The sequence below is a fragment of the Mycobacterium sp. genome (assembly GCF_052144515.1).
Classification (GTDB): domain Bacteria; phylum Actinomycetota; class Actinomycetes; order Mycobacteriales; family Mycobacteriaceae; genus Mycobacterium.
The window spans coordinates 1-56,856 of the sequence record NZ_JBKQQD010000554.1 but is presented as its reverse complement, the minus strand read 5'-3'; the positions used below and the strand labels follow the sequence as shown (position 1 = coordinate 56,856).

Below are 56,856 nucleotides of genomic sequence, written 5' to 3'. Positions count from 1 at the left end.
GGGTGCAGCCGCGGTCGCGCGCGTAGCAGACGAGTCTTTGGTCAGCGGAGGCCACCCGTTTCTGGCGACCCAGATACAGCGGTCGCTCTGTATGGTCGTCGAACACCGCCAGGTAATGGATTGCCTTGGCGGCCATACGGATAAGATCCCGCATCGACAGCCGTGAGCCGCCGCCGGTTCTTGCGGGTGTAGGCATCGGGAGCGATGGGTCGGCTACCGCGTGCGCGGCTTGGTTGATTTCGGACAGTGTCGTGGTGACGACCACCGTGACGGGGTGACCGCGGTGCTGACCCATCCGGCCGGCTGCAATCGCGGTTTCCATGGCTAACTTGAGCGCGTCATGGCAGCGTTGGGCGGGTGTGCGCGCATCACGCGCATCGGGCTCTTCGTTCGCGCTGTCAGGCTGGTGGCGCCCTGGCCGCACCGCGGCCTCAATGGCTTCGAAGTACGCGCGCGCTTCGGGGTCGAGGAAACCCCACAATCGGGACATCCCATCGGGTTCCTGGGGGCCCAGCCGTAGTCCGCGGCGGCGCGCCCGGTCGTTGTCATTGAAAAGCCCGTCAGGATTGAGGTGGTCGGCGATCCGTTGGCCCAGCTTTGTGACGACCCCGGCGTCGAGTTTGGTCGCGTGCTGTACCAGCGTGCGCTCGGCTTCTGCCACCTCGTTGGGCGGAACGCGGGCGGGCAGCACGTCGACGGCTCGGCACACGGCCCGAATATGATCTTCGCCGACGGTGCCGGCTTGCACCGCTTCCGCCAACTCCGGTAACTCCGGCGGCACGGGCGGACCAGTAAGCGACCGCCGCGGTCGAATCCGCGCTGCCAATTTGAAACGGCGCGTGATTTCTTGGGGAGTGATACGCAGCCGTGCCCACAACATGTCGCGCACCATCGGTAGGAACCCTGTCCCGTCGGGCGGGTCGGCGATTTCTGCGAAGAACCGATACATCAGCCCGCGGTTGACCCGCTCCTGAGTCTCGAGCCGTTCGGCCACTGTGACGCGAAAGTCGATGCCGACAAGGTCCGACGAGGTGTCCCGCAGCACGTCGTGGGCAGCGTCGATCGCGTCAAGAGCAGCGCTGATCCGCTCTTGTGCCGCCTCGGCGCCCAGAAAACCCATCCCTCGACACTATCGAACAATTGTGCGAAAAGAGCCTTGCCGGCGACGGATGTGTGGATGAACTGCCGACTGTGGATAAGGCGCGTCTGACATGCCAGTATGAAAAAAGCCTATGCCGCAACGGCGGCAGGCAGGTGTGCACATGCCCGGTATCGACAAGCCGACGGGGCGCGTCGTTGCGCTGATCGTGCTGCTGATCGCCGCCGCCGCCGCCCTGCGCGGGTATCTTCCCGCACAGGTCCGTGGGCCCCTCGCGGACGCAGGCGGCAACCGGGCGGCGATGATGTTCGTGATCGCGGCCCTGGCCGGAACGCTCGCCCTCATGACGGTCGCGGTCATCGCGCGGTTGCGGGACCCACGTGCGGCGGCGCCCACCGCGTTCGATGTGTCCGACATGATCGGCGGCGGCAAGGGCCGGCCGAGCTGGCGCGTGCTGTTGATCGGGCTCGCGGTGATCGTGGCGTGGCTGCTGATCGCGATGATGCTGGCGCACTTATTCGTGCCCCACGAGGTTTCGCCGGCGCCGCCTTCAAAACCGCTGCAACCGGCCACGCCGCCGCCGGCGCACGACACCGTCCCGCCGCCGAAGCACAACCGGCAAAACGACCCCGGGGACATGGTCGGGGTCCTGCTCGCGAGCGCGGTCCCGCTGCTGCTGATAATCGTCGCGTCGGCGGTGATCAACACCCGGAGGCGGTGGCTTGGGCGGTTTGGCCCGGCGCCGGGCATCAGCGCTGACGATTACGCCGAATCCGGTGCACCCACCAAGCATTCGGAACTGGTCCGGGCGGCGGAAGTCGGGCTGGCCGAAATGGCCGACCTCAGCCGCGAACCACGGGAGGCGATCATCGCCTGTTACGCGGCGATGGAACGTGAACTCGCCAATGTCCCGGGAGCGGTGCCCCAGGACTTCGACACCCCGACCGAGGTGCTTGCCCGCGCGGTCGAACACCATGCACTGCATGCCGATAACGCCGTGCAGCTGGTCAACCTGTTCGAGGAGGCGCGATTCAGCCCGCATGTCATGAACGAGGGGCATCGTGAGGTGGCGGTGCGGGTGCTTCAGCTGGTCCTCGACGAACTCGCGGCGAGCTCAGTATGAAAAGGCTTATCGCCCTCGGTGTTTGCCTCATCGTCGGAACGGAGCTGCTGGCACTGATACTGCATGATCGCCGGTTCGTGCTCGCGGCGTCCGGTGCTGCCGCGGCGCTGGTGCTGCTCAATATCCGTCGTTTCCTTGGACATGGGATCCAACCCGAGGTCGAGCCGGACGCCGACGATCTGGGAGATGCGTTGCGCCGCTGGCTGGTCACCACCGAGACGACGATCCGGCGGTCGGACTCCACCCGGGCGGACTGGGACCGGCATCTGCGTCCGATGCTGGCACGACGATTCGAAATCGCCACCGGACACAGGCAGGCCAAAGATCGGACGGCATTTCACGCCAGCGGGCAAATGCTCTTCGGCCCCGAACTGTGGGAATGGGTCAACCCCAACAATGTCACGCGCACGGGAGCCCACGAACCCGGTCCCGGACGTGCGAAGCTCGAAGAGATTCTGCAGAGGTTGGAGCAGGTATGAAAGGGGGTGCGATCGGGATATGACCCTGCCGGCCGCTATGCCTGCTGGTAAGACCACGGCCCACTGCGAGGCGGTGCTCGACGAGATCGAACGTGCCGTGGTGGGGAAGCGCTTCGCGCTCACGCTGATCCTCACCGCCGTGCTTGCGCGCGGCCACGTGCTCATCGAAGATCTGCCCGGCCTCGGCAAGACGCTGATCGCGCGGTCCTTCGCCGCCGCGCTGGGGCTCGGATTCACGCGGGTGCAGTTCACGCCCGATCTGCTACCGGCGGACCTGCTCGGTTCGACCATCTACGACATGCAGTCGGGCCGCTTCGCGTTCCGGCAAGGGCCCATTTTCACCAACCTGTTGCTCGCCGACGAGATCAACCGCACGCCGCCTAAGACCCAGGCGGCGTTGCTGGAGGCGATGGCCGAAGGCCAGGTGAGCATCGACGGCGAAACTCATAAGCTGCCAAAGCCATTCATCGTGCTGGCCACCGACAACCCGATCGAGTACGAAGGCACCTATCCGCTACCGGAGGCGCAGCTGGATCGGTTCGCGATCCGGCTGGAACTGCGATACCTCTCCGAGAGCGACGAGACCTCGATGCTGCGCCGCCGCCTGGAACGCGGTTCGAGTGAGCCGACGGTGAATCAAGTGGTGGACGCGCACGATCTGCTGGCGATGCGCGAATCGGTCGAGCACGTCACGGTGCATGATGACGTCCTGCACTATGTGGTGTCGCTGGCCACCGCTACCCGGCATCACCCGCAGATCGCCGTCGGCGCCAGCCCACGAGCCGAACTCGACCTGGTTCAACTGGCCCGTGCCCGGGCACTGCTGCTCGGCCGCGATTATGTGATCCCCGAAGACGTCAAGGCGCTCGCCGTCGCGGCGGTCGCGCACCGGATCACGTTGCGCCCGGAGATGTGGGTGCGAAAGATTCAGGGCGCCGACGTCGTCGGCGAGCTGTTGCGGCGCTTGCCGGTGCCCCGAACCGGATGAGTTCGGCGTGATCGAAACCCGCGAAGCCCAGTTGCGCTGGCGCCCATCAGCACTGACACGGGCGTTTGCGACCTGCGCGGGGGTCGCGCTGGCCGCCGCCGTGATCGGTGCGCGATGGCAACTGATCGCGTTCGCGGCGCCGCTGCTCGGTGTGCTGTGCTCGATCAGCTGGCAGCGCCCGGTGCCGACGATCCTGGTCCACGCGGAGCCGGATTCTCAGCGATGCTTCGAGAACGAGCAGGCGCGGGTGAAGGTGTGGGTTACCCAGGACAGCGGCGGGGCGGCGGTGCAGCTCAACGTGGAAGCCGTCGATGGGATGCAGCTCGAGGGTCTCGATGAGGAACCGGGTCTGGTGAAAACCGCTGCGGCCGTGGCACAACGGTGGGGTCGATACCCGATCCGGGCCCGCCTCGAAGTAACGGCGCGCGGTGGGCTGCTGGCCGGGACGGCGACGGTCGACGCGGCGGTGGTGATCGTGTTTCCGTTGACGCCGCCGCAGCCGACGTCCATCCCGCAGACCGAATTGCTCGACCGCCTTGGGGCCCATCTCACCCGGCATATCGGCCCGGGCGTCGAGTACGCCGACATTCGCCCCTACGTGCCGGGAGATCAACTGCGGGCGGTGAACTGGCCGGTGAGTGCCCGCCGCGGTCAGTTGCACGTGACGCAGCGGCTCACCGACCGGGCGGCCGACGTGGTGGTGTTGATCGACACCTACCGGCAGCCCCCGGGCCCGGCGACGGAGGCGACCGAACGAATCGTGCGGGGCGCGGCTCAGGTGGTGCAGACCGCGCTGCGAAACGGTGATCGCGCGGGGATCGTCGCGCTCGGCGGCAACCGGCCGCGCTGGCTGGGCGCTGACATCGGGCAGCGCCAGTTCTATCGCGTGCTCGACACCGTGCTCGGCGCCGGTGACCAATTCGAAAGCACAACAGGGACACTGGCGCCGCGCGCGGCCGTTCCGGCGGGAGCGATCGTCATCGCCTTCTCCACCCTGCTGGATACGGAGTTCGCGCTGGCCCTGATCGACCTCCGCAAACGCGGCCATGTCGTAATCGCCGTCGACATTCTCGACAGCTCCCCGTTTGAAGGAGAGCAGGATCCCCTGGTGGATCGGATGTGGGCGCTGCAGCGCTCGGCCATGTATCGCGACATGGCCACCGTCGGGGTGGACGTCATCTCTTGGCGGGCGGATCGCAGCCTGGAGCAGTCCATGGGTGTGCTGCCCGACCGCGGGCGCCGGGCGCGGGGACGGCGATAGCATGGCAGCGATCAGTCAACTCCGAAATCGTGCTCTTGCACTGGTATTCGGCCTCGTCATGGTGGGCTCGGCCGCCGTTGGAACACACGGACCGGCGGTGACCACCGCCGGGGCCGCGGCAATAGCGGTGGGCATGGGCATGGCGCTTCGGCCGATCGCGACGCTTGCCGTGCTGCTGTCGGTGTTCACCATGGTGCTGTCCGATCCGTCGCACCTGCTCGCAGCCCTTTCGGGACTTTGCGCGGCCGGCTACCTGGTGTGTCGATACGCCGACGCCCTAATCAGAAGCTGGCCAACGATTGTCGCCGCCGTCGGATTCGCCTTCGCCGGGCTGGTCGCAACCTCGTTCCCGCTGCAGTTGCCGTGGCTGCCGTTGGCGGCACCGCTGGCTGTCGTGGCGATCTACGTACTGGCCACGCGCCCGTTCGTGGGTCGTTAAATTCAAAACTCGTGCAGTAAAAAAACTGTGATTCACACCACCACGAGCGCTCACGTGTGTCTAAAATCCGCATTTACGGGGTGGTGGCGTTTCGGGCACGCAACGGTCCCGGGGGAAGAAGTTGTTGTCGTGCCTAGGGGAGGGACGCTCTCATGAGTTTCTTGACTGCTCCACCTGAGATTAATTCGTTGTTGATGTTCACGGGTCCGGGTTCCTCTCCGATGTTGGAGGCAGCAACGGTCTGAGAAGGATTGGTCAGCGAGCTGGGCTCGGCGGCGGACTCGTTTTCGTCGCTGGTCTCGGGCTTGGCCGGTCAGGCCTGGCAGGGTCCTGCGTCGGTGGCAATGGCAGCGGCGGCCGCGCCATACTCCAACTGGTTGAGTGCGGCAGCGGGCCACGCGTCCGGAGCGGCTGCCTCGGCCCAAGCGGTGGCCGGCGCATTCGAGTCGGCGTTGGCGGCGACCGTGCACCCGGCGCTGGTGTCGGTCAACCGTTCGAACTTGGTGCAAGCGGTGACGTCGAACCTGTTCGGCCAGAACGCACAGGTGATAGCGGCGATCGAGTCCGAATACGAGCAGATGTGGGCCCAGGACGTAACCGCGATGGTGGGCTACCACGGCGGGGCCTCGGCAGCCGCCTCGAACCTGGTGAACTTGCCGCAATTGCTAAAGAGCCTGCCGCAGGCTGCCCAGGCGCCGCCGCCTCCAACACCGGCGCCGACAACTTCGGCATCGGCAACTTCGGCGTCAACAACTATGGCAGCGGAAACTTCGGCGGCAATAACGTCGGTGACGGCAACACGGGCATCCACAACGTCGGCAGCGGAAACCTCGGCGCCAATAATCTCGGGCTCGGAAACTTCGGCCTGAAGAACTGGGGCGCCGGCAACTTCGGTGACTTCAACGTCGGTATCGGTAACGGAAGCTCCGAAACCCGTATTCAGAGCGGGCCCCTGTACGGCGACCCCATCACGCTCTCGGCCTTGCACAACATCGGTAACGGGAATATCGGCATCCAGAACCACGGCAGTGACAACATCGGCTTCCGTAACTACGGCTCGGCAGCCTCAACTTCGGTATCGGTAACAACGGTAACGGTGACATCGGCATCGGCCTTGTCGGCGACGGACGGTTTGGCATCGGTGGCCTCAACTCCAACGGAAGTATCGACAACTACGGCCTGGGCAACAGCGGCAGCTACAACACCGGCTTCGCCAACACCGGCTTCGCCAACACCGGCTACGGCAACTTCGGCATCGCCAACACCGGCAACCACGACATCGGTATCGGCTTGACCGGCGACAACCAGTTCGGGTTCGGCGGGTTCAAATCCGGGACCGGCAACACCGGCCTGTTCAACTCCGGAACCAACAACCACGGGTTCTTCAACTCGGGCGGCGGAACCCTGGAAGTGGGGGGCGCCGGCGGGAACGCAGGTCTGCTCAACACCGGCACCGCGAACTCGGGCATCCTCAACTCCGGCAGCTACAACAGCGGGATGTTGAACACTGGCACCTTCAACAGCGGGTTTTGGAACTCGGGCAACTTCTCCAGCGGTCTTCTGAACGCTGGCGACCACGACATGGGCATCGCCAACACGGGCTCCCACAGCTCGGGCGCGTTGAACGCGGGCAACTTCGACATGGGCATCGCCAACGCGGGTCTGCAGAATGTCGGGTACGGAAACGCCGGTTACCACAACACCGGGATCTTCAACTCGGGCTCCTTCAACATGGGCTCCGCCAACTCGGGCTTCCTGAACATGGGCGGCTTCAACTCTGGTGGCACCACCTCGGTCGGGGTGTTGGGTACGTACACCGGCAACGTGGGCTACGGCAACTCGGGCACCGGCAACACCGGTTTCGGCAATTCGGGTAGCTGGGACACGGGCTTTGGAACTCGGGTTGGGGCAACACGGGCTTCGGCAGCTCAAACCTTCTCGGTGGTACGCATTCGGGCATCGGAAATGAGGGCCTGTTCAGCTCGGGCTTCTTCAACACGGGCAACTTCACGTCCGGGTATGGGAACGCGGCGGACAACGCGTCCGGCGTCAACAACGCGGCAGGAGGTTCGGTCGAGGTGGGAATCGGGAACTCGGGCGCCGGCGGTGACTCGGGCATCGGAAACTCCGGCGACGGCGGCAATGTCGGGTTCTGGAACGCGGGTACCGGCAACAACGTTGGCTTCGGGAACGCGGGCACCGGCGCGTTCGCTGGGCCCTCCGGGGATGGTGCTTACAACGTCGGCTTCAGCAACTCGGGCGATTTCCTGAACATCGGCTTTAACAACTTCGGCACCGCCACGTCGGGCATAGGGAACCACGGGACGAACAACTCCGGTTCCGGCAATGTCGGTGACCACGATTCGGGCGCCTTCAACGAGGGCAACTTCCAATCGGGTATTTTCAACTTCTAAAACCCGGCACGGTGTCGCTGTCCGTTAGGCGCCGGTGCGACTTCACCGCAGAGCAGGATTCTTCGTTCGCCCGTAACGGATTTGGCATTCGGCGACGAGGTGCCGGTGACCTAGTGCAGTAGCTGGGCGGCGTGGTCGGCCAGGTCGAGCAGCGGCTGCGGCACGATGCCCAGCCCCAGGGTGACCACGGCGCAGACCGCGATGGCGGTCTTGCTCAGGGTGCTAGGTGCCACCACCTGCGGTGTGTCGTCGGATAGTTCAGTGAAGAACATCGACACGATCACCCGCACATAGAAGTAGGCGGCTATCCCGCTGGAGATCACACCGATGATGACCAGCGGCACCGCGCCGCCCTGTGCGGCGGCCTTGAACACGGAGAACTTGCTGATGAATCCACTGGTCAGCGGAATACCGGCAAAAGCCAGCAGAAACATCGAAAGCATCACGCCCACAATGGGAGAGCGTTGCCCGAGTCCGGCCCAATGAGACAGGGTGGCGTCTTCCTCACCGTCGGCGTTGCGGATCAGGCCGACGATGGCGAACGCGCCGACGGTGCTGAAGCTGTAGGCGACCAAATAGAACAATGTCGCCGACAGGCCGGCCGCGTTGTCGGCGATCACCCCGGTGAGGATGAAGCCCACGTGGGCGACCGAAGAATATGCCAGCATCCGCTTGACATCGGTTTGGTTGACCGCGGTGATGGTGCCGACGGTCATGGTCAGGATCGCAATCGCCCACAGCACCGGCCGCCACTGATCATGCAGCGGCGGCAGCGCGACGTAGACCACGCGCAGCAGTGCGCCGAACGCCGCGACTTTGGTGGCCGCCGCCATGAACCCGGTAATTGGCGTCGGTGCGCCCTGGTAGACGTCGGGAATCCAGGAGTGGAACGGCACCGCGCCGACCTTGAACAGCAGGCCGACCGAGAGAAGCGCGACGCCGACCAACGCCATCGAGGTGTCTCCGTGCGCAGCCAATGCATCCCGGATACCGGTCAGGGTCAGCGTGCCAGTCGCGCCGTACAGCAAGGCGACGCCATAGAGGAAGAATGCCGACGAGAACGCGCCCAGCAGAAAGTATTTCATCGCCGATTCCTGCGACAGCAGCCTGCGGTGCCGAGCCAGGCCGCAGATCAGATACAGCGGTAGGGACAGGACTTCCAGCGCGACGAACATGGTCAACAGGTCGTTGGATGCGGGGAAAACCATCATGCCGCCGACGGACAGCATCGCCAGCGGGAAGAGCTCGGTCTGGGCCGCTCCGGCCCGCTCCGCCTCGCGTTCGGCGTCGCTGTCGGGCACCGCGGACGCCTGAGGGGTAAAGGAATCCAATCCCCCCGAACTGCCCACGGTCGCAGCCACTTTGGCGTTGACGGTGTGCGTGCGCTCGGCCATGAAGATGACGGCCATGATGGCGACCAACAGCAGGGTGCCCTGCAGGAACAGGGCAGGCCGATCAATGGCCACCGCACCCAAAACCGCTTGACGCCCCGAAGTGGGAATCGACTTTGAGACCTGGACGACCGCGACGAATGCCGCGATCAACCCGCCCAACGCCAGGGTCACCTGTGCGGCGTAGCGGGCGGGACGCGGCACGAAGGCTTCGACCAGCACACCGACTACCGCAACGGAAAAGACGATCAGCATCGGGCACAGCAGGAAGTACTCGACGCTCGGGGTGGGGAGGGTCATCGGTGCGGTCCTTCGGCTGTCCGGGGTATGCCGGCCGGCACACGCGGCGCGGGATCATGCTGGCCGGTGGTAGTCATGGTGTTGTCGACCGCGGGGTTGATGACCTCCAGCAGCGGTTTGGGGTAGATCCCCAGAATCAGCAGCAGCGCGATAAGCGGTGCCACGACGATCAATTCGCGTGCCTTCAGGTCACCGATGCCCTCATTGCCCTTGGCCACCGGGCCGGTCATCACCCGCTGGTAGAGCCACAGCATGTACATTGCCGCGAGGACCAATGCGGTCACCCCGAACGCCGCGGCCAGCCAGTAGCGGTTGAAAGTGCCCAGCAGAACCAGGAATTCGCTGACGAACGGTGCGAGGCCGGGCAACGAGAGCGTCGCCATGGATGAGACCAGGAAGGTGCCCGCGAGGATGGGCGCCACCTTCTGCACGCCGCCGTAGTCGGCGATCGCCCGGCTACCGCCCCGGGATACCAGGAAGCCCGCGATCAGGAAGACCGCCGCCGTGGACAGGCCGTGGTTGAGCATGTAGAGCGTTGATCCGCTCTGACCCTGCGTGGTCATCACGAAGATGCCCGCGACGATGAACCCGAAGTGCGAGATCGAGGTGTAGGCGATCAGGCGCATCATGTCGGTCTGGCCGATCGCTACGATCGCGCCGTAGATCACCCCGATGATCGCCAGCGTCACAATCAGCGGACGGAAATACGTTGAGGCCGCAGGAAACAGCTGCAGGCAGTAACGCAGCATGCCGAAGGTGCCGACCTTGTCCATCACGGCTGTGATCAACACCGCGGTCGCCGGCGTGGCCTCGACCGCGGCGTCCGGCAGCCAGCGGTGCAGCGGCCACAGCGGAGCCTTGATCGCGAACGCGAACATGAAGCCCAAGAACAGCGCCTTGAACACCGCGGGGTCCACGCCGGCGAAGCGGCCCGTCGCGACGCCGGTCACGATGTCCCGGAAGTCGAACGTGCCCGAACCGTGCTGCGCGGTCACCACATACAGACCGATCACCGCGGCCAGCATGATCAAGCCGCCGAACAGGTTGTACAGCAGGAACTTCACCGCGGCGCGGGACCGCCCCGCGCCTCGGCCGAAGCCGCCGATGAGAAAGTACATCGGGATGAGCATGGCCTCGAAGAACACGTAGAACAGCAGCACATCCAGCGCGATCACCGAGATCAGCACCATCGACTCGATGGCCAGCGTCAAGGCCACGTAGGCGTGCACGCCCCGGGGGTTGCGTTCGCCGCCATCGTTCCAGCCGGCGATCACCAGCAGCGGGATCAGCACCGCGGTCAGTAGCACCAGGATCACCGCGATGCCGTCCACGCCCAGGGTGTAACCGGCGCCGAAAGCCGGTATCCACTGGTGGGATTCGACGAATTGATAGGTGGCGCCGTGTTTATCGAAGCCGACCGTGATCTCGATCGCCACTGCGAGTGTCACCACGCTGGCGACCAGACCGGTCCACTTGGCCAGCTGCCGCTGCCCCGGGGGCAGCAGGATGATCAGCGCGGAAGCGGCCAGCGGCACCAGCCACAGCACACTCAGCCACGGCACATTTGAGTTCACCACAGCTTCACCGCCAGGATTGCCGCGGCCACCAGGGCCGCACCGGTCAGCATGGACAGTGCGTAGTTGCGGACGTAGCCGGTTTCCATCTCGCGCAGCCGATTCGAGGTCCGGCTCACCAGCGCTGCCAGCGCATTGACCGAGCCGTCCACACCGGCGTCGTCGAATTCGACTAGCGCGCGGGTCAGTTCCGCGCCGGGACGCATGAACACCTCCTCGTTGAAGGCATCGCCGTAGGCGTCGGCACGTGCGGCCGTCGTCAGCACCGAGACTTGGACCGGGGCAACTCTGGGGATCTCAGCCCCGGCCTTGCCGCCGTACATCCGGTAGGCCACTGCGATACCCACCGCGACGACGCCCAGGGCCAGCGTGGTGCTGACCCACTTCGGGGCGGCTGCCTCGGTTTCCAAGTGAACCCCGACGACCGGCTCGAGCCAGTGCTGCAGCGTGCCGCCGATGGCGAACAGGCCGCCGGATAACACCGAGCCGAAGGCGAGCAAGATCATCGGCCACGTCATCAGTGGCGGCGATTCGTGCGGATGAACGCCTGGTGCCCAACGCTTCGCGCCGAAGAACGTCATCAGCATCACCCGGGTCATGTAGAACGCGGTGATGCCCGCACCGAGCAGCGCCGCACCGCCCAGTACGTAACCGCGGGCACCGCCGGAGCCCAGCGCCGCCTCGATGATGGCGTCCTTGGAGAAGAAGCCGGCGAATGGCGGCACGCCGATGATCGCCAAATATCCCAACCCGAACGTGGCGAACGTGACGGGCAGGGCGGCGCGCAGACCGCCGTAGCGGCGCATGTCCTGCTCTTCGTGCATTGCATGGATGATCGAGCCGGACCCGAGGAACAGCCCGGCCTTGAAGAAGCCGTGTGTCAGCAGGTGCATGATCGCGAACGCGTAGCCGGCCGGGCCCAACCCGGCGGCCAGCACCATGTAGCCGATCTGGCTCATCGTGGACGCCGCCAAAGCGCGTTTGATGTCGTCCTTGGCGCAGCCGATGAACGCCCCGAACAGCAACGTGACGGCACCGACGATGACCACGCCCAGTCGCGCATCGGGCGACAGGTTGTAGATCGGGTTGGAGCGCACGATCAGATACACGCCGGCGGTCACCATGGTGGCGGCGTGGATCAGCGCGGACACCGGGGTGGGGCCCTCCATGGCGTCACCCAGCCAGGCCTGCAGCGGAACCTGCGCGGACTTGGCGCACGCGCCCATCAGCAGCAGCAACCCCATCGCCGTCAGCGCACCTTGATCGGCGCCCGGCGCAGCAGCGAACACCCCGGAGTAGGAGAGCGTGCCGAAGTTGCTGAACATGACGAACATGCCCACGGCAAGGCCCGCGTCGCCGACCCGGTTCATCACGAACGCCTTCTTGGCCGCTGTCGCCGCCGACGGCTTGTGGTACCAGAAACCGATCAGCAGGTAGGACGCCAGGCCGACGCCTTCCCAGCCGACGTAGAGCACCAGGTAGTTGTCGGCGACCACCAGCAGCAGCATCGAGGCCAGAAACAGGTTGAGATAGCCGAAAAAGCGGCGCCGGTCCGTATCTTCGGCCATGTAGGCGACCGAGTAGATGTGGATCAGCGACCCGACCCCGGTGATCAACAGCACGAAACACATGGACAGCTGGTCGATCTGCAACCCGAAGTCGACCTGCAGCTGGTTGACGGGGATCCAGGTGAACAGCGTCTGGTGGATGGTGCGGTCGGCGGCGTCGCGGCTGAGCATGTCGGCGAGCAGTGAGGCGCCCACCCCGAACGCCGCGAGCGCCGCGGCGCAGCCCAGCCAATGGCCCCATGGGTCCGTGCGCCGGCCGCCGAACAGCAAGATAGCGGCACCCGCCAGTGGCAGCGCGACCAACAGCCAGCTGTATTGAGTCATCTTGGCGTTCTTAGCCTTTGAGTAGATTCGCGTCGTCGACGGACGCCGATTTGCGGGCACGGAAAATCGTCATGATGATGGCCAGGCCGATGACGACCTCGCAGGCGGCCACCACCATCGTGAAGAACGCGATCATCTGTCCGTCCAGGTGGCCGTGCAGGCGCGCGAAGGTGACGAACGCGAGGTTGACGGCATTGAGCATCAGCTCGACGCACATGAACATGACGATGGCGTTGCGCCGCAACAGCACGCCCGCGGCCCCGATGGTGAACAGCAGTGCCGAAAGGTACAGGTAATTGGCCGGATTCATGACTTGCCGCCTTCAAGCACTCCAGACACAGGCTGGGGGGAGGGGAGTTCCTTACCGTCGGATCCGCGGCTTCGCAGAATCCGCGAGACCGACAGCTGCGAGTAGGACCCGTCGGGCAGTATCGCCGCCACGTCGACCGCGTTGTGGCGCGCGTAGACGCCCGGGCTGGGCATCGGGGTTGGATGACCGCCGGGACGGAAGCGCTCCTCGGACAGCTCCCGCTGCGTCTTGCGGCGCTCGAAGCGCTCCCGATGGGCCAGCACCATCGCTCCGACGGCCGCGGTGATCAGCAGCGCGCTGGTCAACTCGAATGCCCACAGATAACGGGAGAAGATCAGCGCCGCCAGGCCTTCGACGTTGCCGTTGGAGTTGGCGGCGGTCAATCCGACGAAACTTCCGGTCGCCGCGTTGCCGATGGCGGCGATCAGCAGAATGCCGAAGCCGATACTGGTCACCACCCCGGCGACCCGCTGTCCGCGCAGCGTTTCCTTCAGTGATTCCGCCGAATCCACGCCGATCAGCATCAGCACGAACAAGAACAGCATCATCACCGCGCCGGTGTACACCACGACCTGAACGACACCCAAGAACAGCGCGTCCTCGATCATGTAGAACACCGCAAGGATGATCATCGTCATCGCCAGAAACATCGCCGAATACACCGCGTTGACCGCCAGCACCACACCGATCGCGCCGATCACCGCCAGCGTGCCCAGCAGCCAGAACGTCACCGCTTCACCGGTGGAGGTGCGAACAATGGTGTCTGTTGCCAAATTAGAGGCGAGGTTAGCTACGGTCATTGGGCTGCTCCGGCTTGGGGTCCGGCTTTGGCGCCGGCATTCTGCTTCTCACGCAAACCATTCGCGGTCACGTTGCCCTGGTAGTAGTCCTTGTCGGTGGCGCCCGCCGCGCGTGGATGCGGCGGCGCGAGCATGTCCTGCAGCAGCGGCGCGAGCAGGCGGTCCTTCTCATAGATCAGGTCGGCGCGGTTGTCGTCGGCCATCTCGTAGTTGTTGGTCATCGTCAGCGCCCGGGTCGGGCAGGCCTCGATGCACAAGCCGCAACCGATGCAACGCAGATAGTTGATCTGGTAAACCCGGCCGTAGCGTTCGCCCGGCGAAAACCTCTGCTCTTCGGTATTGTCCGCGCCCTCGACGTAGATCGCGTCGGCAGGGCAGGCCCACGCGCACAACTCACAGCCGATGCATTTCTCCAGGCCGTCCGGGTACCGGTTGAGTTGATGACGGCCGTGGTAGCGCGGCTTGACCGGACCCGGCTTCTCCGGGTACTCCTCGGTGACATTCTTTTTGAATATCGAACCCAGCGTCACGCCGAATCCTGCTACGGCGTCCAGGAACTTAGCCACGCGCGTTCTCCTTGCTCGCACCCACTGGTAGCGGCGGTGTCGGGAAGGCCGGTTCGATGCTCTTGCGGTCGCCGGCGCGTTTTTGCTTACGGTTCTCCCGCGCCAGCGCGCGAACGCTGGGGGCGGTGAACGGTTTTCGCAGCGTCAGCACCAGCGCCACGGCGACGACAATGCTGCTGACCACCAGCACAGGAGTCCAATGCTGGAAGCCCTGATTGCTCGCCGAGCGGATCACGGCCGCGATCATCACCCACACCAGCGAGACGGGGATCAGCAATTTCCAGCCCAGCCCCATGAACTGGTCGTAGCGCAGCCGGGGCAGGCTGGCCCGCAGCCAGAAGTAGATGAACAGGAAGGTCCACATCTTGGCGGTGAACCAGAGCACGGGCCACCAGCCGGTGTTGGCTCCGGCCCACATGTTGAGCGGCCAGGGAGCATGCCAGCCGCCGAAGAACATGACTGTGGCAAGCGATGAGACCGTCATCATGTTGACGTACTCGGCCAACATGAACAGCGCGAACTTCAGTGACGAGTACTCGGTGTGGAAGCCGGCGACGAGTTCACCCTCGGCTTCGGGCAAGTCGAATGGGGCACGGTTCGTTTCGCCCACCATGGAGATGAGGTAGATGACGAACGACGGCAGCAACAGGAACACGTACCAGACCCGGTCCTGGGCGGCCACGATCTCCGAGGTCGACATGGAGCCCGCGTAGAGGAAGACCGCCGCGAACGACAGCCCCATCGCGACCTCGTACGAGATGACTTGGGCGGTGGACCGTACCCCGCCTAACAGCGGGTAGGTGGAACCCGATGCCCAACCGCCAAGCACGATGCCGTACACCCCGATCGCCGACAGGCCCAGGATGAACAGCACCGCGACCGGCAGGTCGGTCAGCTGCAACGGCGTGCGGTGGCCGAACACCGACACTTCGGGACCGAATGGGATGAACGCGAACGCCGTGAACGCGGGAATCGTCGAAAAGACCGGGGCCGCAAAATAAACGAACTTGTCGACGCCAGCGGGGGTGATGCTCTCCTTGAGCGCCAGCTTGATCCCGTCGGCCAGACTCTGCAGGGTGCCCCACGGCCCCGCCCGGTTCGGGCCGGGCCGCAACTGCATCCAGCCCAGGATCTTGCGCTCGGCCAGGATCGCGACCAGCACGTTGAGCATCAGGAAGACGAAGATGGCCAGCGCCTTGCCCAGTACCAGCCACCAGGGGTCGTGTCCGAACGCCGTCACGCGCCCACTCCGATCGTCACAATGCCGCCAGGGGTTACGCCCAGTTGCGGATACACCGCCGAACCCGGCGAGTTCAGTGGAAGCCACACCACCCGGTCGGGCATGTCGGTGATGTTCAGCGGCAAGGTGATTGAGCCGCGCGGTGTGCTGACCGTCACCTCATCCCCGTCAGTGGCGCCGATCTCGGCTGCGGTGTCGGATGAGAGCCGCACCACGGGTTTGCGTGCGGTGCCGGCCAGATACGGTTCGCCGTCCTGCCCGCGGCCCTCGTCGAGCAGCATCCGCCAGCCCGTCAACACGGCCTCACCCGATCCCGGCTGGGGTGGCTGCGGGGCCGAAACCTGAGGACCTGCCGCGTGTTCGCCGTCCCAGGTACCCAGCCCGGACAGCTCCTCGCGGGCCGCCTCGACGGTGGAAACCCCTAAATACACACCCATTTCGTCGGCCAGCGTGTCGAGCACCTGGTGATCCGACTGGCGGGCCTGCTGCGTGCTGCCGTGCAGCGCCGGTCCGAACCCGCGGTAGCGGCCCTCCCAGTTCACGAAGGCCCCGGCCTTGTGGGTCGTCGGCGCGACGGGGAACACCACGTCGGCGCGTTCGGTGGCGGGGCTGTGCCGCAGCTCCAGACTGACCACGAACCCGACGGAGTCCAAGGCGGCCAAGACCGCGTCGGGATCGGCGAAGTCGTCGGGCTCGATGCCGCCGACCAGCAGTGCGCCCAGGCTCCCGTCGGTGGCGGCGGCCAGGATGCCGTCGGCGTCACGGCCACTGGCAGTGGGTATTTCGTCGACGTGCCAGGCGGCACAGACCTGAGCGCGAGCAGCGTCGTCGGCCAATGGGCGGCCGCCGGGCAGCAACCCGGGCAGTGCGCCGGCTTCCAGCGCGCCGCGCTCCCCGGCGCGGCGCGGCACCCAAGCCAACCTCGCCCCGGTGGCGTGGGCGAGTCGGGCCGCCGCGGACAATCCGCCCGCCGCCGTGGCCAACCGTTCCCCCACCATGATGACCGCGCCGGTTGTGGACAGCAGGTCGCCAAGCTCGCCGGTGGCCAGCCCATCCAGCGTCGAAGCCTCGGCGCCCGGAACGGTTTTCAGCAACCGGCCGGACATCTTCTGCAGCGCGCGGGTAGCGAACGGGGCGACCGCGTACACCGGCAGCCCGCGCTTGCGCGCCGCCTTGCGCAGCCGCAGGAAGACGATGGGTGACTCGTCCTCGGGCTCGAACCCGACCAGCAACACCACCGGGGCCGATTCCAGGTCGTAGTAGCTGACGGTTACCGGCCGGCCCGCGATGCGGGTAGTCAGGAAGTCGGCCTCTTCGCTGGAGTGGGGCCGGGCGCGGAAGTCGATGTCGTTGGTGTCCAAGACAATTCGCGCGAACTTGGCGTAGGCGTAGGCGTCCTCCCAGGTGACCCGGCCGCCGACCAGCACACCCGTACGCCCGCGGGCCGCCTCCAGTCCGTCAATCGCCGCGGCGATCGCATGCGCCCACGAGGCGGGCTGAAGCGTGCCTTCGGCGTCCCGAACCAGGGGAGTGGTGAGCACGTCCGGCTGGGTCGCGTAATTGAAGGCCCAGCGGCCCTTGTCGCAGTTCCACTCCTCGTTGACTTCCGGATCGTCGCCGGCCAGGCGACGCAGCACCTTGCCGCGGCGGTGGTCGGTGCGCTGCGCGCATCCGGATGCGCAGTGTTCGCACACGCTGGGGCTGGACACCAGATCGAACGGGCGGGCCCGGAAACGGTAGGCGGTCCCGGTCAGCGCTCCCACCGGGCAGATCTGCACCGTGTTGCCCGAAAAGTAGGACTCGAACGGCTCGTTGGCGTAGATGCCGACCTGCTGCAGGGCGCCCCGCTCCTGCATGTCGATGAAGGGATCCCCGGCGATCTGCTCGGAGAACCGCGTGCAGCGGGCGCACAGGATGCAGCGTTCGCGATCCAGCAGTACCTGCGCGGAGATGTTGATCGGCTTGGCGAACGTGCGCTTGACGTCTTGGAAGCGAGAGTCGACGCGGCCGTTGGACATTGCCTGGTTCTGCAGCGGGCATTCGCCGCCCTTGTCGCACATCGGGCAGTCCAGCGGATGGTTGATCAGCAGCAGCTCCATCACACCGTGCTGAGCCTTATCGGCGGCCGGTGACGTCACTTGGGTGCGTACCACCATGTCGTCGGTGGCGACGGTGGTGCACGACGCCAGCGGTTTGCGTTGCCCCTCGACCTCGACCAGGCACTGCCGGCAGGCGCCGACCGGATCGAGCAGCGGGTGGTCGCAGAACCGCGGGATCTGGACGCCCATCAACTCGGCCGCGCGAATCACCAGAGTTCCCTTGGGAACGCTGATTTCGGCGTCGTCGATCGTCAGCGTCACCATCTCCGGCTGACGCACCTCGTCGCCGGTCTCGGATTTGGCCGCACTAGTCACTGGCCCGTCAAGCCTTTCCGTTCGCGGTCAACATGGATTCCCTGGGGTCGAACGGGCATCCGCCGCCTTCGATGTGGGCGATGTACTCGTCGCGGAAGTGGTTGATCGACGACGACACCGGGCTGGCTGCGCCATCGCCCAACGCGCAGAACGACTTTCCCAGGATGGCGTCGGCGATATCCAACAGCTTGTCCAGATCCTCATGAGTGCCCTTGCCGGTTTCCAGCCGTTCGTAGATCTGGTCCAGCCAGAAGGTGCCCTCCCGGCACGGCGTGCATTTCCCACACGACTCGTGCTTGTAGAACTCGGTCCAGCGCCACACCGCGCGCACCACGCACGTGGTTTCGTCGAAGATCTCCAGCGCCTTGGTGCCCAGCATCGAACCGGCCGCACCCACGCCCTCGTAGTCCAGCGGCACGTCCAGGTGCTCAGCGGTGAGTAATGGTGTTGAGGACCCGCCGGGTGTCCAGAACTTCAGCTGGTGGCCGGCGCGCACGCCGCCGGCGTAGTCGAGCAACTCACGCAGCGTGATACCCAGGGGAGCCTCGTACTGGCCTGGGCGGGTGACGTGTCCGGACAGCGAATACAGCGTGAACCCAGGCGATTTCTCGGTGCCCATGGACCGAAACCAGTCGACGCCGTTGAGAATGATCGACGGCACACTGGCGATGGTTTCGACGTTGTTGATCACCGTGGGGCAGCCGTACAGCCCGGCGACTGCGGGGAAGGGCGGGCGCAGCCGCGGCTGGCCGCGTCGGCCCTCCAGCGAATCGAGCAGCGCGGTCTCCTCGCCGCAGATGTAGGCGCCCGCGCCGGCGTGTACCACCAATTCCAGGTCGTAGCCGGAACCGTTGATGTTGCGGCCCAGGAAGCCCGCGGCATACGCCTCGGCCACCGCGTTCTGCAACCGGCGCAACACCGGCAGCACCTCACCGCGCACGTAGATGAAGGCGTGGCTGGCGCGGATCGCATAGGAGGCGATGATGACACCTTCGACAAGCATGTGCGGTGTCGCCAGCATAAGCGGAATGTCTTTGCACGTACCGGGTTCCGACTCGTCGGCATTGACCACCAGGTAGTGCGGCTTGGCGGCGGCACCGGTAGCGCCCTGCGGAATGAACGACCACTTCGTGCCGGCGGAGAAGCCCGCACCGCCGCGCCCGCGCAGACCCGAGTCCTTGACGGCCCCGATCACCGCGTCGGGCTCCATCGCCAATGCCTTCTGCAGGGCCTGGTAGCCCCTATACCGATCCTGGCGTTGATAGGTCGCCAGGGTCCACGACTCGGGGTCGTCCCAGTACCGGCTGATCACCGGGGTCAAAGGTGTGGTCATGACTGACCTTCCGGGGCTTCCGGACTAGGGGGTGCCTCCATGCCCTGCTCCTTCGCCACTCGCAGGCCGGCCAACGTGGCCGCACCGGCGCCGCCCTGGCCTTGGTCGGGGCGCTCGTCGCGCAGGCCCGCCAGGATCCGCGACGTCTGGCGGAAGCCGCACAGCGGCGCGCCGCGGGTGGGCGCCTTGGGATTGCCGGCGCGCAGCGAGTCGACGAGTTCGCGCGCCGACTCCGGCGTCTGGTTGTCGAAGAACTCCCAGTTGACCATCACCACCGGCGCGAAGTCACAGGCCGCGTTGCACTCGATGTGCTGCAACGTGACAGACCCGTCGGAGGTGGTCTGGTCGTTGCCGATGCCGAGATGCTCTTTGAGGTCTTCGAATATGGCGTCGCCGCCCATGACCGCGCACAGCGTGTTGGTGCAGACGCCGACCAGGTATTCGCCGGTGGGGCCGCGGCGGTACATGGTGTAGAAGGTCGCCACCGCCGACACCTGCGCGCTAGTCAGACCGAGCTGGTCAGCGCAGAATTCGAATCCCGCCGGGGTGATGTAGGAGTCCTCGCCCTGCACCAGGTGCAGCAACGGCAGAAGCGCCGAGCCCTTGTTGGGGTAACGGCCGATGATCTCTTTCGCCTCGACCTCGAGCCGCGCCTGTACGTCGGGTGAATACGACTGGGGGGCATCCTCGACGACGAACTGGTTGGCCTCTTCGGGTGGCGGTCCGAGCCGGATGAATAGCCGCTCGCCGCTGCCGGGAGTGGCCGTCATCGGTCGACCCCGCCCATGACCGGGTCGATGCTCGCGACCGCGGCGATCAGGTCGGCGACCATCCCGCCCTCGCCCATCGCGGCGACCGACTGCAGGTTGGTGAATGACGGATCCCGGTAGTGCACGCGGTAGGGGCGGGTACCGCCGTCGCTGACCATGTGCACGCCGAGCTCTCCGCGCGGGGATTCGACGGCCACGTAGACCTGGCCGGCCGGAACCCGGATGCCCTCGGTGACGAGTTTGAAGTGGTGGATCAGTGCCTCCATCGAGCTGCCCATGATCTTGGCGATGTGCTCCGGCGAGTTGCCCATGCCGTCGGGGCCCACCTTCAGGTCGGCGGGCCAGGCGATCTTACGGTCCTCGATCATGGTCGGGCCCGGCTGCAACTTGTCCAGGCACTGCTCGACGATCTTGATCGACTCCCACATCTCTTTGACGCGAATGATGTAGCGCCCATAGGCATCACACCCGTCGTCGGTGATCACGTCGAACTCGTAATTCTCGTATCCGCAGTAGGGCTCGCTTTTGCGCAGGTCGTGGGGCAATCCGGTGGAACGCAGGATCGGGCCGGTGATTCCCAGCGCCATGCAGCCGGCCAGGTCCAGGTAGCCGACGCCTTCGGTGCGGGCCTTCCAGATGGCGTTCTCGTTGAGCAGCTCGCCCATTTCGCGCAGGACTACGCGCAACTTCTTCAGGGCTTCCGCGATCTCGGTCTTCGCGTCCGGCGGTAGGTCCTGCGCCACGCCGCCGGGCCGGATGTAGGCGCTGTTCATCCGCAGACCGCTGATCGACTCGAACAGGGTGAGGATGATCTCGCGTCCCCGGAAGCCGACGAACATCGGTGTCATCGCACCCAGTTCCATGCCGCCGGTCGCCAACGCGACCAGATGTGACGAGATCCGGTTGAGCTCCATCATCATCACCCGGATGACGTCGACCCGCTCCGGGATCTCGTCGGTGATGCCGAGCAGCTTCTCCACACCCAGGCAGTAGGCGGTCTCGTTGAAAAACGGTGCCAGGTAATCCATCCGGGTCACGAAGGTGACGCCCTGCGTCCAGTAGCGGTACTCGAGGTTTTTCTCGATTCCGGTGTGCAGGTAGCCGATTCCGCATCGGACCTCGGTGACCGTTTCGCCCTCGATCTCGAGGATCAGCCGCAGCACGCCGTGGGTGGACGGGTGCTGGGGCCCCATGTTGACGACGATGCGCTCGCCGGGATCTGCCTTGCGGGCGGCGTCGACGATCTGCTCCCAGTCCTGGCCGCCGGCGACCAAGACGGTTTCGGTTTCGGTCATCTTTGATCTTTTTCCGACATCAGTTGTAGGCTCTCCGCTCGTCGGGCGGGGGTATCTGTGCGCCCTTGTATTCGACTGGGATTCCGCCGAGTGGGTAGTCCTTGCGTTGTGGATGTCCGTGCCAGTCGTCGGGCATCTCGATTCTGGTCAGCGACGGGTGCCCGTCGAAGATGATCCCGAAGAAGTCGTAGGTCTCGCGCTCGTGCCAGTCGTTGGTCGGGTAGATCCCGAACAGCGACGGGATATGCGGATCACTGTCCGGCGCAGACACTTCCAGCCGGAGCCGACGGTTGTGGGTGATCGACTGCAGCGGATACACGGCGTGCAGTTCCCGGCCCGTCTCGTGCGGGTAGTGCACCCCGTTGACGCCCAGGCACATCTCGAAGCGCAACTCCGGTTCGTCGCGAAGACGCTCGGCGACTTGGGTCAGCAGTTCGCGGCGGACGTGCAGGGTCAGCTCGTTGCGGTCCACGACGACCGTCTCGATCGCGTCGTCGAATTCGACTCCGCCGCGCCGCAATGCCTCGGCCAGCCGGTCGGCGATGTCGTCGAAGTAGCCGCCATACGGTCGCGGGCTGCCGGCCGGGAGGGTGATCTCGCGCACCAGCCTGCCGTAGCCGGTGGTGTCGCCACTGCCGGCGACGCCGAACATGCCGTGGCGGACGTTGATCACTTCGCCCCCGGTAGCCGGGGTTCCTCCCACTTCGGCGGCGGCCTGCTTCGGGTCCTGATCCGGTGAGCTCATCGCAGAAGTCCGTGCATCTCGATCGTGGGCCTGGCGGACAGCGCGGCCTGCTCGGCCTCGGCGATGGCCTGCTCCCGGTTGACGCCCAACGGCATTTCCTGAATCTTCTCGTGCAGCTTGAGGATTGCGTGCAACAGCATCTCCGGGCGCGGCGGGCAGCCGGGCAGGTAGATGTCCACCGGAACGACGTGGTCGACGCCCTGCACGATCGCGTAGTTGTTGAACATGCCGCCCGACGACGCGCACACACCCATGGCCAGAACCCATTTCGGCTCGCCCATCTGGTCATAGATCTGACGCAACACCGGCGCCATTTTCTGGCTGACCCGCCCGGCCACGATCATCAGATCGGCCTGCCGGGGTGTCGCCGAGAATCGCTCCATCCCGAACCGAGCTATGTCAAACCTCGGCCCGGCGGTCGCCATCATCTCGATCGCGCAGCAGGCCAACCCGAACGTCGCCGGCCACAGCGAGTTCTTGCGGACGTAGCCGGCCACCTTCTCGACAGTTGACAGCAGGATGCCACCGGGCAGCTGTTCTTCCAGGCCCACGTCTTACCTCAATCCCAGGTCAGGCCCCCGCGGCGCCACACGTAGGCGTAGGCCACGAAGACCGTGAGCATGAACACCACCATTTCGACCAGTGCGAACGTCCCGAGGGCGTCGTAGCTGACCGCCCAGGGATACAAGAACACGATTTCGATGTCGAAAACGATAAATAGCATTGCGGTCAGGTAATACTTCACCGGGAACCGCTGCCCGGCTGTCGCGTTCGGGCCGCTGACCGGCGTCTCGGTGGGCTCGATTCCACATTCGTAGGCCGCCAGCTTGGACCGGTTGTATCTCCTCGGGCCGACGAGGCTCGCGATCGCAACCGAGCCCACGGCAAACGCGGCGGCGATCCCTCCGAGAACCAGGATGGGTAGGTAGGCGTTCAACTCGCTCCATGATCCGTCGTACGGGCCGCCGTGGCGGCGGCCGGGCGGGTGACCGGGCTGCTGTGACGGACCGGGCTTGTGGGCCGCCGCAGTGACCTTCAAGATAGCGTCGCGACGGGCGGAGCCCGTCCTCGGGGTCGGCTCATGATCCAACGCCCGCGGAGGTTGCGCAAAGCGAACGGAATTTGCTTCGAAACCCCAACAGTTGGGGGTACCGCGGAATACCATGATGAGCTCGGTGCTTGGGCCGGTGCCGAGACCTGCTGGCTGCACGAATAGAGGCGGGGCGTGCTGATGGATTTTTTGGTACTACGGCCCGAGGTGAACTCGTCGCGGATGTTCTCCGGCACGGGTTCGGGGTCGATGCTGGCGGCGGCACGTGCCTGGGACGGGTTGGCCGCCGAGTTGGAGTCGGCGGCGACCTCGTTCGGGTCGGTGGTGTCGGGCGTGACGAGTGGGCCCTGGCAGGGTCCGTCGGCCGCGGCGATGCGGGCGGCCGCCGCTCCGTATGTGGCCTGGCTGACCGCGGCGACTTCCCGGGCCGAGCAGTCGGCCACCCAGATCCGGGCGGCGGCCGGGGCGTTCGAGGCGGCGTTTGCCGCGACGGTACATCCGGCGGTGGTCGCGGCCAACCGCGCCCAACTGGTGTCGCTGGTCAGGTCGAACCTGCTCGGGCTGAACGCTCCGGCGATCGCGGCGATCGAGGCCGACTACGAGCAGATGTGGGCCCAGGACGTCGCTGCGATGGTGGGCTATCACGGGGCGGTCTCAGCGGCCGTAGGCCAACTGATGCCCTGGCAACAGGCGGCGCAAACCGTGTCGACCCAGGCTCTTGGGTCAGTGGGCTCACTGGGCTCGTTGGACGCATACACCGGCACCCGCATCACCGTTGCTCCCGCGTACATCTTTGAGAACCAGCCGCTGATTGCGCCCCTTTTGAATCTGCCGTCGTATTCAGTCCTCAGTTCAGGGGTTGGTGAGAATTGGTTCCCCGCCACCACGCCGGAAGTGGTGAATTACCCGGCCACCGCCGGACTCCTCAGCGGTTTTTTCAAACCCACCGCCGACCAATCGATGGCCATCGGCCAGAAGGCGCTGAACACCGACATCCTCAACGCCACCAGCAACGGCCAGTCGGTGGTGGTAGCGGGCGAGTCGATGGGCTCGATGGTGATCGACCGCGAGGAAGCCTATCTGTTCACCCAATCCAACGCGCCCTCGCCGAACCAGGTGACATTCGTCGAATTCTCCAACCCCGAGCGTGGCCTGGCCGACACCTACCTGCCCGCCGGCATCCATGTCCCGCTCCTCGGATACACCGTGGAAAACCCGCCGGTGACCCCGTACAACACGACGATCGTCTACCACCAGTACGAAGGTTTCGCCGATCCTCCCGACCGCCCCTGGAACCTGCTGGCCGACGCGAACGCCGTCATGGGCGTGAACCACTACCACCTCTACACGGAGTTCACCTCGCAAACACAGGTCGTCGAGGTGGGGTCCCCGGTGACGAACTTAGCGGGTGGGACCACGACCACCTACATGGTCCCGGCAACGATCCTTCCGCTGCTGCTGCCACTGCAAACGTTCGGTGTGCCGGCGCCGATTATCGACCACCTGAACAGCGTGCTGACGCCCATGGTCAACGAGGGCTATTCACAGTACGACCCGGGGGGTGGCGCGTACGTCAGTCACGGCAAGTTGGTGTGGCCGAGTTAGCCGATCAGCTATTGCACCGGGGCGCGTAGCAGCCCGAGCACCGTCCGGCCCAGCACGATGGGGTCGATGGGATGGGACACCGAGGCCTCGGCGCGCGACCACGTGGCCAGCCAGGCATCGTCTGGGCGTCCGGTGAGCACCAGAATCGGTGGGCACACCGCGAGTTCGTCTTTCAGCTGTTTGGCAATCCCCATGCCACCGGTCGGCGTCGCCTCCCCGTCCAGGATGGCCAGATCGATACCGCCGGCATCCATCTGCTGTATCACCATCGGGCCGGTCGCCACCTGGACGTAGCTCAGCTCGGGCAGATCCGGATGCAGGTGTTTGCCCAAGGCCCGCATCACGTCTTCGCGGGTCTTGACGTTGTTGCTGTAGACGAGGATCCGCAGGGCTAATGACGAATCGGGGCTCGAATCGGGCACGGTGCCGATGCTACTGGTTTCCGCCCGGCCTCATCGGGTCGCCCGCGCGAAGATGGTGTCTGTTCGACACGCCGGCCATGTCGGGATCGAGGAGCAGTGTTTCCAGCGTCGTCATGGTCGCTCCTAATCACCCTTAGTCACCTAGTCGAGGTTTCAGTCGAGCAGCGGGCCGATCCCCGCGGGGTCGAAGTATTCGTCGATCCGGTTGATCAGGCCGTCTGCGCCTACCTTGATCACGATGCAGACCCGCAATGAGATCGATTGTCCGGCTTGCCCGGTGGCGTGCAAGATGTGCTGCTGAACGAAGCCCCGGACGGATCCGTTGTCGAACAACTGACGATCGAGGATCTGGTAGCTGCGCTCGGTGGTGGTGGTGATGAACCAGTCGATGACGCGTAGCGCGCGAGCCTTGTCGTCGTCGCGGCGCGCGCCCACCCGCCAGACGGCGATGTCGGCGCTCCACAGCCGGTCAACCGCTGCCATGTCGCTTTTCTCGATCGCCGCGAACAGGCGGTCGGCCACATCGAGGATGGTCTCGGCAGAGCTGGCAGAAATAGAGGTCACGGGACTGGCTCCTTTTCGCTGTCGTACCCGGGATGCGCGACGGCTAATCGACGTCGCACCAGCATCCGCAGACAGGCGGTGATGTCCGGGCCGGGGGGGTCCGCCAGCTCGCCGGCCCGGATGGCGGCGGCGAGCCCGGCCTCATCGGCGAAGCCCAGGCCGGCCAGCGCGGCGCGAACGTCCGAGTCACCTGCGTCGAGCAGCTCGCGTTCAACGATGCGCAACGCATTGGCGGCGACCCTGGCGTGGAAATTGACCTGACCGCTGGTCGCCTGCCGGACATCGCCTTCGAGGAATTCGGCGACGGCCGCGACCAGCTCGGCCGCCGTCGGCCGCCCGTGCAGCGGGTCATCGGACGGCGCCTGTGCGGGTTCTGCGGGCGCTGCCCGGCCCGCATCGAGCAGGTCGAGCAGGTCCCACTCGGTCTCGCACACCCGGCGGCCGATGGTCGCCAGCTCCACCGAGCGGACCTGTCCGCTCAGATGACGCTCCGCCTGGTACCGGCAGATGACGCCCCAGCGCAGGGTGGCCAACACCAGCCACCAGTGAAAAGCCTCGCGATCGACGGCAGTCCGGCTGGCTTCCTCGTAAGCCCGCAGGAAGCTGTCGATGCTGCCGAGCCCCCCGGCGCCTAGGCTTGCCGGAGCGCCGAACCGCCACGCCCGGATGCAGAACCACGCCAGGTCTTCGTATGCCTCGCCGACGTGTACCAGCTCCCAGTCGAGGACGGCGGCGAGGTCGGATCCATCGACGATCAGGTTTCCCATCCGGAAGTCGCCGTGCACCAGAACCGGGGGCGACGACAAGGACACTCGCGACCGTCGGGTCGCGAGCCAGCGAAACCCCCACTCGAAAGTGGCGGTGGTGTCACGCATGGCATCGAGGCGCGCGCGCCATGCCGCCAGCTGGTCCTCGCGAGTCAGGCCGGGGTCGCTGGCGTCGGCGCGGTGGATGGCGGCCAGCGCCTGCGCGCACTGTCGCAGCAACCGCGCGCGGCCCGCGTGCCCGTCAGCCGCATCGAGCTGACGCTGGATACGCCGGACGATGGTCTCGCCCTTGATCTCGTTGCAGACGAGAAACGGGTTGCCCAGTGCGGCAGGCGAATCGTCGGCAACGAGTACGTTCGGTACGGGTGCGCCGGCCGCCGCGGCGACGGCCTGGGCACGGGCTTCGAGTTCCATGCCGGCGTGGATGTCGTCGGGCGGCCCGGTGCGCAGGATCAGCGACCGGCGCCGGCCGCCCGTGACCGCGTCGAAGGCCCAGGTTCCGCGGCTGGCCCCACCGGTGAGTGCGCGGAGGTTCTCGATCGCCACATCTCCCGGTCTGAAGGCGCCCAGTACCGGGCCCAGCACCGCGGGCAAGCGGTCTTGCAGGGTCACTTCTTGCCGAACTTGAACAGTCGCTGCGCCACCCGCCGAATCTGAATCTCCTCGGCGCCCTCGGTGATCCGGTAGCGACGGTGATGGCGGTAGATGTGCTCGAAGGGCTCGTGACGGCTGTAACCGAGGCCGCCGAAGATCTGCATGGCGCGGTCGGCGGCGTCGCAGACCAATCGGTTGGCGCGGTAGTTCGCCATCGATACCTTGTCGGAGACCTCCATGTGGTGGTCACGGTCCAAATGCCAGGCCGCGTAGTGCACCAGCAATCGCACCATTTGCGCTTCGGTGTGCAGCTCCGCCAGCGGCCATTGCACGGCCTGGTTGACCGACAACGGTTTGCCGAACACGATGCGCTTCGCAGCGTAGTCGGCGGCGCGATCGATGCAGTATTGCGCCGCGCCGAGGCTGCTGGCGGCCTGACGAATCCGGTTCTCGTGCAGGAAGGTTTGTGCGACCTCCAAGCCGCGATCCACCTCGCCGAGCACCGCGTCGGCGGGCACCCGCACATCGTTCAACTCGACCTCGCCATGGTCGGTGGGCATATTGAACGTCCACCAGTAGTACGGGACGCTGAACCCGTCTGCGTCGGTGGGGACGAGGAACGCGGTGATGCCCCGGGCCTGCCCCGGCTCACCGGAGGTGCGGGCGAAAATCAGGTCGTGGGTCGCGCGGTGGACGCCGGTGTTGAACCGCTTGGAGCCGTTGATCACCCAGCTGTCGCCGTCCGGTTCGGCGTGGGTTTCCAGCCAGGTCGCGTCGGAGCCGTGCTGTGGTTCGGTGAGGCCGAACGCCATGGAGCGTTCCCCGGTGATCAACGCCTCCGACCAAAGGCGGCGTTGCTCGTCGGTGCCGAAACGCTCCATCATGATCACCTGCGGGAAGTTGCCGACGATCGATGATTCGTTCTGCAGGTCGTTGTGCAGGCCGAGCCCCTTGTGCGCCAAGTGTTCCCGGATGACGGCCATGTCCACGTTGGTGCCGTCGCGGCCGCCAAGCGACGCCGGCAATCCGTAACGCAGCCAGCCCGCCCGGTCGGCTCGTTTGCGCATCTCGACGAGCAGATCCTCCCACTCCCGCGACGGGATGCCGTCGTTGTCCCAATCCGTGCGGGCATGCTCTCGACGCTGGTCGAAGTACTGCATGTTGTCGGCCTGCAGCGGAGCGATCTCGCGTTCGATAAAGGCATCCATCTCGGCGAGTAGCCCCGGAAGGTGTTCTGGCAGTGCGAAATCCACTTGTCTCTCCTAAGAGCTCCCTAGATTGCCGTACAGAGTTTTCTTCCAGACCGTCGACAAGGTGGTGATCGCGTCCTCGTCGCCGATTTCCAGGCGTAGGCCTTCCGGTCCGGAGCGGCCGACGAACACGGTGGTGAAGTTCTCGAACAACAAGGCGATAGCGGCTGCGGTGTGCTCGGGATGCAGTTCGCGACCGTAGCCCTGCTCCTGAGCGTGTCGCACCGATGCGGCGACGATGTCCATGCCGAAACGCCGAAATTCATTCTGGACAAGGGCGAATCGCTGCTGGGTAGCGGCCAGCTGCGCCACCGCGATCATGATGCCGATGTTCTGTTTGAACATGTTCCAGTAGCCGGTGACCACCGAGGTGAAGAACTCACTGTCATCGGGGGAGTCTGGTAACGCGACACTCGACCCGGAGGGCGTGACGACATCACGGAGAAATGATTCCGCGAGGGCGGCCAGCAGGTCCTCCTTGTCATCGAAATACCGATAGAACACCGCCGGCGACCTGCCCGCGGCTGACGTGATGTCGGCCAGAGTGGTACCGTGAAAGCCCCGTTCGGCGAACAGCTTTCGCGCCGCCTGCTCGATGGCCTGCCTGGTTTGGCGGCCCTTCGAGGTGAGGATCTCGGCGGGCATCAGGCCTGGATCCGGTCGCCGGCGTGCAGCAGAGCGCTCGGCAGGTCATGGCCGACAAGAGATTTCGCGACTTCCGCTGCGGCGATGGCGGCCTGCAGGTCGACGTCGACACCGATGTCGCTGTCACGCAGCAGGTACACCAGATCTTCGGTGGCGATGTTGCCGGTGGCGCCCGGTGCGAACGGGCAGCCGCCCAGCCCACCGACCGAGGCGTCCAACCGGGTGACACCGGAGCTGACCGCCGCATAGGCACTGGCCAGCCCCGCCCCCCGGGTGTTGTGGAAATGTCCACCCAGCGGCATGTCGCCGATCACCGGACGCACTTGGGAGATCAGCGAACTCACCCGTCGCGGGGTGGTGGTGCCGATCGTGTCGGCGATGGAGAACCGGTCGACCCCCCGATCGCGGGCGACCGCGGCGATGTCGAGTACCCGCTGCGGCGCGGTGGGCCCTTCGAACGGGCAGTCCCATGCGGTGGCGACAACGACCTCGACGGTGACGTCGCTGTGGTGCGCGATGGCGACGATCTCTTCGATCTGCTCGGTGGCCGCGGCACTGGTGCGCCCGACATTGGCCTCGCTGAACGTGTCGCTGGCGGCTACCACGTACTCGATCGACCGCAACCCCGCGGAAACCGCCCGCTTGGCGCCATTCGGACTGGCCGCCAATGCGGAGAACTCGATCTCGGGGTAGTTGTGCAGCTCTGCGGCCAGGTCGGCGGCATCGGCCATCGACGGCACCTTCGACGGCGACACGAACGCCGTGGCCTCCACCTCGCGCACCCCGGTGGCGGCTACCGCGGCCAGCAGTTCCAGCTTGGCCGACAACGGGATTGGCTTTTCGATCTGCAGGCCGTCGCGCAGCGATACCTCGCGAATAGTCACGTGTGTCATGTGCACCGCTCCTCCTCATCGCTGCGCTCTGCATCGTCGTCGGTGCGGGAGTTCACAGCACCTCCTCGGCGCGCAACTGTTCGAGCTCCTCGGTGGACTTGCGCAGCAGCCCAATATAGACGTCGTCGTTGTGTTGTCCCGGTCGCGCCGGGCCGGCGTTGCGGACACTGCCCGGCGATTCGGAGAGCACCGGCACGATTCCCGGGCCCAGTACGGGTCGTTCGACGCGTTCATCGAAGTGTTCGACCAGCATGCCGCGCGCGCGCAGCTGTGGGTCGTTGACGACCTCGGCGACGGTGTTGATCGGCCCCGCGATCACCCCTGCGGCGGAGAGTGTTTCGATGATCTCGCCGGGTTGCCGCTCGGCGGCCCACCCACCGATGATCTTGTCGAGTTCGTCTTGATTGCGTCCGCGAGCCCCGTGCGTGGCAAACCGGTCGTCGGTGGCCAGTTCGGGACGTCCCATCGCCGCGCAGAGCCGGACGAAAACGGTGTCCTGGTTGGCGGCGATCACCACCCAGGAGCCGTCGGCGCTGCGGTAGATGTTGGACGGCGCGATACCCTCCAGCCGGGTGCCCGACGGTCCGCGTACGACGCCACCGAGGTCGTAGTCGGGAATCGTCGATTCCTGCACAGCCAAGCAAGATTCGGTCAGCGCGACGTCGACCACCTGGCCACGGCCGGTGACGCTGCGCCGGTAGAGCGCGGCCAGCGCGCCCTGGGCGCCGAACATGCCGGCCAGGCTGTCGCCCAGTGACAGCGCCAGCCGGGGCGGCGGGCCGCCGGGGAAACCGTTGAGGTGCCGCAGCCCACTGGCCGCTTCGGCCACCGAGGCGTAACCGGCCTTATGGGCCTCGGGCCCGGTCTGCCCGTAGCCGGACACCCGGACCAGGATGATGCCCGAGTTGCGTTCGGACAGCACGTCGTAGCCAAGGTTCCACTTTTCCAGCGTGCCGGGCCGGAAGTTCTCCACCACGATGTCGGATTTCTCGACGAGATCGAGGAACAGCTCGCGGCCACGCGGCCGGCGCAGATCGAGGGTGATGCCCCTCTTGTTGCGCGCGTGCACGGTCCAGAAGACGTGGTGTCCGCCGAGCTCGGCCTGGCCCCAGGTGCGCAACGGATCTGGGGCGCCGGGCGGTTCCACCTTGATGACGTCGGCGCCCATGTCGCCGAGCAGCCGGCCGGTGAACGGTCCGGCGATCAGGGTGCCCAGCTCGAGCACTCGGATCCCATCCAACGCCCCCGTCACGCGCCGCTCTCCCCCGCAAGCGGGAGGTGCCCCCACCTCATCGCTTTGGCTCTGCATCGTCGCCGGCGGGTGTCATTCGGCGCCCGCGAAGTCGTGGCGGACCAGCCACTCGGTGACGATGTCGACGGCCTGACGCAGCTTGTCGCGCTGATCCGGGCCCGCGTAATAGTGTGTGGCGCCCGGAATTTCGTGCATCTCCTTGTCGGGGTTTCCGATCGCCTCGAATAGCCGCCGGGTGTGGCTGGGCGTGCACGCATCGTCGGCCAGGTTGCCGATCACCAGCGCCGGGATCGCGATATCGGGGCCGCAGGCCACCGCATCACCCTTGGCTTCGTCGTAACTCCACTGCGACAGCCAGCCACGCAATGTCGAGAAGCGGCCCAGCCCAACGGGACTCATGTTCACCACTTGAGGATCACCGAGATAACACGTCCCCGGCGCGCGTTCGTTAGGGTCGACCGCGGGATCCAGCCACCGCGGGTCGGCCATCGTGCCGTGCACGACGAACCCGAACTCGTCATCCGGGCGCCCGGCCGCTTCGAGCTCGGCGAGTTTGTCTTTGACCCACGCCGTGATGCGGCGGTTGCGGTCGATTTGAGCTTGCCGGTAGCGCTCCAGAAACTCCTCGCTGTACGGCGGCTGGTTGGGGTTGTCCGGGTTGTAGAGGTCGAGCTCGGGATCGCGCTTGGTAGGGTCGGATTCGTCGAGGATGGACGCGTCCAGCCATTCGGTGAGTGTGCCGTGCCGGCTGATGTGCGCGGCCAGCAGCATGATGCCGTCGGCGGGGATCAAGTCCAGCCGAGTCAGGTCGGGGCCGTCGCCCGACGGGCTGGACGTGATCGTGGCGTGCTGGGCCTGCTGCTGGTAAAACACCGACAGCGAACCGCCGCCACTCCACCCCGCCAGCACCACCTTGGCGTAGCCCAGCCGGTTTTTGGCGTCCTTGATGCACTCGCCGAGATCCTCGACCACCTTCTCCATCAGCAGCGCCGAATCCGTGCCGCGGAACCGGCTGTTGCAGTAAATGACGTGGTGGCCCGCGCGGGCCAGCGCGTTGATGATCGGCAGGTACGCGCCGCCTCCGATCGGGTGCATGAACACCAGCACGGTGTCCGACGGCTTGTCCTTCGGCTTGAGCAGATAGCTTTCCAGCACGGTGATCTCGGCCAGACCGCCGTAGACATCACGGACGCCGGAATTGTTCTGGAAGGCAACCAAATAGGGGATTCGGTCGTAGTCGTACTTGACTGCTTGTTTCATCAATGCTGCCCTAGGTCGTGTGCGAGTACTTCGGCGGACGGTGTCAGTCGCCGGCGGGTGTCGACGGCGATGACCTGCCAGTCGACGCGGAAATGCTCGTCGAACTTGCGGCGCGCTCGTTCGCGCGCCTTCTCCGGCGCGCCGTGGTGAACTCCTTGCGGCGCATGGGTGATCAGGCCCGGCGGCATCGCGATGCCGTAGAGCGAGCCGCCGTGAAAGAAGGCGATCTCGTCGTAGTCGACATTGCGGTGATACCAGGGGGTGCGCTCGGTGCCGGCGACGCCTTCGGCGGGTTTGGGCAAAAAGTTCATCACGTAGACGCCGGTGGCCTGCATGAACAGATGCACTGTCGGCGGCAGGTGGACGCTGTCGGAGGTGATCACGTTGTAGTCGGTGATGTTGAAGGTGAACGGGAAGTTGTCACCGCGCCAGCCCTCGACATCGATCGGATTATGTTGATAGTAAAGCATTGTCGGGCCACCTTCGTGGACGAGCCGGACCTCGTATTCGTCGCGGCCATCGTCCTCGATTGGCTCCGGTTCGGGGATGGTGGCCTGCGACGGGTCGAATGGGAAGTGCCGGCCCAACGGGCCGGGCGGCGGTACCCGGAATTCGTCGCTGGCTTCGATCATCAGCAGCGTGGTCGCCTCGTTTGTTGAGGCGTCGGGGACCTGACGCCAGGTGCACGCCTTCGGGATGTAGACCCAGTCGCCCTCGCGGTAGCGCAGCGGCCCGAACTCGGTTTCCAGCAGACCGGCACCCTGGTGCACGAAACACAACAGGTCCCCGTCGACATGGCGGGTGTAGAACGGCATCGGCTCGTGGCGGCGGCTCAGCAGGATGCGGCAGTCGGGGTTGCTGAACATCAGCAACGGCCCACCGTTGGCGTCGGCGGCGTCGTCGGGTTTGAGCTCGCTGGACAGCACGTCGACGGGGCGCAGCGGACCGACCGACCGGTAGGCGGTGGGGTCGTGGCGGCGGTAGACGTTGGCGGTGCGGCCGGTGAACCCGCCCCGGCCTAGCTCGTCGTCCTTGAGTCCGCCCAAATCGGCATGCAGTCGGTGTGGCGTCGTTCCTTTTCGCAGGTGGACAAAGGATTCCATGGATTACTCCCTGGGATGTCAGGCTCGGCACATAAAACTGAAAGTGATATTACTTTTTCTTTTGCGCCTACACAAGGGGCCCTCGCGAGGGCGGCCGCGCAATTTGCTCGTGTCACATTTCCTTCCAAGCCAGCTTGTGCTTTGATTCCCGACGGGGTTCGCCAACCGACCTAGGAGGTAAGCAATGAAGCACACCGCCTTCCTGACGTATCCGCTTCTCGTGACGGCGCTCACGGCGCTCAGTGTGGGCGGTTGCTCGTCACAGGGAACGAACACCTCCCAGTCCTCGGGCCAGTCTTCCGGTCAGGCCACAGGTCAGGCTTCGGGTCAGGCTTCGGGTCAGTCCGGGACCCCGGCAGCGGCGCCGAAGGTCACCGCGACCATCACGGTCGGGAAAAGCCCGGATAGTGTCGCGGTGGATTCGGGGGCCAAGATCGTGTACGTCACCAACTCCGGCGACGACACGGTGTCGGTGATCGACGCGACGTCCAACGCCGTGAAGACCTCGATCAAGGTCGGAAAGAAGCCTGAAGGCATAGCGATTGATTCGCAGGCCAAGAAAGCCATCGTCACCAATGGCGACGATGGTTCGGTCTCGATCATCGACACCGGATCCAATGCCGTAGTCGGGGCACCGATCAAGGTCGGGAAGACGCCCGAGGCGGTGGCGGTGGATCCGGCCAGCCACACCGCCTACGTCGCCAACGAAGACGACGGTTCGGTGTCGGTGATCGACACGGCGGCCGGTACTGTCACCGCCACCATCCCAGTCGGGAAAAAGCCGGATGGTGTGGCCGTGGACCCGGCCACCCAGTCCGTTTACGTCGCCAACGCCGACGACAATTCGATGTCGGTGATCGACATCGCGTCGCGCCAAGTTGCCGCTACCATCCCGGTCGGAAGGGGCCCGGACGATGTGCAGGTGGTCAACGGATCCGCCTACGTCACGACCGCGGGTGACAACGCGCTGTCGGTGATCGACACCGCGTCTCGCAAGGTCACCCAAACCATCCCGGTCGGCAGGACCCCCGACGGATGGGTGGCCGACGCGGGCGCCCACATCGCGTACATCACCAATTCCCAAGACGATTCGATGTCGGTGGTCGACCCTCAAGCCCGCAAGATCACCGCCACCATCAAGGTCGGAAAAGGCCCGGACGGCATCGCATTCGACACCGTCACGCACACCGTCTACACCGCCAACACCGGCGATGGCACGGTATCGGTGATCAGCACCAGCTAGCGGACGCGCAGGACGACTTTGCCCTTGGCGGTGCGATTCTCCAGGGAGGCGACCGCGGCGGCGGCCTCCTCGAGCGGGTAGACGTCCGGCTCGGGCGGAGGCAACTCGCCCGAGCTGAGCAGCCGCTGTAGTCCGGCCCACTGCTCGGCCAGCGCGTCGGCGTGCGATAGGGTCCATGCGCCCCAGCCGACCCCGACCACGTCAATGTTGTTGAGCAGCAATCGGTTTACCTTCACCGTGGGAATCTCACCACCGGTGAAGCCGATCACCAGCAGCCGTCCGCCCGGCGCGAGCGAGCGCAGCGAGTCGGTGAACCGATCGCCCCCGACCGGGTCGACGACCATGTCGACGCCCCGGCCGTCGGTCAACTCCTTCACCGCGTCCTTGAATCCCTCCGCCAGCACCACATCGGTCGCGCCGGCCGCCGTGGCGATCTGGACCTTCTCCTCGGTGCTGACCACCGCGATGGTGCGCGACGCCCCGAGCACCGGCGCCAGCCGCAGCGTCGAGGTCCCGATTCCGCCGGCCGCGCCATGCACCAGCACGGTCTCGCCCTGCTGTAGCCGGCCACGGACACTCAACGCGAAGTACATGGTCAGGTCGTTGAACAGCAGGCCGGCGCCAGCCTCGAAGCTCACATTGTCCGGCAGCTTGAACACTCGGTCGGGCGCCAACACCGCGACCTCGGCCATGCCGCCGGTGAGCATTGTCAGGCCGACGACTCTGTCGCCGGGCCGCACGGCGGCATCGTCCGGTGCGGATCGCACCACCCCTGCGATCTCGGCTCCCAGGATGAAGGGCGGGTCCGGCCGGTACTGGTAGAGGCCGCGGGTGAGCAACGCGTCCGGGAATGCCGCTCCCGCGGCGTGCACGTCGACGACCACCCCGTCGCCCGAGGGCTCGTCCACCTCGACGATCTCGATCCCATCCGGTCCGTCAAGGCGAGTCAACTGTGCCGCGCGCATGCCACCTCCGTCGTCATCGACCAGCGATTCAATAGCCTTTGAAAGCCTACTGGTCGGTTCAGAACCCGCCCGCCACCCGCACTACCGCGCGGCCCGAGAATGCCCCGGTGCGCAGCTGGTCGAGCACGCCGATGACGGCTTTGACGTCGACGTCGCTGGTGATGTCGGCCAGGCGGCGCGGCCGCGACGAATCGCCCAGCCGTGCCCACAGCTCCATGGTTCGACGCTAATCTCACCCCATGGATTCATTTCCACTCGGCCGCTTTTCGGTGTCCCGCGTCGGCTTCGGCGCGATGCAACTGCCCGGGCCCGGCGTGCTCGGGCCCCCCGCGCGATCACGACGAGGCGGTGGCCGTCCTGCGGCGGGCTGTCGAACTCGCCGTCGACCACATCGACACCGCCCAGTTCTACGGTCCCGACGTCGCCAACGAGCTCATCCGGGAGGCGCTGCATCCGTACCCGGAGAACCTGGCGCTGGTCAGCAAGGTGGGCGGTCGGCGCGATGAAGCCGGCGCCTGGCTACCGCTGTCCGATCCCGCAGACTTGCGCCGAGACATCGAAGCCAATTTGCGCACCCTCGGCGTTGACCAACTTGCCGCGGTCAACTTGCGGTTATTCGAGAGCGAAGCGCCGGATCAGCTGTTCGAAGACCAGCTTTCGGTCATGATCGCAGCCCGCGACGAAGGGTTGATCGGCGGGATCGGGCTCAGCGAAATCACCCGTGAGCACCTGCTGCACGCCTTGGAGCGCACCGAGATCGTCTGTGTGCAAAACGCTTTCAACCTGGTGCACCGCGCGTCGGTGCCCGTACTGGACGAATGCACGGCGCGCGGCATCGCCTTCGTACCGTTCTTTCCACTGGGAGCGGCGTTTACCGGACCCAATAATCCGGTGCTCGGCCACGAGTTGGTGCGAAGCGCCGCTGAACGACTCGGGCGCACGCCGGCGCAGGTCGCGTTGGCCTGGACGTTGAGCGTGGCACCCAACGTCCTGCTGATTCCGGGGACCTCGTCGGTATCACACCTGGAGGAGAACCTGGCCGCGAGCACCGTCGAGCTCGACGACGAGACCCGCGAACGGCTGAACGCCGTCGCTGCGTAATGTCACCACGGGTCCGTTCCGCGATCGGTGCCGATGCCGCCGCGTGCGCCGAGATCTATCGCCCGTATGTGCTGGATACCGTGATCACCTTTGAGACCGAACCGCCGACGGTGCAGGAGATGGCGGCCCGTATTGCCGCCGCCGGGGTGACGCACGAATGGCTGGTGCTCGAGGTCGACGGAGATGTCGCCGGTTACGCCTATGCGCACCAATTCAATTCGCGGGCCGCGTATCAGTGGTCGGTGGAGACGAGCATCTACATGGCGCGGGACCGCCTGCGCCTGGGCGGTGGACGGATGCTGTACGCCGAATTGCTGAGCTGGCTTGCCACACGCGGCTTCCGGCGGGCGTTCGCCGGCATCGCCCAACCCAACGAGGCCAGCAATACGTTCCACGAGGCCCTCGGCTTCCGGCCGGTGGGCCGCTATCAGCGGGTCGGATGGAAGCTCGGGGCGTGGCACGACGTTCAGTGGTGGCAGCTCGACTTGGTTGTCCCCGATGACGAGGTCGACCCGCCGGCCGAGATCGCTACTTGAGCTCGGCCGACGACAGGCCCAGCAATCGACGCGCGACCACCAGCTGCTGAATCTGCTGAGTGCCCTCGAAAATGTCCAGGATCTTGGAGTCGCGTCCCCACTTCTCCAGCATCGACTGCTCGGAATAGCCTGTGGTGCCTGCCATTTCGACCGCCTTGAGGGTGACGTCGCTGGCCATCCGGCCGGCCTTGGCCTTGCTCATCGACGCTTCTTTGGAGTTGGGGATGTTGTTGTCGGCCTGCCATGCCGCACGCACCGTCAGCAGATAGCTGGCCTCCCAATCGGCCTCCATCCGCAAAAACTCTGCGGCAGCGGCGCTTTGGGCGTGCGACGGTTTGTCGTATGAGATTTCCACGCCGGCGTCGGTGAGGATCTTGCGGATTTCCTCCAGGGCGGCGCGCCCGATCCCGATGGCCATGCCGGCCACGATCGGCCGGGTGTTGTCGAAGGTCTCCATCACCCCGGAAAAGCCCTTGCCGACTTCGATTTCGGGATTGCCCAGCAGGTTTTCCTTTGGAATGCGGGCGTTGTCGAAGCGGATCACGGCGGTATCGGAACCCTTGATGCCGAGCTTCTTCTCGAGGCGTTCGACGGTGACTCCGGGGTGCTCGCGCGGCACGATGAACGACTTGATCGCTGGCCGGCCCACCGATTTGTCCAGCGTGGCCCACACCACGATGTGGGTGGCGCGCGATCCGGCGGTGACGAAGATCTTCTCGCCGTTGATCACGTACTCGTCGCCGTCCAGCTTGGCCGTGGTCGACACCGCCGCCGAGTCCGAGCCGAATCCCGGCTCGGTGATGGCCATCGCGGCCCACACCTTGCCCAAGCGTTCCAGCTGTTCATCGGTGGCGACCGCGGAGAGGGCCGCGTTGCCCAGCCCCTGGTACGGGACGGACAGCATCATCGCGACGTCACCCCAGCACGCCTCGATCGTCTGCACGAGCGCGGCCATATTGGCGCCGTTCTCGTTCTTTTCCTTGCGTTCACCCTCGTCGCGCAACGCGTCGGCTCCGGCGAAGGGCAATGACTCGGCGGCCCCCTCGAACAGATTGATCAGGGTGTCGAGTTCGACCGGGTAGGCGTGTTCCTTCAGGTCGTATTTGCGTGCGATTGGCCGCATGAACTCCGCGGCGCCCTGATGGGTCTTGACGATCACCGCTTGCAGCTTGCGCGGTAGCTCCAGATTGATTGCCATGATTGATCTTTCAGCTCGTATCAGGTCAGGATTCAGATAAGAACCACGCCCTCGGCGACGCCGATGGCCCGCAGGTCGCGGTACCAGCGTTCGACCGGGTGTTCTTTGGTGTAGCCGTGGCCGCCGAGCAATTGCACGCCGTCCAAACCGATTTGCATGCCCTTGTCGGTGCCGAGGCGCTTGGCCAGTGCGGCTTCGCGGGTGAACGCGAGGCCTTGTTCGGCGCGCGCAGCGCCGCGCCAGGTGATCAGCCGCAACCCGTCCAACTCGATGGCGATGTTGGCGCACATGAACGCCACGGCCTGACGGCGGGCGATCGGCTCGCCGAATGCCTGACGCTCTTTCACGTACGGGACGACGTAGTCGAGCACCGCGTGCGAGGTGCCTACGGCCAGCGCCGCCCAGCCCAGCCGGGACAACGCGATCGCCTCGGAATAGTCGGCGTCGGTGGCCTCGTCCTCGCCCAGCCGGGCATGCAGCGGCACCGTCACCCCGGACAGCTCCACCTGGCCCAGGGCCGCGGCGCGAATCCCCATGCTCGGGTCCGCCTTGACGGTCAGGCCTTTCGCGGACGACTCGACGATGAACAGCGCCGGCTTGCCGTTCAGTTGCGCGCCGACGATGAACAGTTCGGCGTCGATCGCGGCCGGCACCAAGGACTTGACCCCGTCGAGCCGGTATCCGCTGGGGGTGCGTGTCGCGGTGGTCGCCAGGCGGGTGGGGTCGAACAGCGGGTGCGGTTCGGCGATGGCGACGCAGGCCTGCGGGACATTCTCGCCGGCGAACTCGTTCAGGTACGTGGCCTGCTGGTCGGCGCTGCCCCAGTGTGTCAGCGCGGAGGCGACGCCGCCGGGGGCCAGAATCGGCAGCGCCAGACCCATGTCGCCGTAGGCCAGCGCCTCGGCCACCAGCACGTTGGTCACGCTGGAGCGGTGCGCGGCGATACCGTCGAAATCCTCGGGGATGTTGATCGCGGTGATACCCAACTCGGCGGCCTTGGCGATCAGATCCTGCGGGTAGGTCGCCGCCTCGTCGGCGTCGTGCGCCGCGGGCCGCAAGACCTCCTTGGCGAATTCGTCGAGGGTCTCGATGATCAGCTTCTGGTCGTCATCGGGCGTCAGGTCGAAGTAGTCCTTACCGCTGGACTTCAGCCGGGTCGGTCCGCCGCGGAGGCTCTGCACCCGCTTGTATTGACGGCCGGTGGCGGCGGCAGTGGAGAATATCGTCTTCGTGCCGTAGCGCAGGGTCCGGTTGAGCGGATCGCGCAGATGGTATCTGTCCAGGAAGTCCTGGCCGACGATCGGCGCCAGCACCGCCAGCGCGATGTCGATCCCGGTCCGTTTGTGCGGCTGCATCCCGACGCCGGTCTCGCGACCGCGCCGCTTGCGGCGGCGGGATGGATGCTTCGAACTGGTGACGGTATCGGTCATGTCGGCGGCCTCGGTCGTTGGGGCGATGCGGATGACGCCTATCTTACTCCGGAGTAAGATAGGTTGAGTCTGTCCTGTTAGTTATGTCACACCGATCCGGCGTCCAGCCTGCTCAGCACGTCTTGATGAAGTAGGCCGTTGGTTGCGACGGCGCTGCCGCCGTGCGGGCCGGGCGCGCCGTCCAGGCTGGTGAACTGTCCGCCGGCCTCGCGCACCAGGATGTCCAGCGCCGCCAGGTCCCACACCGACACTTCCGGTTCGGCGGCGATGTCGACGGCCCCCTCGGCCACCAGGCAATAGGACAGAAAGTCGCCGTAGGCGCGCACCCGCCACGCGGCATCGGTCAGCGCGATGAAGCGCTCGCGCGAGCCGCGCTGCGCCCACCCCGACAAGCTCGAGAACGACAGGCTGGCCGAACCCAGCTCGGCCACGGCGGACACCGACAGCCGGCGTCCCTGACCGCCGTCGACCGCCGCGAACGCGCCCTGACCTCGCGCCGCCCACCATCGGCGTTGCAGCGCCGGCGCGCTCACCACACCGACCGACGGGACCCCGTCTTCGAGCAGCGCGATCAAGCTGGCCCACACGGGAACCCCGCGCACGAAATTCTTGGTGCCGTCGATCGGGTCGATGATCCACTGCCGACCGCTGAAAGTGGTTGTGCCGCCGAACTCTTCACCTAGGATGCTGTCGTCCGGCCGCTCACGCCCGAGCACCTGACGCGCGTCGGCTTCGACCGCCCGATCGGCGTCGGTTACCGGGGTCAGATCCGGTTTGGTGTCGATCCTCAGGTCGAGCGCGCCGAACCGGGTGCGAGTCAGCGCGTCTGCGCGGTCGGCCAGCGTCAGCGCCAGCATCAGATCGTCGTGACTCATTCAGATTTGCGGCGTGGAAGCCCCTGGCTTTAGCCGGGGAGGAAGTGCCGCTTCCTTCCTTTCGTCTGGTTGTCGGTGGTGCTGCCTAGGTTGTTAGTGTGGGCAGGTTTCGGTTGCTTCCCAGTGTTGAGCAGGCGGCGGTGTTGGTCGAGCACTGTCGTCATGCTCGGTTTGTGTGGAATCTTGCCGTGGAGCAGCAGCGGCACTGGCAGCCGGGTCGCCACGCGCCTGGGTACAACGAGCAATCTGCCCAGCTGACCGCGGCCCGAGCCGAATACGCCTGGCTGGCAGCAGGGCCGCAGACCGTGCAGCAGCAAGCGTTGCGGGACTTCGCCCAAGCGCTGCGCGACTTTTTCCACGGCAGCCACCGTCGCCCGACGTGGCGCAAGGCCGGCAGGCATGAAGGATTCCGGCAGGTCGGAGTCAAACCGCGCCACATCCAACGGCTGAACCGCCGCTACGGGCAGGTCTGGATACCCAAGGTCGGATGGGTGCGCTTCCCCTGGACCCGCGCCATCGCCGACACCGTGAAGTCCTACCGAGTGACTCTTTATCGCTCTGGGCGCTGGCACATCGCTTTTGCCGCCATCCCCGACCCCATCGCGGGCCCCGGTGATGGCAGCGTGGTGGGTGTTGATCGCGGCGTGGCGGTCTCGGTGGCGCTGTCCAGCGGGGAGTTGATGTATGTTCCTGGTCTTCGCGCCGGCGAAACCCAGCGGCTGCGCCGCTTGCAGCAGCGTTTGGCTTGGGCGCAGCGCGGATCTGCTCGGCGTGCACGAACCAGGCTGGCCATTGCGAAGTTGCGTGCCCGTGAGACAGATCGCCGCCGTGACTGGGTGGAAAAGACCACCACCGAGGTGGCGCGCCGCTTCGACACCATCCGCGTCGAGGACTTGAAGGTGCGTGCGATGACCCGCTCGGCGCGTGGGACACGTGAACACCCGGGCACCCGGGTCGCGCAGAAACGGGGCCTCAACCGCCAGATCAGCCGCCAAGGGTGGGGACTGCTGGTGGCCCGGCTGCAGCACAAGGCCTCGGGACGGCTGGAATTCGTCCCGGCGGCGTATACGTCGCAACGATGCTCTTACTGCGGGCACATCGCGCCCGAAAACCGCAAGAGCCAAGCGGTTTTCCAGTGCGTCGCCTGCAGTGCCGGGCCGTGCAACGCCGATGTCAACGCCGCACGCAACATCGCCGCCGGACGGGCGGCGACAGCACGGGGAGACCTCGGCGCTAGCCGGTCTGCGAACCGTGAACCTCAACCTTGCTCTCCTGCCGCCTAGGTGAGACGGGGTTGGAATCCACCGGCTTAATCCGGTGGAGGACGTCAATCAGCAGTCCTACCATGGCTGGGTGTGGGAATTTGGTGTGCTGTTCCTGTTGCTGGCGGTTCTGGGGGTGCTGCTCGCCCAGCGGTTCATCCATCGCGGCCCGCGCGGCGACCTGGCCAGCGGGACGCTGCTGGTGACCGGGGTCAGCCCGCGACCGGACGCCGGCGGTGAGCAATTCGTCACCATCGCCGGTGTCATTAATGGGCCCACCGTCAATGAGCACGCGGTGTATCAGCGGATGGCGGTCAACGTCGACCAATGGCCGACCGTGGGCCAACTGATGCCGGTGGTGTATTCGCCGAAGAATCCGGACAACTGGACGTTCGCGCCGTCTGAGCCAACCAGCTAGGCGGGCCGCATTGACTCGCCGGTCAGCCAAAGGGCAAGTAGCTGTCCGGCTCCGGGCCGAAACTGAAGTGGCGGCCGGTGATTTCGGATGGGATCACCCGTATGTAGTGATCTTTCTGCGTCGCTGTCCATGGAAATAATTCGGCACGTTCGGCTTTCTGGATCTCGTCGTCGGTATTCAGCACTTGGGCATGACCCTTCACAATCACACTCCAGCCTTCGGCGACGTTGTGGTCGTCGGCCTCGAAAGCCACTTTGCCGTTTGTCACGGCTATGAACAATTTGGTTCCCTCGCCTGTTCGAAACAGCACAGTGCGGTCTTGCACGACAAAGTTGACCGGGAAGATCTCGGGCTCACCGCCAATACTGGTAACCAATCGGCCCAGCGAGGCGCTCTCCAGTCGACTCCAACTCTCGTCTTCGGATAAAACGATAACTGGCTCATCAGCCACGGAAATCAACCTTTCTCGGGCATGTGACGGATCTGTAAGACGTTATCCAGCGGCCGCCTTGGCGTGGGCGCGGGAGGGCTTTCCATTGGCGGTGCTGTGCCGACGCGGATCAAGACTTGTGGCTCGCCCCGCCGGCCGATCAGACCGCCGACGATGTCGCGGCTCTCCGCGGATTCGATGAGATGGGTCAACGTGCACGTCGCCATACCCGCCACGGTGCACTCGACGAGGACGGTCGACAGCACCTCGCCGCACCTCAACACGTCGACCCGCGTGTCGTCAGGAGTTGACAGCACAAGGATCTTCGAGCAGTCCGCATCCATCTCGGGTCGTCGATCCTGGCGGCTCCTGATCGGGAACTCCCGGGCGATATCGACTCGGTGGCGTTCAGCAACTGATAGCAGGGCACTCGGCGGCACACCTTGGGTCAGCGCGAATGACGAAGTCCACCATTGGAGTTCGACGTGATATGACGGGTCGTCACGGCGAAATGCCTCGGAGAGCTGCGACGCCTCCACAAGGCAAGGCCGTTGATCATCCGATAAGACGTCAAGCATCGCAACGTCTTCGTCGAACCTGCTGCGCAGGACGGGCTCGAACCACTGCCAGTCCGCGGGAGCGCCGAATGGAAGGCGATCGGTGCGGCGCTGCAGCATCGCCCGGACACGGTCTCGCTGTGCTTCGGTGACGTGATCGATGGGGCTGAATTCGACGGTGGCGAGGTGGCTGGGATCGTTCGGGTTGGGAAACCGCGAAATACTCGTTTGATACTGCGCCGCCGTCATCGCGATGCGAAGGTGGTCGAGCACAGCACCACAACTGAGGATCGCTTCGCGGCCCGAATGGTCTGTGGCCGGCACCGTTCGGCGGCGATCGACAAACAGGTGCAGAGTGCTTTTTTCGGGGTTGACCTCTGCGACCCAGCGCCAGGGCTGACTGTTATGCACCGACGGTGCCCGGCACGCTAGCAGGACCGCCTTCTTCAGGACGTTTATCTGCACGATAATCAAGCTAACGGGGCTCGGCGCGGGCTCGGTAGGGCCCTTCGTCCCCTCAACCAAACCCCTTGTGTCACTTTTTCTTCGGTGGGGCGGGAAGCGTTACCGCGCCAACATCAATCCTCTGTTGCAGTTGCCCGGGGGGAGAAGGGCTTGCTTTGACGTTGTCAGCTGGCATGCTGATGACATGGCAGGCAAGGAAATCGATCCGATCCGGGCGAAGAGTGCGCTCGCGGTGATCAAGCAGAACCCCGGGATAGCGCTCTTTGCGGTGTCGCCGGCGCTCATCCTGTTGGGTGTCATCTGGTGGCTCGCCGGCGTCGGCTGGGCTATCGCTGCGGCCGTGGTGCTGGTGCTCCTCGGCGGAGCCGCCGTCGTCCTGAAACGCTAACGCCTTCAAATGCGTTCGTGGTGGGGCTGGGGTGCCGTCGAGGATGCCCTGTCCGAGCAGGAGACGCGGGCCCTTCAGGCACGGGTCGCCGCGTTATTGCCCGGCCATGACTTGACCGACCACCGTCCACCGAACCCCGACGAGCTCGGGTTGGCGGCGCCGCGGATCACCCCGCCGCCGTCGCTAGCCACGCTGTGTTCGACCGACCCCACTGACCGAGCCGGCCACGCGCGCGGCAAGGCGTTTCGCGACGTCGTGCGCAACCTGAAGGGCGACCTCGACCGCGTCCCGGACCTGATCGTCCGGCCGCGCCGCGAACAGGACGTGGTCGACGTGCTCGACTGGTGCACGCGTGAGGGGATTCCCGTGATTCCCTACGGTGGCGGCAGCTCGGTGGTCGGCGGTGTCGAGCCGCGGTTCGACGGGCCGGCGGTCACCGTGGACGTCTCCGTGATGAGCTCGGTCCTGGAAATCGACCGGGTAAGCCGGGCCGCGCGGATTCAGGCCGGGGCGCTCGGGCCGTGGATCGAGCAACAGTTGCGCCCACACGATCTGACGTTGCGGCACTTCCCGCAATCCTTCGCCTTCTCCAGCCTCGGCGGCTGGCTGGCCACCCGCGCCGGTGGTCACTTCGCCACCCTCTACACCCACATCGACGACCTGACCGAATCCTTGCGGGTTGTCACCCCGTCCGGGGTCAGCGAGTCGCGCCGATTACCGGGATCCGGTGCCGGCCCGTCCCCGGACCGGCTGTTCGTCGGCTCCGAGGGTACGCTCGGCATCATCACCGAGGCGTGGATGCGGTTGCAAAACCGCCCGCGATGGCAGGTCACGGCTTCGGTGGCGTTCGACGACTGGGCGGTCGCGGTTGGGGCGACGCGGGCGATCGCGCAGTCCGGGCTCTACCCGGCGAATTGCCGGTTGCTGGACCCGGCCGAGGCGTTCCTGAATGCCAGCACCGCGGTCAGCGGCGGGCTACTGGTACTTGCCTTCGAATCGGCGGACCATCCGATAGATCCGTGGCTGGACCGGGCCGTCGAGATCGCCGCCGAACACGGAGGTACCGTGACCGCCCGCCGTAGCCGCGAAACCGGAAGCGACTCAACGGAAACCAACGATGCGTCGCAGAATTGGCGCTCGGCTTTCCTGCGCATGCCCTATCAGCGCGACGCCCTCGCGCGCCGCGGCGTCATCGCTGAGACGTTCGAAACCGCTTGTCCCTGGGATGGATTCGACGAACTGCACACGGCGGTGACCGAGGCCGCGCGCACGGCGATCGAGCGGGTCTGCGGGGCCGGCGTGATGACCTGCCGGTTCACCCACGTCTACCCCGACGGCCCGGCCCCGTACTACGGCATCTACGCGAGCGGACGCTGGGGCTCGCTCGACGCGCAGTGGGACGACATCAAAGCCGCTGTGTCCGAGGCGATCAGCACGACCGGCGGCACCATCACCCATCACCATGCGGTCGGTCGCGACCACCGTCCCTGGTATGACCGGCAGCGCCCAGACCCGTTCGCGGCGGCCTTCCGCGCGGCCAAGTCCGCGCTGGACCCGGCGGGCATTCTCAATCCCGGGGTGCTGGTCGACCCGTGATCAGCCGTGGCTTATATGCAGCAACTTCGCCAGGCTCGGCAGCTTGACGCGAGGCCGCCCGTGCGGCTCACCGGCCTCGCGTTCGAAGCGGTCGATCAGCTCCCAGTGAGCCGAGGTGACCAGCTTGGGCTGGCGCAAAGCCAGCCAGTCGGCCAACTGATCGGCATGATCTTCGGGTAATTCCGCGATTCCTCCGAGTTCTTTAGAAGCGGCCAGATCTGCCAGCAGCGTGTCGACGGTGTCCTGTGAGTCCTTCTTGTTGGTCCCGATCACCCCGGTCGGACCGCGCTTGATCCAGCCGACGACGTACTCGTTGCGGCTGCCCTGCACCCGGCCCCCGGTGTTCGGAATGGTCGCGCTCTTGTCGTCGAACGGCAGCCCGGGAGTGGGCAAGCCGCGGTAACCGACCGACCGCACGACCAGCTGAACCGGCAGTTCTTCGCGTTCGCCGGTGTCTCGGGCCGTCACCCGCCCGCTGTCGTCGGTGACCAGTTCGTTGCGACCGAGCACGATTGCTTCCACCTTGCCGTCGCCCTTGATCTCGATCGGCGATGTCAGGAACCGGAACACCATGCGGCGATGTCCGGGGCGGGGTTCGCGGCCCGCATAGTCGCGCAGCACCTTGATGTTCTGCTTGCACACCTTGCCCACCGCGGCGGCGTCCTCGTCCGTGATGCCCTCAAGTTGGGCGGGATCGACGATCACGTCGACCCGCTCGAGGTCGGCCAGCTCGCGCAGCTCGAGCGTGGTGAACGCGGTCTGCAGCGGCCCGCGCCGGCCGAGGATCACCACTTCCTCCACCCCGCGGGGGAGCAGCGATTCCAACGCGTGATCGGCGATATCGGTGGCCGCGAGCGCGCCGGGGTCGGTGATCAGGATGCGCGCGACGTCGAGCGCGACGTTCCCGTTGCCGATCACAACGGCCCGGGCGCCCGACAGATCAGGCGCCATCTGCTCGAAGTTGGGATGCGCGTTGTACCAGCCCACGAAATCGACCGCGGCCACGCTGCCCGACAGTTCCTCACCGGGGATGTTCAGCGCGCGGTCGGACTGCGCCCCGACCGCGTAAATCACGGCGTCGTAGCGCTCGGCGAGTTCGCGGGGCTCGACGTGTTCGCCGACGACCACGTTGCCGAAGAAGCGGAAACGGGGGTGCTCGGCGGTCTTCTCGAATTGTTTGCTGATCGACTTGATCTTGGGGTGATCGGGAGCGACGCCGGAGCGGACCAGGCCCCACGGTGTCGGCAGCATTTCCAGCACGTCGACGGCCACTTCGATCTCGGCCGCATTGAGCAGAGATGCCGCGGCAAAGTATCCCGACGGCCCGGAGCCGACGATGGCGACATGGTACGGACGCATACTCCAGCCTTCTGTTTCGTGCCCGGCTGCGGCGCGAGGGGGCTGAGTACGGGCTGGGCGTCGCAGTCGCGGGGTGCACTGATGGTCTTCTGATGCTAAACGTTGGTGCCGGTAACGTGGTCGCCTGTGGAACCTGACCGTCAAGCCGACATCGCCGCCCTTGACTCCACCCTGACCACGGTGGAGCGGGTGCTCGACGTCGACGGTCTGCGCAGCCGCATCGAGAAGCTGGAGCATGAGGCGTCCGACCCGCAACTGTGGGCCGACCAGGCCAACGCGCAACGGGTGACCAGTGAGCTATCCCACACCCAGGGCGAGCTGCGCCGGATCGAGGAGTTGCGCCAGCGCCTCACCGACCTGCCGGTGCTCTATGAGCTTGCGGCCGAGGAGGGCGAAGGCGCTGCCAGCGGAATTGAAGCGCATGCGGAGGCCGACGCCGAGCTCAAGGCGCTGCGCGCCGACATCGAAGCCGCCGAGGTGCGCACCCTGCTGGCGGGCGAGTACGACGCGCGCGAGGCGCTGGTCACCATCCGTTCCGGTGCCGGCGGAGTGGACGCCGCCGACTGGGCCGAGATGCTGATGCGGATGTACATCCGATGGGCCGAGCAGCACAAGTACGGCGTCGAGGTGTTCGACACCTCCTATGCAGAAGAAGCCGGGATCAAAAGCGCCACCTTCGCCATACACGCACCGTTTGCCTACGGCACGCTGTCGGTCGAACAGGGAACCCATCGGTTGGTGCGGATCAGCCCGTTCGACAACCAGAGCCGGCGCCAGACGTCGTTTGCCGAAGTCGAGGTGCTTCCGGTGGTGGAGACCACCGATCACATCGACATCCCGGAAGGCGATGTGCGCGTGGACGTCTACCGTTCCAGCGGGCCGGGCGGTCAGTCGGTGAACACCACCGACTCAGCGGTTCGTTTAACCCACATCCCAACGGGTATCGTCGTGACTTGTCAGAACGAGAAGTCGCAATTGCAGAACAAAGTTTCGGCAATGCGGGTGCTCCAAGCAAAGTTGTTGGAGCGCAAGCGTTTAGAAGAACGCGCTGAGCTGGACGCCTTGAAAGGCGAAGGCGGCAGCTCGTGGGGCAACCAGATGCGCTCCTACGTACTACACCCGTATCAGATGGTCAAAGATCTGCGAACCGAGTACGAGGTGGGCAATCCCGCCGCCGTCCTGGACGGAGACATCGACGGGTTCCTGGAAGCGGGGATCCGGTGGCGCAACCGAAAAGATGACGACTAACACAACTCTTCTTGCAATCTCGATGGCGCAGCGCTGGCATGATTTCTGGCGCGGCGAAATAGGTGAATGGGTCATCACCCGGGGCCTGCGGATCGTCATGCTGCTGATCGCGGCGGTGCTGGCGGTTCGGTTCGTCACCTGGGTGGCCCAGCAGGTGACCCGGCAGCTCGACGAAGGTTTCGCCGAAAGCGACGCCTTGGTTCGGTCGGAGGCGACCAAGCACCGGCAGGCCGTGGCGTCGGTGATCCAGTGGGTGTCGATCGTCATCATCGCCATCTGGGTGATCGTTGAGATCGGCGGTGTCCTGCAGTTCTCGGTGGGTGGGCTGATCGCGCCGGCCACTGTGCTGGGTGCGGCGCTCGGCTTCGGTGCTCAGCAACTGGTCAAGGACCTGCTCTCGGGGTTTTTCATCATCGTCGAGAAGCAGTACGGCTTCGGCGACCTGGTCTCGTTGACCGTTTCGGGGATCGCTGCCGAGGCGCGCGGCACCGTCGAGGACGTGACGTTGCGGGTGACCAGGCTGCGTTCCTCGGAGGGCGAGTTGTTCACGATCCCCAACGGTCAGATCGTCAAGACGATCAACTTGTCCAAGGACTGGGCACGCGCGGTGGTGGACATCCCGGTGTCGACCAGCGCTGACCTCAACCGCGTCAACGAGGTGCTGCACCAGGAGTGCGAACACGCGCTCGACGATCCGGTGCTGGGGGAGTTGCTTCTCGACGCGCCCACGGTGATGGGGATCGAAAGCATCGAAGTCGACACCGTCACCCTGCGTGTGGTGGCCCGCACGCTGCCCGGCAAGCAGTTCGAGGCGGGCCGGCAGTTGCGTGTGATCGTGATCCGGGGACTCGAGCGCGCCGGCATCTTCACCACGGCCGACCCGACGATCGCCGTCGTTGACGATCCCGCCGTGCCCGCTACCCAGGCCGCCGAAGAGGCGAATGAAGAGGCGCATGAAGCAACCCCGGGTTCGGTGCGTCAGCGGTGAAGTTCACCCTGAACCCCCTCGAGAAGCGCAGCGACGACGACGCGGATCGGAGCTGGCCGCGCCACGTGTTCGGCGGCCGGATCCGCATCTCCACCCTGGTCTTGATCGTGCTGTTCCTGGCGGTTTGGTGGACTTATGACACCTACAAGCCGCAGCCGCCGGCCCACGACGGGCCCCCGGCCACACAGGTGGTGCCACCGGGGTTCGTGCCCGACCCGAACTACACCTGGGTGCCGCGTACCCGCGTACAGCAGCCGCCCGCGGACACGCCCACACCCACACCGACGCCCACGACCACAACGCCGCCCCCGCCCGTGACCACGACCACACCGCCGCCGTTCGTCCTGCCGACGCTGCCGTGCATCCCGCCCTTCTGCACCCCCAGCACAACCCCGACTCCTTCACCGCAGCCGGGACCGGGCCCGGTGCCCACGCCGGTACCACCGGCGAGTTGATCGTCGCGTGCCAGCGAAATTCACGGCTAAACTGGCGTGCCGTGATGATCACCCTGGACCATGTCAGCAAGAAGTACAAAGCGTCGGCGCGTCCGGCGTTGGACGACGTCAACGTCAAAATCGACAAGGGTGAATTCGTTTTCCTGATCGGCCCGTCGGGCTCGGGCAAATCGACGTTCATGCGGCTGCTGTTGGGGGAGGACACGCCGACAGCGGGAGACATTCGGCTCTCGAAGTTCCACGTCAACAAATTGCCTGGTCGCCAGGTACCGAAGTTGCGTCAGGTGATCGGCTGCGTCTTCCAGGATTTTCGGCTGCTGCAGCAAAAGACCGTGTTCGAGAACGTCGCTTTCGCGCTGGAAGTCATCGGCAAACGGCGAGACGCGATCAACCGGGTGGTGCCCGACGTGCTCGAGACGGTCGGCCTGTCCGGTAAGGCCAACCGGCTGCCGCACGAGCTGTCCGGTGGCGAGCAGCAGCGGGTCGCGATCGCCCGGGCGTTCGTCAACCGGCCGCTGGTGCTGCTGGCCGACGAGCCCACCGGCAACCTTGATCCGGACACCAGTAAGGACATCATGGACCTGTTGGAGCGGATCAACCGCACCGGGACGACGGTGCTGATGGCCACCCATGACCACCACATCGTCGACTCGATGCGCCAGCGGGTGGTCGAACTCTCTTTGGGCAGGCTGGTTCGGGACGAACAGCGTGGCGTTTACGGAATGGACCGCTAAGTGCGCTTCGGTTTCCTGCTCAACGAGGTCCTGACCGGTCTGCGTCGCAATGTCACCATGACCGTCGCGATGATCCTGACGACCGCGATCTCGATCGGTCTGTTCGGCGGCGGTCTGCTGGTGGTCCGGTTGGCCGACAACTCGCGGGCCATCTACCTCGACCGCGTCGAGACGCAGGTCTTCCTCACCGATGACGTCTCCGCCAACGATCCGGCCTGCAGCGCCAACCCGTGCAAAGCACTGCGGTCGAAGATCGAAGGGCGAGAAGACGTCAAATCGGTGCGTTTCCTCAACCGTCAGGATGCCTACGACGACGCGATCCGTAAGTTCCCGCAGTACAAGGACGTTGCCGGAAAGGATTCCTTCCCTGCGTCGTTCATCGTGAAGCTGGCAAACCCCGAGCAGCACAAGGAATTTGACGCTGCGATGCAGGGCCAGCCCGGAGTGCTTTCCGTGCTCAATCAAAAGGATTTGATCGACCGCCTGTTCGCTGTGCTGGACGGCCTGAGCAATGTCGCGTTCGCCGTCGCTATGGTCCAGGCCATCGGGGCAATCTTGCTGATTGCCAACATGGTCCAAGTCGCGGCCTACACGCGCCGCACGGAGATTGGCATCATGCGACTTGTCGGTGCCAGCCGCTGGTACACGCAGCTGCCGTTCCTGGTGGAGGCGATGCTGGCGGCGACGATTGGCGTCGTGATCGCCATCATCGGCTTGGTCGCGGTGCGGGCATTCTTCCTGGACAGCGCTCTGAACCAGTTCTACCAAGCGAATTTGATAGCGCGGGTGGACTATGCCGACATCCTTTACATCTCGCCGATTCTGCTGCTGCTCGGCGCGGCGATGGCAGCGCTCACGGCCTATGCAACAGTGCGCATATACGTGCGGCGGTAGCTGTGGCCAACAACACATCTCGAGCGAAGGCTCGCGGGGGCAAACAGATCATCGCCAGCAATCGCAAAGCGCGCCATAACTATTCGATCTTGGAGCAGTACGAGGCCGGCGTGGCGTTGCTTGGCACCGAGGTCAAGAGCCTGCGGGAGGGTCACGCGTCGTTGGTCGATGCCTTCGCCACCGTCGACGATGGCGAAATTTGGTTGCGCAACTTGCACATTCCCGAGTATCAGCATGGCAGCTGGACAAACCATGATCCTCGTCGCAATCGAAAGTTGTTGTTACACCGCAGACAGATCGACACTCTGATCGGCAAGATCCAAGATGGTAACCTCGCCTTGGTGCCGTTGTCTCTGTATTTCTCGGAGGGCAAGGTCAAAGTTGAGCTCGCGCTGGCACGAGGCAAGCGAGCCTATGACAAACGCCAGGACATGGCACGCCGCGACGCCCAGCGTGAAGTTGTTCGGGAGCTGGGCCGCCGAGCGAAAGGTATGAACTGATCGGAGCCGCTTACGCGCAGCTGTCTGCCGTTTCGTACGGCCTCAGCGATTTTGTGGGCGGCGTGGCAGCGCGGCGGATAGCCGCGCTGCGCGTGATGCTGGCGGCGTACCCGGTCGAGGCGGTGTTGCTGGGTGTGCTGGCCCTGTTCGCCGGCGGACCGATTCACGCGGGTGCGGTCTTTTGGGGCTGCATGTACGGCATCGGCCAGGCGTTCGGCATGTGGGCGTTCTACGCGGCGCTGGGCTCCGGCCCGATCTCTGTGGTAGCGCCGTTGGCGGGCGTGCTCAACGCCGCCGTACCCGTGGCGGTCGGCATCGCACTGGGGGAGCGACCGGGCCAAGCGGCCTCGATGGGCGTCGTGCTGGCAATCGTTGCGGTGATGCTGGTCAGCCGCGAAGCCGGGGAAGGGACGGCCGACGGGGCGAACCCCTATCGGTTCACCCCCAAGGTGGCCTGGCTCGGTCTTGGCGGGATCCGCGTTCGGGCTGGACCTGGTGTTCCTGCACCAGGCGCCCCATGAGTGCAAGCTCTGGCCGCTGGTGTTCGCGCGCCTGTCGGCCACGTTGGTGATCACTGCTCTCGCGGCCACGAAGGGCAATCTGAGGCTCCCGCGCGGCAAATCGATGAGGCTTGCGCTGGCCATCGCGCTCCTGGACACCTGCGCGCTCGTGACCCAACTGATAGCCCTGCAGTCGTGGTTGCTCTCGTTGGCCAGCATCATGATCTCCCTGTATCCGGCGGCAACCGTCGTGCTGGCGATGGCGGTGTTGCGGGAACGGGTGACGCGCTGGCAAGGGATCGGCATGGCGATGGCAATGGGTTCTGTCGCGATGATCGCCGCGGGCTGACACCCGCGCGGCCCCTTAATATGATCCCGGCGGCCACAAATCACGTCGGGGGAGATGACGTTGGGTGAAGACGACCCGGTTATTCGGGAGTTGTCCGGTGCGATGGTACACAGCCCCGACGTGATCGAGTTGCGCTTGCATCTGGCTGGCCTGCTGGCCGATCAGGGGCGCTACGCCGAGGCGCTGAGGCATTGCAGCGAGGCGTTGACCCGCGAGGGACGCCGCCGGCGCCGGTTGCGCTCGAAGTCGTCTTCGTTGACGGCATCGGGGGGCGACTCGTCAAGTCGCCGGCATCATCGAGCCCGCCTTCACACCGCATTTATGTGAGACTGCTGCAAAAATCGCGCCAGTACTCGTCGGCGTTGTGCTCAGTGGACGAGGCGCTGCGGCTGAGCCCCACGAACACCGACGCGCTGGTCCTGCGTGGCTCGATCCTGCACGACCTGGGCCGAATCCGGGAATCCAATGCGTCGTACGAGCAGGCGTTGACGCCGGAACCGGGCAACGCGGACGCGCTCAACAACATGGGTGTCAACCGGCTCGCGCGCGGAAGTTCGCACACGCCCTGCGCGGCTTCCTCGGTGCCGCGGGCAGTGACCCGGCGCTAGGAGATCTCGCCCGCAGCAATATCGGCGTGGTGCTGCGCAGAGTGCTGCGATGGGTGACTGTCGCCGCGGCGCTTCTCGGTTTTCTTGTCGCCTTCACCTCTGGGTTGTATAGCGAGGGATAACCGACCGGGGTGCTGCGGGTGCTTACCGGGCTGGTCACGGCGGCACTGATCGCGGCCTTCGGCTGGTTGCTTCGTGCCATCCCTCGCCAGGTGTTGGCTTCAGTGTTGCGGGAGCAGTACTACGCCACGGTCCGCATCGTTCATGCGGTGGCGGCCGTCGCAGCCGGAGCGTGGGTCACCGTCTTCCCCGGGCCGGTGGCGATGGTTCCCGTCGGCGGCATCCTGGCGATCAGCGGTTTGGTTCTTTTCCGGGTCGGCCTCTATATCGGGCGCTGATCGGCTTACTATCCGACCATGGCGACTCGTTCTATCACCACAGTCGACAAGTCCAACGTGTTGCTTGGCCTTTTCGCCGTGTGGGACTCCATCGACGCGCTGCTGGAAGGCTTGCCCGAGAGCGGTTGGCAGGCGGTGACGCCGCTGCCGGGGTGGTGCGTGCGCGCCGTCGTGTCCCACATCATCGGGACCGAGTCGTTCCTTCAGGGCATCGAAGCACCGCAACCAGACATCGAGGTCAAGTCCCTCGAGCACGTGCGCAACGACATCGGAGCGATGAACGAGTGCTGGGTGCGTCATCTGAGCGCGGATCCGGGCCCCAGCGTCCTGGAGCGCTACCGCGCGGTGACCAGCAAGCGCCGCGAGGTCCTGCCGGCTATGTCCGACGACGACTGGAACGCGCCGACCCCGACGCCGGCGGGCATGGACAGTTATGGACGGTTCATGCGAATCCGGGTCTTCGACTGCTGGATGCACGAGCAAGACATCCGGATGGCCTTGCAGCGACCGTCGACCGACGGCGAGCTCACCGGGCCCGCGTCGCAACTGTCCCTCGACGAGATCGCGGCGACCATGGGGTTCGTGGTCGGCAAGCTTGCCCAAGCGCCCGAGGGCTCACGCGTCCAGTTCGACCTGACCGGTCCGCTGACACGCAGCATCCGCGTCAGCGTGGATGGACGCGCCCAGGTGGTCGACGACTTCGGCGCGCAAGAGCCGACGGCGACGATCCGGCTCGACGGCCTGCAGTTCACCAGGCTCGCCGGTGGGCGCCCGATGTGCCCCGCACGCTCGCAGAACGTCGAGCTTGACGGCGATAAGGACCTGGCCGCCCGCATCGTCGAGCGCCTCAACTTCGTGATCTGACGGGAACTTAATTACGTTGCCGGCTGTTGATATCGGCGTACCATGGGTTGTCCTGCCGAAAATCGGCGGGGATGCGAGGGGCTGAAAGGTTTCGACTTCGCGCATCGAATCAAGGGAAGCGTGCCGGTGCAGGCAAGAGACCACCGTAAGCGTCGTTGCAACCAATTAAGCGCCGTTTCAGTACAGCGCGACTACGCTCTCGCTGCCTAAGCGACAGCTAGTCTGTCAGACCGGGAAAGCCCTCGACCCGGACCCTGGCATCAGCTAGAGGGATCAACCGATTAGTTCGGTCGCGGGACTTATCGGGACACTAACAGCGACTGGGATCGTCATCCTGGCTGGTTCGCGTGACCGGGAGATCCGAGCAGAGGCATAGCGAACTGCGCACGGAGAAGCCTTGAGGGAATGCCGTAGGACCCGGGTTCGATTCCCGGCAGCTCCACTCATTTACGCAGGGTCAACGCCCGGGGCCTGGGGACGGCGTTCGTGGAGCTGCCGACAACTGGGCAAATACTGAGCGCCGGTGTCGCCCGCTTGATTAGGCTCGCTCCCGTGACCGCGCACAACGACCGCATGCTGCTGGGCCCCGGCCCTTCGAACCCTTACCCCGAGGCCATGGAGGCACTCGCCCGGCCGGTGCTGGGCCACCTCGACCCGGAATACCTGGCCCTGATGGCCAACATCTCCGCGCAGTTGAAGGCCGTGTTCGGGACCACCAACGAGCTGACCCTGCCGGTCAGCGGCACCGGCTCGGCCGGCATGGAGGCCTGCCTGGTGAGCCTGCTGGCGCCGGGAGAGAAGGCGATCGTCGGGGTGAACGGCTACTTCGGCGAGCGGCTGTGCGAGGTCGCCACCCGGGGCGGCGCCGAGGTGGTGCGGGTGGAGGCGCCTTGGGGCCGAGCGTTGGACCCGCAGGCGCTGCTGGACGCCCAGCGTGCGCACCCGGACGCGCGGCTGCTCGCGGTGATCGCTGCGGAGACCTCCACCGGCGTCCGCAACGACGTCCAGCCGCTGGCCGTCCTGCGGGAGACCGAGACGCTGTTACTGGTGGACGCGGTCACCGCGCTGGGTGGCAACGAGCTGCGGGTGGACGACTGGGGCATCGATGCCTGCTACTCGGCCAGCCAGAAGTGCCTCGGTGCACCGCCCGGGCTGGCCCCGGTGACCTTGTCGCCCCGCGCGGTGGACGTGATGCGCTCCCGCCCCGTGCGCTCGTTCTATCTCGATCTCGGGCTGCTGTACGACTACTACCTGGCGCCCACCCCGAAGTACCACCACACCGCGTCGTCCACGCTCGCCTACGCGCTACACGCCGGACTGGCCCGGCTGCTGGACGAGGGCCGGGAAGCGGTGTGGGCCCGACACGCGGCGGTCGGCGCCCGACTGCAGGAGGCGCTGGGCAAGCGCGGGTTCGGGCTGGTCGCCCAGGCCGGCAACCGGCTCGCCCAGCTCACCGCCACGAGCCTGCCGGATGGGCTTGGGGAGGGCCCGCTGCGCAAGAAGCTGCTCGACGGGTACGGCATCGAGGTCGGCGGCGGGCTCGGCGAGTTCGCTGGCCAGGCCTGGCGGATCGGGCTGATGGGCCACGCTGCCCGGGACCGCTCCGTGGTCGCGCTGCTCGGCGCGGTGGATGATCTGCTCGACTAGTCCGGATAT

At 65.7% G+C, this 56,856-nt stretch carries 55 protein-coding genes, 1 other RNA gene and 5 pseudogenes (1 of these 61 only partly in view); 28 read left to right on the top strand and 33 right to left on the bottom strand.

Annotated elements, in window-relative coordinates:
* Positions 1–1,120, bottom strand: partial view of a 13E12 repeat family protein gene (locus ACLP9N_RS37850; protein WP_442412189.1) — the 5' portion only. It extends 269 nt beyond the left edge of the window; the window shows 1,120 of its 1,389 coding nt (coding positions 1–1,120); the start codon lies at positions 1,118–1,120; the stop codon falls past the left edge of the window.
* A gap of 142 nt (positions 1,121–1,262) precedes the next feature.
* Between ACLP9N_RS37850 and ACLP9N_RS37845 the strand changes: the two genes are divergently transcribed.
* The 7 genes and pseudogenes from ACLP9N_RS37845 to ACLP9N_RS37815 all read left to right on the top strand — a co-directional run bounded on the left by ACLP9N_RS37845 (position 1,263) and on the right by ACLP9N_RS37815 (position 7,803).
* Positions 1,263–2,222: a DUF4129 domain-containing protein gene (locus tag ACLP9N_RS37845; protein WP_442412188.1), complete on the top strand. Its 960-nt coding sequence runs from the start codon at positions 1,263–1,265 to the stop codon at positions 2,220–2,222.
* Complete coding sequence (locus tag ACLP9N_RS37840) at positions 2,219–2,701, top strand: hypothetical protein (RefSeq protein WP_442412187.1); 483 nt, start codon at positions 2,219–2,221, stop codon at positions 2,699–2,701. Before ACLP9N_RS37845 ends, ACLP9N_RS37840 begins: the two co-directional genes overlap by 4 nt.
* Before the next feature lie 37 nt (positions 2,702–2,738).
* Entirely contained in the window at positions 2,739–3,689 is a 951-nt protein-coding gene (locus ACLP9N_RS37835) for an AAA family ATPase (protein ID WP_442412197.1), read from the top strand.
* Between the two features lie 7 nt (positions 3,690–3,696).
* Positions 3,697–4,950 carry a DUF58 domain-containing protein gene (locus tag ACLP9N_RS37830; RefSeq protein ID WP_442412186.1) on the top strand — a complete coding sequence of 418 codons (1,254 nt, stop codon included), beginning with the start codon at positions 3,697–3,699 and terminating at the stop codon, positions 4,948–4,950.
* A gap of 1 nt (position 4,951) precedes the next feature.
* Positions 4,952–5,389 carry a hypothetical protein gene (locus ACLP9N_RS37825; protein ID WP_442412185.1) on the top strand — a complete coding sequence of 146 codons (438 nt, stop codon included), beginning with the start codon at positions 4,952–4,954 and terminating at the stop codon, positions 5,387–5,389.
* 152 nt (positions 5,390–5,541) lie between these two features.
* Positions 5,542–7,285, top strand: a pseudogene (locus ACLP9N_RS37820) (PPE domain-containing protein); the annotation flags it as partial.
* Positions 7,286–7,467: 182 nt separating this feature from the next.
* Positions 7,468–7,803: a hypothetical protein gene (locus ACLP9N_RS37815; protein WP_442412198.1), complete on the top strand. Its 336-nt coding sequence runs from the start codon at positions 7,468–7,470 to the stop codon at positions 7,801–7,803.
* Positions 7,804–7,913: 110 nt separating this feature from the next.
* On the opposite strand, the gene nuoN is transcribed toward ACLP9N_RS37815, so the two are convergent.
* From nuoN to ACLP9N_RS37745, 14 genes are read right to left on the bottom strand one after another with little or no spacing between them, the layout of a single operon-like run.
* Positions 7,914–9,494: an NADH-quinone oxidoreductase subunit NuoN gene (nuoN, locus tag ACLP9N_RS37810; protein WP_442412184.1), complete on the bottom strand. Its 1,581-nt coding sequence runs from the start codon at positions 9,492–9,494 to the stop codon at positions 7,914–7,916.
* The gene (locus ACLP9N_RS37805) at positions 9,491–11,068 is read right to left on the bottom strand and encodes an NADH-quinone oxidoreductase subunit M (RefSeq protein ID WP_442412196.1); all 1,578 of its coding nucleotides are present in this window, start codon (positions 11,066–11,068) and stop codon (positions 9,491–9,493) included. Before ACLP9N_RS37805 ends, nuoN begins: the two co-directional genes overlap by 4 nt.
* Positions 11,065–12,960: an NADH-quinone oxidoreductase subunit L gene (gene nuoL, locus ACLP9N_RS37800; RefSeq protein ID WP_442412183.1), complete on the bottom strand. Its 1,896-nt coding sequence runs from the start codon at positions 12,958–12,960 to the stop codon at positions 11,065–11,067. The genes ACLP9N_RS37805 and nuoL overlap by 4 nt, the downstream gene beginning before the upstream one ends.
* A gap of 10 nt (positions 12,961–12,970) precedes the next feature.
* Complete coding sequence (nuoK, locus tag ACLP9N_RS37795) at positions 12,971–13,270, bottom strand: NADH-quinone oxidoreductase subunit NuoK (RefSeq protein ID WP_044510267.1); 300 nt, start codon at positions 13,268–13,270, stop codon at positions 12,971–12,973.
* A complete protein-coding gene (locus tag ACLP9N_RS37790; protein WP_442412182.1) occupies positions 13,267–14,070 on the bottom strand; it encodes an NADH-quinone oxidoreductase subunit J in 804 nt (267 codons plus the stop codon). The genes nuoK and ACLP9N_RS37790 overlap by 4 nt, the downstream gene beginning before the upstream one ends.
* Positions 14,067–14,636: an NADH-quinone oxidoreductase subunit NuoI gene (nuoI, locus tag ACLP9N_RS37785; RefSeq protein ID WP_442412181.1), complete on the bottom strand. Its 570-nt coding sequence runs from the start codon at positions 14,634–14,636 to the stop codon at positions 14,067–14,069. Before nuoI ends, ACLP9N_RS37790 begins: the two co-directional genes overlap by 4 nt.
* Positions 14,629–15,876, bottom strand: a complete 1,248-nt coding sequence (gene nuoH, locus ACLP9N_RS37780; protein WP_442412180.1) for an NADH-quinone oxidoreductase subunit NuoH — start codon at positions 15,874–15,876, stop codon at positions 14,629–14,631. Before nuoH ends, nuoI begins: the two co-directional genes overlap by 8 nt.
* A complete protein-coding gene (locus tag ACLP9N_RS37775) occupies positions 15,873–18,290 on the bottom strand; it encodes an NADH-quinone oxidoreductase subunit G (RefSeq protein WP_442412179.1) in 2,418 nt (805 codons plus the stop codon). Before ACLP9N_RS37775 ends, nuoH begins: the two co-directional genes overlap by 4 nt.
* 7 nt (positions 18,291–18,297) lie before the next feature.
* Positions 18,298–19,623 carry an NADH-quinone oxidoreductase subunit NuoF gene (nuoF, locus tag ACLP9N_RS37770; protein ID WP_442412178.1) on the bottom strand — a complete coding sequence of 442 codons (1,326 nt, stop codon included), beginning with the start codon at positions 19,621–19,623 and terminating at the stop codon, positions 18,298–18,300.
* The gene (gene nuoE / locus ACLP9N_RS37765; RefSeq protein ID WP_442412177.1) at positions 19,620–20,393 is read right to left on the bottom strand and encodes an NADH-quinone oxidoreductase subunit NuoE; all 774 of its coding nucleotides are present in this window, start codon (positions 20,391–20,393) and stop codon (positions 19,620–19,622) included. The genes nuoF and nuoE overlap by 4 nt, the downstream gene beginning before the upstream one ends.
* On the bottom strand, positions 20,390–21,688 hold the full coding sequence (gene nuoD / locus ACLP9N_RS37760; RefSeq protein WP_442412176.1) for an NADH dehydrogenase (quinone) subunit D: 1,299 nt from the start codon (positions 21,686–21,688) through the stop codon (positions 20,390–20,392). The genes nuoE and nuoD overlap by 4 nt, the downstream gene beginning before the upstream one ends.
* A gap of 19 nt (positions 21,689–21,707) precedes the next feature.
* Positions 21,708–22,433 carry an NADH-quinone oxidoreductase subunit C gene (locus ACLP9N_RS37755; RefSeq protein WP_442412175.1) on the bottom strand — a complete coding sequence of 242 codons (726 nt, stop codon included), beginning with the start codon at positions 22,431–22,433 and terminating at the stop codon, positions 21,708–21,710.
* On the bottom strand, positions 22,430–22,984 hold the full coding sequence (locus ACLP9N_RS37750; protein WP_442412174.1) for a NuoB/complex I 20 kDa subunit family protein: 555 nt from the start codon (positions 22,982–22,984) through the stop codon (positions 22,430–22,432). The genes ACLP9N_RS37755 and ACLP9N_RS37750 overlap by 4 nt, the downstream gene beginning before the upstream one ends.
* An 8-nt stretch (positions 22,985–22,992) precedes the next feature.
* Complete coding sequence (locus ACLP9N_RS37745; RefSeq protein WP_442412195.1) at positions 22,993–23,370, bottom strand: NADH-quinone oxidoreductase subunit A; 378 nt, start codon at positions 23,368–23,370, stop codon at positions 22,993–22,995.
* 294 nt (positions 23,371–23,664) lie between these two features.
* Between ACLP9N_RS37745 and ACLP9N_RS37740 the strand changes: the two genes are divergently transcribed.
* Positions 23,665–25,089: a PPE family protein gene (locus ACLP9N_RS37740; RefSeq protein WP_442412173.1), complete on the top strand. Its 1,425-nt coding sequence runs from the start codon at positions 23,665–23,667 to the stop codon at positions 25,087–25,089.
* An 8-nt stretch (positions 25,090–25,097) separates the two neighbouring features.
* Here the strand turns inward: ACLP9N_RS37740 and ACLP9N_RS37735 are convergent, their stop codons facing one another.
* The 10 genes and pseudogenes from ACLP9N_RS37735 to ACLP9N_RS37690 all read right to left on the bottom strand — a co-directional run bounded on the left by ACLP9N_RS37735 (position 25,098) and on the right by ACLP9N_RS37690 (position 33,839).
* The gene (locus tag ACLP9N_RS37735) at positions 25,098–25,511 is read right to left on the bottom strand and encodes an Rv3143 family two-component system response regulator (protein WP_442412172.1); all 414 of its coding nucleotides are present in this window, start codon (positions 25,509–25,511) and stop codon (positions 25,098–25,100) included.
* 153 nt (positions 25,512–25,664) lie between these two features.
* Positions 25,665–26,066 (bottom strand): nuclear transport factor 2 family protein, encoded by a 402-nt coding sequence (locus tag ACLP9N_RS37730; RefSeq protein WP_442412194.1) that lies wholly within the window; start codon positions 26,064–26,066, stop codon positions 25,665–25,667.
* A gap of 5 nt (positions 26,067–26,071) precedes the next feature.
* Positions 26,072–27,448, bottom strand: a complete 1,377-nt coding sequence (locus ACLP9N_RS37725) for a phosphotransferase family protein (RefSeq protein ID WP_442412193.1) — start codon at positions 27,446–27,448, stop codon at positions 26,072–26,074.
* Positions 27,449–27,450: 2 nt separating this feature from the next.
* Positions 27,451–28,689 carry an acyl-CoA dehydrogenase family protein gene (locus ACLP9N_RS37720; RefSeq protein WP_442412171.1) on the bottom strand — a complete coding sequence of 413 codons (1,239 nt, stop codon included), beginning with the start codon at positions 28,687–28,689 and terminating at the stop codon, positions 27,451–27,453.
* 9 nt (positions 28,690–28,698) lie between these two features.
* On the bottom strand, positions 28,699–29,331 hold the full coding sequence (locus ACLP9N_RS37715) for a TetR/AcrR family transcriptional regulator (RefSeq protein ID WP_442412170.1): 633 nt from the start codon (positions 29,329–29,331) through the stop codon (positions 28,699–28,701).
* Positions 29,331–30,224, bottom strand: coding sequence for a hydroxymethylglutaryl-CoA lyase (locus tag ACLP9N_RS37710; RefSeq protein WP_442412169.1), 894 nt, complete (start codon positions 30,222–30,224; stop codon positions 29,331–29,333). The genes ACLP9N_RS37715 and ACLP9N_RS37710 overlap by 1 nt, the downstream gene beginning before the upstream one ends.
* Positions 30,225–30,276: 52 nt before the next feature.
* Positions 30,277–31,476, bottom strand: coding sequence for a CaiB/BaiF CoA transferase family protein (locus ACLP9N_RS37705; protein ID WP_442412168.1), 1,200 nt, complete (start codon positions 31,474–31,476; stop codon positions 30,277–30,279).
* A gap of 2 nt (positions 31,477–31,478) precedes the next feature.
* Positions 31,479–31,545 (bottom strand): annotated as a pseudogene (locus ACLP9N_RS37700) (hypothetical protein); the annotation flags it as partial.
* A 3-nt stretch (positions 31,546–31,548) separates the two neighbouring features.
* Positions 31,549–32,736, bottom strand: coding sequence for an alpha/beta fold hydrolase (locus tag ACLP9N_RS37695; RefSeq protein WP_442412167.1), 1,188 nt, complete (start codon positions 32,734–32,736; stop codon positions 31,549–31,551).
* A complete protein-coding gene (locus ACLP9N_RS37690) occupies positions 32,736–33,839 on the bottom strand; it encodes a homogentisate 1,2-dioxygenase (protein ID WP_442412166.1) in 1,104 nt (367 codons plus the stop codon). The genes ACLP9N_RS37695 and ACLP9N_RS37690 overlap by 1 nt, the downstream gene beginning before the upstream one ends.
* A 184-nt stretch (positions 33,840–34,023) precedes the next feature.
* Here ACLP9N_RS37690 and ACLP9N_RS37685 point away from each other — a divergent pair, with 184 nt between their 5' ends.
* Positions 34,024–35,082, top strand: a complete 1,059-nt coding sequence (locus ACLP9N_RS37685; protein ID WP_442412165.1) for a YVTN family beta-propeller repeat protein — start codon at positions 34,024–34,026, stop codon at positions 35,080–35,082.
* Here the strand turns inward: ACLP9N_RS37685 and ACLP9N_RS37680 are convergent.
* Both ACLP9N_RS37680 and ACLP9N_RS37675 read right to left on the bottom strand, forming a co-directional pair.
* On the bottom strand, positions 35,079–36,047 hold the full coding sequence (locus ACLP9N_RS37680) for an NADPH:quinone oxidoreductase family protein (RefSeq protein ID WP_442412164.1): 969 nt from the start codon (positions 36,045–36,047) through the stop codon (positions 35,079–35,081). The two genes, ACLP9N_RS37685 and ACLP9N_RS37680, sit on opposite strands and share 4 nt — an antisense overlap.
* 58 nt (positions 36,048–36,105) lie before the next feature.
* Positions 36,106–36,258: pseudogene (locus ACLP9N_RS37675) on the bottom strand (oxidoreductase); the annotation flags it as partial.
* Positions 36,259–36,286: 28 nt separating this feature from the next.
* On the opposite strand from ACLP9N_RS37675, the pseudogene ACLP9N_RS37670 reads away from it, so the two are divergent.
* Together ACLP9N_RS37670 and ACLP9N_RS37665 are read left to right on the top strand one after the other, a co-directional pair.
* Positions 36,287–37,148, top strand: a pseudogene (locus tag ACLP9N_RS37670) (oxidoreductase).
* A complete protein-coding gene (locus ACLP9N_RS37665; protein ID WP_442412163.1) occupies positions 37,148–37,684 on the top strand; it encodes a GNAT family N-acetyltransferase in 537 nt (178 codons plus the stop codon). Before ACLP9N_RS37670 ends, ACLP9N_RS37665 begins: the two are co-directional and overlap by 1 nt.
* Here the strand turns inward: ACLP9N_RS37665 and ACLP9N_RS37660 are convergent.
* From ACLP9N_RS37660 to hisN, 3 genes are all read right to left on the bottom strand, one after another.
* On the bottom strand, positions 37,677–38,882 hold the full coding sequence (locus ACLP9N_RS37660) for an acyl-CoA dehydrogenase family protein (protein ID WP_442412162.1): 1,206 nt from the start codon (positions 38,880–38,882) through the stop codon (positions 37,677–37,679). The genes ACLP9N_RS37665 and ACLP9N_RS37660 overlap by 8 nt on opposite strands.
* Positions 38,883–38,914: 32 nt before the next feature.
* Positions 38,915–40,312 carry an acyl-CoA dehydrogenase family protein gene (locus tag ACLP9N_RS37655; RefSeq protein WP_442412161.1) on the bottom strand — a complete coding sequence of 466 codons (1,398 nt, stop codon included), beginning with the start codon at positions 40,310–40,312 and terminating at the stop codon, positions 38,915–38,917.
* Between the two features lie 86 nt (positions 40,313–40,398).
* Positions 40,399–41,187 carry a histidinol-phosphatase gene (gene hisN / locus ACLP9N_RS37650; protein WP_442412160.1) on the bottom strand — a complete coding sequence of 263 codons (789 nt, stop codon included), beginning with the start codon at positions 41,185–41,187 and terminating at the stop codon, positions 40,399–40,401.
* Positions 41,188–41,285: 98 nt separating this feature from the next.
* Between hisN and ACLP9N_RS37645 the strand changes: the two genes are divergently transcribed.
* Positions 41,286–42,470 (top strand): RNA-guided endonuclease InsQ/TnpB family protein, encoded by a 1,185-nt coding sequence (locus ACLP9N_RS37645; protein ID WP_442412159.1) that lies wholly within the window; start codon positions 41,286–41,288, stop codon positions 42,468–42,470.
* A gap of 70 nt (positions 42,471–42,540) precedes the next feature.
* Positions 42,541–42,867 (top strand): hypothetical protein, encoded by a 327-nt coding sequence (locus tag ACLP9N_RS37640; RefSeq protein ID WP_442412192.1) that lies wholly within the window; start codon positions 42,541–42,543, stop codon positions 42,865–42,867.
* 22 nt (positions 42,868–42,889) lie between these two features.
* On the opposite strand, the gene ACLP9N_RS37635 is transcribed toward ACLP9N_RS37640, so the two are convergent.
* A complete protein-coding gene (locus ACLP9N_RS37635) occupies positions 42,890–43,318 on the bottom strand; it encodes a pyridoxamine 5'-phosphate oxidase family protein (RefSeq protein WP_442412158.1) in 429 nt (142 codons plus the stop codon).
* A gap of 5 nt (positions 43,319–43,323) precedes the next feature.
* Positions 43,324–44,319 (bottom strand): Acg family FMN-binding oxidoreductase, encoded by a 996-nt coding sequence (locus ACLP9N_RS37630; protein WP_442412157.1) that lies wholly within the window; start codon positions 44,317–44,319, stop codon positions 43,324–43,326.
* Positions 44,320–44,503: 184 nt separating this feature from the next.
* Between ACLP9N_RS37630 and ACLP9N_RS37625 the strand changes: the two genes are divergently transcribed.
* The gene (locus tag ACLP9N_RS37625) at positions 44,504–44,707 is read left to right on the top strand and encodes a hypothetical protein (RefSeq protein WP_442412156.1); all 204 of its coding nucleotides are present in this window, start codon (positions 44,504–44,506) and stop codon (positions 44,705–44,707) included.
* A gap of 9 nt (positions 44,708–44,716) precedes the next feature.
* Entirely contained in the window at positions 44,717–46,303 is a 1,587-nt protein-coding gene (locus tag ACLP9N_RS37620) for an FAD-binding oxidoreductase (RefSeq protein WP_442412155.1), read from the top strand.
* On the opposite strand, the gene ACLP9N_RS37615 is transcribed toward ACLP9N_RS37620, so the two are convergent.
* Positions 46,304–47,662 (bottom strand): FAD-dependent oxidoreductase, encoded by a 1,359-nt coding sequence (locus ACLP9N_RS37615; RefSeq protein ID WP_442412154.1) that lies wholly within the window; start codon positions 47,660–47,662, stop codon positions 46,304–46,306.
* Between the two features lie 126 nt (positions 47,663–47,788).
* Between ACLP9N_RS37615 and prfB the strand changes: the two genes are divergently transcribed.
* From prfB to ACLP9N_RS37550, 13 genes and pseudogenes are all read left to right on the top strand, one after another.
* Positions 47,789–48,910, top strand: a complete 1,122-nt coding sequence (gene prfB / locus ACLP9N_RS37610; protein ID WP_442412153.1) for a peptide chain release factor 2 — start codon at positions 47,789–47,791, stop codon at positions 48,908–48,910.
* Positions 48,900–49,898, top strand: a complete 999-nt coding sequence (locus ACLP9N_RS37605) for a mechanosensitive ion channel family protein (RefSeq protein WP_442412152.1) — start codon at positions 48,900–48,902, stop codon at positions 49,896–49,898. The genes prfB and ACLP9N_RS37605 overlap by 11 nt, the downstream gene beginning before the upstream one ends.
* The gene (locus ACLP9N_RS37600) at positions 49,895–50,353 is read left to right on the top strand and encodes a hypothetical protein (RefSeq protein WP_442412151.1); all 459 of its coding nucleotides are present in this window, start codon (positions 49,895–49,897) and stop codon (positions 50,351–50,353) included. The genes ACLP9N_RS37605 and ACLP9N_RS37600 overlap by 4 nt, the downstream gene beginning before the upstream one ends.
* Positions 50,354–50,397: 44 nt before the next feature.
* Complete coding sequence (gene ftsE, locus ACLP9N_RS37595) at positions 50,398–51,087, top strand: cell division ATP-binding protein FtsE (protein ID WP_442412150.1); 690 nt, start codon at positions 50,398–50,400, stop codon at positions 51,085–51,087.
* Positions 51,088–51,981 (top strand): permease-like cell division protein FtsX, encoded by an 894-nt coding sequence (gene ftsX, locus ACLP9N_RS37590; RefSeq protein WP_442412149.1) that lies wholly within the window; start codon positions 51,088–51,090, stop codon positions 51,979–51,981.
* Positions 51,982–51,983: 2 nt separating this feature from the next.
* Positions 51,984–52,481: an SsrA-binding protein SmpB gene (gene smpB, locus ACLP9N_RS37585; RefSeq protein WP_442412148.1), complete on the top strand. Its 498-nt coding sequence runs from the start codon at positions 51,984–51,986 to the stop codon at positions 52,479–52,481.
* Positions 52,482–52,573: 92 nt separating this feature from the next.
* Positions 52,574–53,330: pseudogene (locus ACLP9N_RS37580) on the top strand (EamA family transporter).
* A gap of 60 nt (positions 53,331–53,390) precedes the next feature.
* The gene (locus ACLP9N_RS37575) at positions 53,391–53,657 is read left to right on the top strand and encodes a hypothetical protein (RefSeq protein WP_442412147.1); all 267 of its coding nucleotides are present in this window, start codon (positions 53,391–53,393) and stop codon (positions 53,655–53,657) included.
* Complete coding sequence (locus ACLP9N_RS37570; protein ID WP_442412146.1) at positions 53,654–53,938, top strand: tetratricopeptide repeat protein; 285 nt, start codon at positions 53,654–53,656, stop codon at positions 53,936–53,938. The genes ACLP9N_RS37575 and ACLP9N_RS37570 overlap by 4 nt, the downstream gene beginning before the upstream one ends.
* 131 nt (positions 53,939–54,069) lie before the next feature.
* Entirely contained in the window at positions 54,070–54,336 is a 267-nt protein-coding gene (locus tag ACLP9N_RS37565; protein ID WP_442412145.1) for a hypothetical protein, read from the top strand.
* Positions 54,337–54,354: 18 nt separating this feature from the next.
* Complete coding sequence (locus ACLP9N_RS37560; RefSeq protein WP_442412144.1) at positions 54,355–55,200, top strand: maleylpyruvate isomerase family mycothiol-dependent enzyme; 846 nt, start codon at positions 54,355–54,357, stop codon at positions 55,198–55,200.
* A gap of 77 nt (positions 55,201–55,277) precedes the next feature.
* Positions 55,278–55,645, top strand: a transfer-messenger RNA (tmRNA) gene (gene ssrA, locus ACLP9N_RS37555).
* Between the two features lie 107 nt (positions 55,646–55,752).
* Positions 55,753–56,847, top strand: a complete 1,095-nt coding sequence (locus ACLP9N_RS37550; RefSeq protein WP_442412143.1) for a pyridoxal-phosphate-dependent aminotransferase family protein — start codon at positions 55,753–55,755, stop codon at positions 56,845–56,847.
* Positions 56,848–56,856 lie beyond the last annotated feature (9 nt).

Excerpts from the sequence above, each read along its gene's own strand:
- ACLP9N_RS37845 (WP_442412188.1), top strand. The coding sequence starts at position 1,263 with ATGCCCGGTATCGACAAGCCGACGGGGCGCGTCGTTGCGCTGATCGTG.
- ACLP9N_RS37840 (WP_442412187.1), top strand. The coding sequence starts at position 2,219 with ATGAAAAGGCTTATCGCCCTCGGTGTTTGCCTCATCGTCGGAACGGAG.
- ACLP9N_RS37835 (WP_442412197.1), top strand. The coding sequence starts at position 2,739 with ATGCCTGCTGGTAAGACCACGGCCCACTGCGAGGCGGTGCTCGACGAG.
- ACLP9N_RS37825 (WP_442412185.1), top strand. The coding sequence starts at position 4,952 with ATGGCAGCGATCAGTCAACTCCGAAATCGTGCTCTTGCACTGGTATTC.
- nuoN (WP_442412184.1), bottom strand. The coding sequence starts at position 9,494 with ATGACCCTCCCCACCCCGAGCGTCGAGTACTTCCTGCTGTGCCCGATG.
- nuoL (WP_442412183.1), bottom strand. The coding sequence starts at position 12,960 with ATGACTCAATACAGCTGGCTGTTGGTCGCGCTGCCACTGGCGGGTGCC.
- nuoK (WP_044510267.1), bottom strand. The coding sequence starts at position 13,270 with ATGAATCCGGCCAATTACCTGTACCTTTCGGCACTGCTGTTCACCATC.
- ACLP9N_RS37790 (WP_442412182.1), bottom strand. The coding sequence starts at position 14,070 with ATGACCGTAGCTAACCTCGCCTCTAATTTGGCAACAGACACCATTGTT.
- nuoF (WP_442412178.1), bottom strand. The coding sequence starts at position 19,623 with ATGACCACACCTTTGACCCCGGTGATCAGCCGGTACTGGGACGACCCC.
- nuoE (WP_442412177.1), bottom strand. The coding sequence starts at position 20,393 with ATGACGGCCACTCCCGGCAGCGGCGAGCGGCTATTCATCCGGCTCGGA.
- nuoD (WP_442412176.1), bottom strand. The coding sequence starts at position 21,688 with ATGACCGAAACCGAAACCGTCTTGGTCGCCGGCGGCCAGGACTGGGAG.
- ACLP9N_RS37755 (WP_442412175.1), bottom strand. The coding sequence starts at position 22,433 with ATGAGCTCACCGGATCAGGACCCGAAGCAGGCCGCCGCCGAAGTGGGA.
- ACLP9N_RS37740 (WP_442412173.1), top strand. The coding sequence starts at position 23,665 with ATGGATTTTTTGGTACTACGGCCCGAGGTGAACTCGTCGCGGATGTTC.
- ACLP9N_RS37715 (WP_442412170.1), bottom strand. The coding sequence starts at position 29,331 with ATGCCCGCCGAGATCCTCACCTCGAAGGGCCGCCAAACCAGGCAGGCC.
- ACLP9N_RS37710 (WP_442412169.1), bottom strand. The coding sequence starts at position 30,224 with ATGACACACGTGACTATTCGCGAGGTATCGCTGCGCGACGGCCTGCAG.
- ACLP9N_RS37695 (WP_442412167.1), bottom strand. The coding sequence starts at position 32,736 with ATGAAACAAGCAGTCAAGTACGACTACGACCGAATCCCCTATTTGGTT.
- ACLP9N_RS37690 (WP_442412166.1), bottom strand. The coding sequence starts at position 33,839 with ATGGAATCCTTTGTCCACCTGCGAAAAGGAACGACGCCACACCGACTG.
- ACLP9N_RS37685 (WP_442412165.1), top strand. The coding sequence starts at position 34,024 with ATGAAGCACACCGCCTTCCTGACGTATCCGCTTCTCGTGACGGCGCTC.
- ACLP9N_RS37680 (WP_442412164.1), bottom strand. The coding sequence starts at position 36,047 with ATGCGCGCGGCACAGTTGACTCGCCTTGACGGACCGGATGGGATCGAG.
- ACLP9N_RS37665 (WP_442412163.1), top strand. The coding sequence starts at position 37,148 with ATGTCACCACGGGTCCGTTCCGCGATCGGTGCCGATGCCGCCGCGTGC.
- ACLP9N_RS37660 (WP_442412162.1), bottom strand. The coding sequence starts at position 38,882 with ATGGCAATCAATCTGGAGCTACCGCGCAAGCTGCAAGCGGTGATCGTC.
- ACLP9N_RS37655 (WP_442412161.1), bottom strand. The coding sequence starts at position 40,312 with ATGACCGATACCGTCACCAGTTCGAAGCATCCATCCCGCCGCCGCAAG.
- hisN (WP_442412160.1), bottom strand. The coding sequence starts at position 41,187 with ATGAGTCACGACGATCTGATGCTGGCGCTGACGCTGGCCGACCGCGCA.
- ACLP9N_RS37625 (WP_442412156.1), top strand. The coding sequence starts at position 44,504 with ATGGCAGGCAAGGAAATCGATCCGATCCGGGCGAAGAGTGCGCTCGCG.
- ACLP9N_RS37620 (WP_442412155.1), top strand. The coding sequence starts at position 44,717 with ATGCGTTCGTGGTGGGGCTGGGGTGCCGTCGAGGATGCCCTGTCCGAG.
- ACLP9N_RS37615 (WP_442412154.1), bottom strand. The coding sequence starts at position 47,662 with ATGCGTCCGTACCATGTCGCCATCGTCGGCTCCGGGCCGTCGGGATAC.
- ACLP9N_RS37605 (WP_442412152.1), top strand. The coding sequence starts at position 48,900 with ATGACGACTAACACAACTCTTCTTGCAATCTCGATGGCGCAGCGCTGG.
- ftsE (WP_442412150.1), top strand. The coding sequence starts at position 50,398 with ATGATCACCCTGGACCATGTCAGCAAGAAGTACAAAGCGTCGGCGCGT.
- ACLP9N_RS37560 (WP_442412144.1), top strand. The coding sequence starts at position 54,355 with ATGGCGACTCGTTCTATCACCACAGTCGACAAGTCCAACGTGTTGCTT.